Consider the following 43,440-nt stretch of genomic DNA (forward strand, 5'->3'; position numbering starts at 1 on the left):
GCGCGGTGGTGAGCGCGCCCGCGCCGAGCACCTGCACCACGCCCTTGGGGTCGTAGGCCGCGCCGCTGCGCTCGCGGCCGGCACCGGCGCCGCCGCTCTCGCCGCCCGCGGGTTCGTTGCCGAAGCCGAGCACGCGCACGGTGAACACCGAGGGCAGTGCCTGGCGCTGCGCCGCGCGGTCGCGCTGCACGGCGTCCTGCGCCGCGGTGGCGGCCTGCGAGGCGGCGGCGCTGGCGTTGGTGAGCGCGCCCACGTTCACCGCCGCCACCACCGGGACGCCGGTGGACTTGCCCTGCACCTGGATGTTCTCGGCGTTGGCCACGCGCAGCGCCGCCAGGTTCACGTTGCCCGACACGCGGATGCCCGCCTCGCCGGCGTCGATGGTGCCCAGCGGCGCGATCAGGTCGATGTCGCCCGGCGGCACCTCGGGGATCGGGTTCAGCGTGGCGATGCCGGCGCCGGTGTTGGGCGTGGTCGGCGACAGGCTGACGTTGCCGGCGTCGTCGTACAGGCGCCGCTGCGGCGTGTAGACCACGGTCGACTTCGAGCCGCGCCCGGCGTTGATGTCGCCCTGCGCCGACCAGGCCAGGATGCCGCCGCCGAAGGTGGTGAAGATGCGGCTCTGGCCCAGCAGGATGCTGTCCAGCGAATAGATCTGCACCTCGCCCGCGCCCTGCGTCAGCACGCCCGAGCCCTCGCCCGGCACGAAGCCGCCGTCCACCCCCACCAGCGTGCGCCCGCCCGGCACGAGGATGTTCACGTTGCCGCCAAAGTTGGTGTGGATGCCGGCGTCGAGCGCGTCGTACACGCCGATGTCGCTGGGCCGGCCGGCGGCCGTCCAGGCGTCGCGCCGCAGGTAGCTCTTGCCGGCCTGCGGGCGCTTGGTGAACGGGTCCGAGCTGCTCGCGTAGTAGTTGGCGCTGCTGAACATGGTCAGGTCGCCCTGGTAGCGGCGCGCGCCGCCGTCGGCGCCCTGCGCCGGGAACAGCGTGGCGATGGCCTCGCGCCCGCGCAGGTAGCTGCCCCGGCGCGGGCCGCCCTCCTCGTTGTATTCGCGCCCGCCGGCGCGCAGCTCGGCGAAGTACACGTTGCGCAGGTACACCTGCTGCTGCTCGGGCGGCAGCGCGGCGAAGAAGGCCTGCGCGTCCATGCTGGCAGCGTCGAAGTGGCGGCCCTGGCTGTTGCGCCCGCCGAAGCGATCGCGCAGCCAGTTCACCAGGTGCAGGCCTTCGGCCAGGCCGAACTCGCGCACCAGGTCGCGGCGCGTGCTGCCGCCGCCTTCGCTGCGCTGGCCGTCGATCTCGGCCTGCTTGCGCTTCAGGTAGGCGTCGGCGCCGGCCTCGTCGCCGCCGTAGCCGAACTGCTGCGACAGCCAGCCGGCCAGCGTGAGCTCGCCGCCGTAGCTGTACAGCGCGGTGCCGGGCTGGTCGGCGAAGGGCTGGCCGCTCGCGGCGCGGCGCCTGGGGTCGAGGTAGCGCGCGGCGAAGCCGGCCCAGTCCGGCCCGTCGCGGCCCACGCCCACCGCCACCGAGATGCCGGCACCGCTGCTGCGGTCGCCCGGCTTCACGTTGACGATGGCGCCCAGGCTCTTGAGCTCGCCCTTGTCGGCCATGTACAGCTCGCGGCCGGCGCTCAGTACCAGCTCGCCGGGGCCGGCGATGTGGAAGCTGCTGTTGCGGATGTCGCGCCCGGCCTCCACCACCGACACGTCGTCGGCGTGGCGGTGCACGATCAGGTTGCCGCGCGCCGAGGCGGCGTTCAGCGTCTGCGGCTGCGGCGGCAGCTCCGGCCGGCCGGGGAAGTCGCGCCCGCGCCAGCCCGCGCCCTCCGACGGCACGAGATCGACCTCGCCCAGCGCGGTGCCGGCACCGACGATGTCGCGCCCGGCGCGGATCGCCACCGGGCCCGCCCCTTCGTACCAGAGCCCGTTCGGCGTCGCCACGCCGGTGTTGGAGCCGCGGTAGACGATCGAGCCGGTGCGCAGGCCCACGATGTCGCCCTCCAGCGCATAGAAGCGCGACGGCGGCTGGCCCGCCGGCGCCACGTCGGCCACGCTGGGCGAGGTGAGCGTGAACAGCGGAAAGCGCAGCCACGAATTCTGGCCGTCCAGTGCAATGGAGGGCAGCAGCGCGTCGGCGGCCGTGTTGTGGATCAGCTCGCGGCCGTACCAGAGTTCGCCGCCCAGCGCGGCGAAGCCCGGCTGGAACGGGTCCACCAGCCGCGACGGATCGGCGCCCGAGGGCGTGATGGTGTAGCCCGCCGCATGAATGGAGTCGCGCGCCAGCAGCTCCAGCTGCGCGGTGCGCTTCACCGCGTACTGCGGGCCGACCGGCGACGGCGCCAGCGTGAGGCTCCAGGGCGACAGCACCGGCCCGTTGCTCGACTCGTCGCGCACGCCCGAGCTCGCGCTGCCGTAGTACAGGCTGCCGCTGGCCGCCAGCGCGCGCAGCACGGCCGGGTAGACGAAGCGGCCGTCGGTCGCCTGGTGGTTGGTGCGATCGCCCAGGTCGGTCCAGCCCAGCGTCGGCGTGAGGTTGCCGCCGGCGCTGAACAGGTCGATCGCGGTCGACGGCGTCCACAGCGAGAACCAGGTCCAGCCTTCGCCCGGGTGCTGCGTGCCGTTGGCGCTGAAGGGCGTGCCGTGCGTGAGCGTGGGCACGCGCCCCGGATCGGCCACGCCGCCCAGCACCAGGTCGCCGCGCGCATCGAGCCGCACGCCGGCGTCGCCGGGAATCAGCACCGGGCCGCCCGAGGCGATCGACGAGCCGGCGACGTAAGGGCTGAGCGCGCGCGAGTCCTTCGGGCCGGGCGTGCCGAAGTCCAGCTCGATGCCGCCCACCGCGCCGCTTTCCAGCCGCAGCGCGCCGCGCAGGTTGGCGAAGACCCCGTTCAGGTCCAGCCGCATGCGGTCGTAGCGCTGGAGGCTGCCGGCCTGCCAGGTGGTGCTGGCGGGCACTGCGCGCACCTCGGGCGCCGGGTTCAGCGTGCCGCCGATGCGCACGTCCAGGTCGCCGCCGCCGGTCAGCAGCAGCTCGCCCGCGCGCGTCACGCGGCCGGTGCTGCCCACGGCGAGATGCAGGCCCTGGCTGCGCGCCACGTAGGTGGCGCTGTGGTCGCCCATCTGCTCCATCATCCCGGCGTTGCCGCCGGTCTCGAACACCAGGTTGCCGCCGCCCAGCGTGCCGATGCCGGTGAAGCCGATCAGGTAGGGCCAGAGGCCGCCGAGGTCGTAGGTCGTGCCTTCGTGGCCCGCGACGTAGCTGCCGAAGTTGATCCACCACGCGGTGGGCACGCCCTCGGCGCCCGGCACCACGCTGCCGGTGCCCTGGCGCCACAGCCAGTTGCCGAGCATGGCGCTGGGCATCTGCTTGCGGAAGATGCCCAGTTCGTCGGTGGTGCGGCGCATGTTGCCGCGCACGCCGATGGTGTCGCCGCGCGCATCGCCCTGCACGCGCATGCGCAGGTTGCCGCCGTGGTCGGGGTACCAGGCGCGGTACAGGCTCTGGCTGTCGACGAACTGCTCGAAGATGTCGTAGCCGCCGTTGAGCACCGTGCCTTGCGGACCCTTGGCGCGCGGCAGGTGAAAGTCGGCGTCGTCGGCGCGCGCCGCGGCGCGGGTGCCGGCGGTGTAGATGCCGTAGGGCGAGCGCTGCGTGAAGTCGTTGCCGGCCAGCAGGTCCAGGTCGCCGGTGCCGGTGCGCACCACGCTGAACAGCGGCTGGCGCACGGGGTAGGACTTGAAGTCCCAGACCTCGGGGGTCTCGGAGACCAGGTCGCAATAGCCGATGTCGCACATGCCCCAGGACACCTCCTCCGGCGTGACGATGCTGCCCAAGCTGCCCCAGCCTTCGTCGGCCGCCTTCTGGTTCCAGGCCCACACCTTGCCGCCGGAGACCAGCTCCTTCGTGAAGGCGTTGCCGTAGTGCGTGTCGGCCAGCAGCAGGTCGCGCTGCGGCCCGCGCGGCTGCAGCGCGCGGCTGTCGGCGGCCTGCGTGTCGGCGCCGGCCACCAGGCGCATCGACCACGACTGCGAGCCCTCGGCCAGCATCGGCGCGATGGCGAAGTTGCGGCCCTGGTTGCCGTCGCCGTCGGCCAGGCGCAGCCGGACCGACGCCGCGCCGCCGGGCAGCACGACCACCGTCTCGGCCGGGATGACGGCGCCGCGCTGCAGCGGCACCTCGCGCGCCAGCACCGGTCCGTTGTAGCGGTAGAACGGCGGCTGGTTGACGTCCAGCACGGCGCCGTCGGGGAACGGCAGCGGCACGCCGACCGGCCACAGCATCGGCCCGACCTTGGCCGCGCCCGCCAGCCGCACGCCGGGGTCCAGCTGCATGTTCGCGCCCAGCACGAGCGGCTGCGCCAGCACGGTGCCGGCCGCATGAAGGACCTGGCCGGACGCATCGCGCACCGCGCCGCCGAGCACGGTGCCCGCGGGCAGCGTGTAGCCCTCAGTGAGCACCGCGCGCACCGGCAGCACGGTGCCGGCGGCCAGGCTCATGGCCTTGAGCGGCGCCTGGAAGTTGAGCGCGCGCCCGGGCTGCAGGAAGGTGTTCTCGGCCAGCGTGACCACGCCGCCGCGCGGCACCACCACGTCGCCGCCGAAAGGCACGCGCCCTTTCAGCAGCACCCAGCCGTCGTCGTCGCGCGTGGCCGGCAGCGCCGAGGTGTCGAAGCCGTCGTTGATGCTGCCGTGGATCTTCAGGTTGCCGCCCGCGCGCATCACCAGCGCGCCGGCCTCGCCCGAGCCGTAGACGCCGGTGCGCTGCGTGCGCGCGTTGAGGCTGTCGTAGCGGAAGGCCGAGAGGTCGAGGTCGCCGTCGATCTGCAGGTCGCCATCGGGCGTCCGGCTCACGATCTGCACGCCGGGGCGCAGGTGGAAGGCATCGCCGTAGGCGCGCAGGCCGGCCAGCCGGCCGTCGACCAGCGCACCGTTGGCCAGCACGTTGCGCATGAAGGCCGTGCTGTCCTCGTGCTTGGCCTGCAGGTAGGCCTGGTCGATGCGCTGGTAGGGCCGCCCGCTGATGTCCGGGTCGGTGCCCGTGGGCGCGTCGTCGTAGCGGAAGAAGCCGTTGACGGTGATCGTGCGCGCGCCCTCGATGCGCTGCGTGCCGCCGGCGTCGATGTCGATGTCGTTGCCGCGCGCGCCGCCCAGGCGCGGTGCGTTGAGCTCCACCGTGCCGAAGGCGCGCGGCGTGCCGTCGGTGCCGGCGCGCAGGTCCATGCGCGCGCCGCTCTCCAGCACGAGGCGCCCCTGGCCGCTGTCGATCTCGATGGTGGCGCGGTTGGGCGCCTCGATGGCCTGGCCGTAGCTGTCCACGCGCAGCCGCGTGCCGTGCGCGTCGAGCAGCGCGTTGCCGGCAAGGGTGACGCCGTCGCGCGCCGCCAGCCGGATGCTGCCGACCTGCACGCCGCCGGCGTCCACGGTGCCGGCCACGGTCAGGTGGCCGCCGTCGACCGAGAGGTTGATCTCGCGCGCCTTCAGCTCGTCGCCCACCACCAGGTCGCCCTGCTTGAGCTGGAAGCTGCGCTCGCCGACCACGCCGCCGTCGGTCAGGCGGCGGTTCAGGCCGGCAAAGTCGGCCAGGCGCTGCGCGCGCACGTCGATGCGCCCCGCCGCGTAAGGCACCGCCGTGCCGCCCGCGTCGTACTCGCCGCTGCTGCCGCCGGCGATGCGGCCCAGCAGTTCGACCTGGCCGGCACCCGCGCCGAGCGCGGTGACGGCCAGCCGGCCGGCGCGGTTGTTCTGCGCCGACAGGTCGATCTGCGCGCCCGACGCCTGGCGCACGTTGCCCGTGCGGCTTTCGATCTCCACGTCGCCGCCCCAGCTGTACTTGTCGACGTCGAAGAAGCGCAGGCGCCGGCCGGCCAGGTCCAGCCGCGCGCCGTCGTGCAGCCGCACGTCGCCGTCGGCGCGCAGCACCAGCTTGCCGCTGGGCAGCACCACCGCGGTGTCGAGCGTCACGCTGCGCCCGTCGATGGCGATCTCGGCGCCCAGCGCGCGCGACGCGTCGGCGTCGTTCATCGCGCCCGGCTGCATGCCTTGCGGCGCGGCCACGCGCACATCACCGCCGGCGGTGTAGCGCATCACCGAGCCAGCCTCGCCGGTCAGGAGCGGCGTGTCGATGCGCAGCGCGCCGCCCGTGCGCACATGGCCCTTGGCGGCCTCGTCCCACGCGCCCTGCGACTGGTAGACCGAGAGCGAGCCCTTCTGGCGCGCCGTGACCTGCTCGCTGGCGTTGAGTTGCACCTCGCCGAAGCCCAGCACCAGCCGGTCCATGTCGTGCACGGTGTCCACGCGCATGTCGCGCGCGGCGCCCAGTTCGATGCGCCGGGCGTCGATCTGCAGCCGGCCGCTGCCGGTGCCTGCGCCGCCGGTGGCCACCAGGCCGGGCGGCGTGCGCGTGCCGTTCCACACCAGCACGTCGGTGTGGATGCGCGCCACGCTGTCGGCGTCGCCCCAGCCGTAGATCGCGGGCGTGGTCAGCATCAGGCGCGAGATCGTCGACTGGCCGGTGGCGGGGTCGATGGTCGACAGCTGCGTGGAGCCGAAGAAGTTGACCGCGTCGCGCACGGTGAACACCAGGTTCTCCAGCGCGGGTGCGCCGGTGCTGGTGTCGCCGCGCAGCAGGCGGTCGAGCACGGACTGGTTCAGCGTCAGGCCCGGCGGCAGCGCGCCGCGCGCGGCGGCGTCGCCCAGCGCGCGTTCGCCGCCCACGTTGATGCCGCCCAGCGCCAGCACCAGGTTGCGCGTGCCGTAGCGCGTGCTTTCGCCCAGCGTGAAGGCCTGGTCGGTGGCGGCGGTGATGGTGCCTTCGGAATACAGCCGCGCGCCGGCGCTGCAGCTGCCGCTGGGGGCGCACACGCCGATGTCGATGCGGCCGGGGCCCGTTTGGCCGCCGCTCGATGCAGACGGCGGCTGGATGTCGATCCAGCCGTTGGACACCGCCAGCACGCTGCGCAAGCCCGGCTCGTAGATGTAGCCGCGGCGCGAGTCCCAGGCCGCCGGCCCGCGACCCAGCGTGTCGATGCCGGCACCGGACTCGACGGTGATGCCCGAGTCGCGGCGGTCGGTGACCAGGAACACCTCGCCCGCGCGCAGCACCGCGCCCTCGCGCAGCACGATGCCCTCGGCGGCGCCGCTGAAGCCCAGGCGGTTGGCGTCCCTCAGCCGATCGGCCGCGGTGGCGTCCTGCACGAAGGTGCCCGCCGGCGCGCCGCCGATGGCCAGCTGCGCGGCGCCGATGGCGTTGAGGTCGCGCGCATGCAGCGAGGTGCCCTTGAAGTCCGGCGTGGGCGCGGCGCCGTCGCCCAGCACCTCGAAGGAGCGCGCCGTTCCGCCGAGCACCAGCGCCGTGCCGCCCATGCCGTCGCCCACCGTGGCGTAGCGCGCGGTGCCGGCGAAGCGCAGCGCGGGTTCGCCGGGCATCTCGCCCGCCGAGCCCTTCAGGCCGAACTGGAAGCGCAGCGCCTTGGCGTCGCGCTCCAGCAGCGGGCGCGGCACGCCGTCGCGCAGCGCCTGCGCCACGGCGAAGTCGGCATAGCCGGTCTCGTTGTACTGCGCGTAGGTGCGCAGCACGTCGCCCGGCGTGAACACCGCCTGCAGCGGCAGCGCGTCATGGATGCCGGTGCCGGCCACGCCCAATTGCGCGGGCGCGGTGTAGGAGCCGTTGCGCATCGCCGTCGCGCTGCCCGGGGCGCCGACCTGCGCGGCCAGCCCGTTGAGCTCGACGCGGAAGGCGCCGGGCAGCAGCGCGTAGGCAGAGGGCATCAGCGTGTAGCGGCCCGGCGGCAGGCCGGGCACGCCAGCACCGACGGTGATCTGCCGGCCTACTGCCGGATCGCTCGCGCCCTTCTCGGCGCCGAGCGGCGCCTGCAGCGGCTGCACGCCCGGCACGATGGCATAGACCGGGTTGGTGGCCAGGCCGGGCAGCACGAAGCCCTTGCGCTGCGCGCCCACCTGCGCCAGCGGGTGCATGCGCGCGTCGGTGGAGCCGCCGCGCCCGGCCAGGAAGGCGGTGCCGGTGAGCGTGCCGCCGCCCGACATGTCGAGCACCGCGCCCTCGCGCACGTCCACCGCGTGGCCGGACAGCGTGATGGCCGGGCCGACGCCGGGCACGCGGTAGGCCACGTCCTTGCCGTTGAAGAGATAGGTCAGTCCGTCCTGCGTGCCGCCGTAGGGCATCAGCAGCCCGTCGGCGCTGACCGAGGTCAGGCTGCCCGCATGCAGCTGCACGGTGCTGGTGGAGGTGTCGCCGAAGACGCTGCCCAGCGCGATGCCGCCCAGCGGCGCGCGCAGCACGCCGCGCTGCTCGATGTGGGCGGCGTGGAAGGTGAGCGAACCGAAGGCCGACTGCGGCATGGCCGGCGTGTCGCCCACGCGCTCGATCACCAGCCGACGGTTCATGTCCATCTCGGCCTGGCGAGTGCCCCACTTGTCGATGACGTTGCGCTGGCCGACCTGCACCAGCCCGCTGTCGCCGGTGGCCGGGTAGATCTGCGCCGCCGCCAGCGTGAGGTCGCCCGGCACGTAGAACCTGGCGTTGTTCGACAGGCGCAGGTCGCCGCTGCTGCGCAGCAACGTGTGGTCGAAGGCGTTGCGCTCAACGACCAGGTCCTCGGGCACGTTGCGCACGATGGTGCCGCGCACGCCCTGCTGCACCATGCCCGCCAGGTCGATGAGCTGCGCGTCCAGCCGCAGCGAACTGCCGGCCGACACCAGCGGCACGCCCAGCGTGCCGGCCCCTCCGCCGGCGTTGCGCGAGCCGAGCACCGGGTTGGGCAGGATGTAGTCGTCGATCTGGGTGCGCCCGCTGGCGGCCAGGCGGATGTAAGGCGCCGCCAGGGCCACACGCGCATCGGGCGCGGACGCATCCGCCAGGGCCAGCGCGGTGGTGGTCAGGCGCAGGCTCTGGCCGAGCGAGAGATCGACGCTGCCGTCGAAGGACAGCATGCCGTGGCTGAGCAGCGACAGGTTGTCGAAGCCGCCGTCGTGGATGCGGTCGACGCCGATGCGCGCCGTGCCGTAGGCCAGCGCGCCATGCGCCTGGCCCGGGCGCAGGCCGGCGGCGTCGGCCACCGCGCTGCGGCCCTGCACCTGCGCCAGCAGCATCTCGCGCGGCACGCGCACCGCGTCGTCGACGTTCTCGCCCTTCAGGTTGTAGCGCGCCACCGTGCCGTAGATGGGCGTGTCCAGGTTCAGCGCCAGCATGCCACCGGCCGCGCCCGCGCCGCCCGCGGCGGCGCGCATGTCCCCGTCCAGGAACAGGCCGCGGAAAGAACTGAGCGCGATGGTGCCGCCGTGGCTGGCGACCTCGGTCGCGCCACGGCCCGGCAGGTCGAGCGTTGCCGACGTGCCCGAGGCCTCCAGCCGCGCGCCGGGGCGCAGCACCACGAAGGCATCGGCCGCGTCCACTTGCGTGGCATCGAGCACGTGGCGCGCGCCGATCTCGATGGTGCCGCCGCTGGCCACCTGGCCGTAGCGGTGGCCGCGCGCGTCGGTGGCCACCACCGGGCGCGCGGCGACGTCGATCAGCGCGTGCTCGCCGATCCAGTACGAGCGTGCGTTGGGCATGCCGTCGGCCAGATTGCGTGCGTTGCCCATGCCGTGCTCGCCCGGCAGCAGCGCGACGCGCCCGCCCCAGGCCGAGAGCGTGCCATCGACCGTGATCTGGTCGTTGCCGCGCAGCGTGAGCGTGCGGCCGGGGTCGAGCGCGATGTGGGCGCCCTCGCCCACCACCAGCGGCGCGCGCTGGTAGAGCGTGCCGGCCTCCAGCGCCAGGTCGGCGCCGGCGCGCTGGGTGAGCTTCTGCTTCACCGGATCGTCCTGGTACACCGGCGGCATCCACAGCGGCAGCGCGACGGACGGGTCGGCGCCGGTGGGCGCGAGCGCGCCGGCGACCGGGTCGAAGCGCTGCACCGGCATGCGCACGTCCACGCGCGCGCCGTCGGCCACGGCCACGCCGTCCTGGCCGCGCACCGTGTACTGCGCGAAGCCGCTCTCGAACAGGTCGGTGTCCAGGCGCAGCAGCGGCTGCACCGCGACCGCGCGCGGCAGCACGGTGCCGGCGACGATCGCCGTGCCCGCGGGCATCACGGTGTCGGCGGCGGCCACCGTGCCGGCCTTGTACGACGTGGTCTTGGGCGGGATCGGCAGGCCCGAGGGGAACACGTCCTTGGGCAGCACGTAGCCCTGGGCCAGCAGGGTGATGGCCGCCAGCACGCTGCCGGCCGGCACCGTCTGGCCCGGCTCGTAGCCCTTGCCGTCGAGCAGGAACGCCTGCGTGCCCGGCGGCACCACCCAGTCGGCGCCGGTGACGACGGTGCGCGCGTTGCTGAGGCCGGGTTGCACGCTCTCCTTGAGCGCCTCGCCCGGCAGCGCACGCGACACCGTGACGGCGAAGTCCATCGGGATCTCGCTGCCGGCCGCGATCACGTAGTCGCCGGCCAGCCGCAGGTGCACGGTGCTGCTGCGCCCGGCCGCGAGCTGCCCGTCGCCGCCGGCGGACAGTTCGCCGATGCCGATGGCCGCGCCGTTGGCCAGCGTCAGCTTGCCGCCGCCCTTCACGCCGTGGCCGCGCACCTCGCCGTCCATGCGCAGCGTGCCCGGGCCCGCGCCATCGTTGCCGGGCTGGGCCGCCATCAGCGTCACGTCGCCGCCACGGCCGCCGCGCAGTTCGTTGCCGGCCAGCAGGGCCGCGCCGCCCGACACGTCGACCAGGCTGCGCGCGCCGAGCACCACATCGCCGGTGCTGCGCAGCGTGACCTGCCCGCCATCCACGTAAGGCAGGCCTTCGATGCGATCGGGCGATTGCGCGATGTGGCTCCAGAGGCCGCGCGCATCCAGCCGCACGCCCTCGCCCACCGCCACGCGCGGCGCGTAGCCGACCGGCAGCACGTCGGCAATGGAGATGTCGACCCAGCTGCCGCCGTTGGCGCTGGCGAAGCGACTGACCAGGTCGCCCAGCGCGATGCTGCCGCCGCGCGCGACCAGGTCGGCCTCCACCGCCACCGTGGGCGCGTGCAGCGCGATGCTGCCGCCGGGCGCGACGGCGAGCGCGGACGTCACGGCCACCGTGTCGTTCGCATAGGCGACGACGCCGCCCAGACGCTGGCGCTGCAGCCACTGGCTGTCGATGCGCACATGGCCCGCGAGGTCCTTCGGCAGTGCCTCGCCGGCGACCAGTGCATCGGCCAGCGCGGCGGGCGAGATCGGCGCCTCGGCGAAGGTGACGCGGTCGACCCGCGCGGAAGGGTTGTCGCGCAGCAGGCCGGTGGCGGCGTCGTAGACCGGCGCCACGCCGCCGATGACCAGGCGCCCGGCCAGCGGCGCCGCGGTCTGCAGCTGGCGGTAGCTGTCCAGGCCGGCATCGCGCTTGCGCTGCTGGCGCTCGCCCTGGAACACGGTGGCGTCGATGTCGCCTTCGAGCACCGCGGCGCGCGTGCCGACCTGCACCTGGCCGGCATCGCGGCCCACGGTGTAGCCGTTTTCCAGCCGTTCGCGCGGCGCGATCAGCGGGTTGTAGAAGTAGCCGGTGGTGGTCTTGCCCCAGCGCGCATGTTCGTCCTCGAAGCCGCGATAGAGGCCGGTGTAGACGATGTCGGCCGGCGCGGTCGACAGGTTGTACAGGCGCCCGTCGGGGCCCTTGAGCCAGCTCTGCTGCAGCCGGCCGGTCTGCACGTCGAGCGTGCCGCCGGCCACGTTGATGCGCGAGCCGCGCTGCGTGACCAGCTCGCCGCCGGCGAAGGCCACCGTGCCGCCCGACGCGGCCCATTCGCCGACCGTGTGGCCGTCGGTGTTGAGGTAGCCGCCGACCTCCAGCAGGCCGCCGCCGGTGTACCAGCGCTCGCCGGCGTAGCCGTTGACGCCGGCCGCCACGCGCACGAGGTCGCGGCGGTCGATCCACATGTCCAGGTTGTTCAGGCGCTTGCCGTCGCGGTTGAGCGGCGCGTCGCGCTGCTCGTTGCCCTGCACGTTGATCTTCACGTTGTTCGACGCCATGGCCACGCCGACGCCGACCGCGCCGGCCACGTCGATGGCGGCGCCGCTGGCCACGCGCGTGCGGCGCTCGGCGCGCGCCTGCACCTGGCCGCCGGTGGCCAGGGTGAGCGAGCCGCCGTCGAAGTCGATGTCGCCGGCCGAGTCGATCTTCACCAGCGACTGGTCGCGGCGGTTGTAGCCGCCGTCGCTCAGGCGCATCGAGTCCTTCAGCAGGGTGTCGCGCTGCACGTCGAGCGCGGTGGCGCCGTCGTTCTCCAGCACGATCGCGCTGGTGCTCTGCGGCGCCAGCGTGACGCGCGCCTCGCCGGCTTCGCCCACCGCCCGCAGGTGCAGCGTGCCGCGCGTGTTGACCGAGCTGCTGGACAGCAGCACGCCCTGCTGCTCCACCGTCTTGCCGACCAGGGTCACGTCGCCGGTCGGCGCGGCGATCAGGCCGGTGTTGCGCACGCGGCCGGCGGCGCTGCCGGCCAGGCGCAGCGGATCGACCTCGTTGCCGCGCGTGCTCGAGTCGCTGTTGCCGTCGGTGCCCATGCCCTTGCGGATCACGAAGGCGTCGCCGGCGGCCAGCACGGTCTGGCCATTGGCGGTCGCGATGCTGCCGTGGTTGTGCGCCTCGCGCCCGGCCAGCAGCACGTAGCCGCCGCCCTCGGTCACGCTGGTGGGCCGGCGCGTGGCGATGCGCGCGCCGGGCTCCACCACCACGTCGGCGGTGGCCGCGCCGTGCGTGGCGCCGGTGGCGTGGAGCACCAGGTCGTTGGCCAGCACCGGCACCTGGGTGCTGCCGCGCGTATCGCTGTACAGGCCGCGCCTGAACTGCGCGTCGCTCATGCCCACGGCCGCGGCCACGAGGTTGCGCGTGTCGACCTGGCTGCTGCCGCTGAACACGATGCCGTTGCGGTTCACGACCATCACCGTGCCGTCGGCCTGGATCTGCCCCTGGATCTGCGAGGGTCGCGCCTTCGGATCGTTCACGCGGTTGAGCACCGACCAGCTGGCCTGCTGGTCGAACTTCACCGTGGTGTTGCGCCCGACATTGAAGGTCTCCCAGTTGAGGATCGCCTTGTCGGCCGTCTGCTCGACCGTGACCACGGTGCGGCCCGCGGCCTGGCGCTGCGAATCGGGCGTGAGCGGACGCGCGTTGTGCCAGCCGGCGGTGAGCGCGTTCGTGTCGACCTTCAGGCCGCCTTCGGCCAGGCCGTCGGGCACCGAGGGGTCGTGCTGCGCGGCGGCGCGCGCCGCGGCCTGCGCCGACTGCTGCGCCGCGATGGCGCGCGCCGCCAGGTTCAGGTTGCCGAGGGACTGCTGCAGCTGTTCGTTCGCACGCTGCTGCTGCGCCTGCGGCCCCGCGAGCATCGCGGCGGGCAGGCCGTTGGGCAGGCGGCCGGTGGCCAGCGCGGTGCTCTGCGCCATGTTCTTCTGCGCCATCCACGCGCCGCTGAACGCCTGCTGCGCCTGCGCGCCGTCGAACGCGGCGCCGCCGGCCAGCAGCAGCGCGATGGCGCGCACCAGCGGCGTGAGCCGGACCTGCGCGAATGCGGCGGACGAATAAGAAGAAGAGGACGCGTTCGGCGGGTTGCGCCGGGACACCGTGCGGCGGCTGCTGCGTTGCATGCGGACTTCCATGGGTTCGTGTTTCGTTGCTCGATCGGGGCCACGAAGCGCAAGGGCCCGTGGACTACCGAGCTATGACAGCGAAGGTCCGGCGCGACTGCACCATGTCACGAAATCTTCACGAACACGCGGATCGGCACGCTGCGACGCACTTCAGGCGCTGGCGGCGCCCAGCAGCACGATGCCACCGGGCAGCTGCGTGAGTTCGGCGCCGTACACGTCGCGCACGAGGAAGGCCACGTCGTCCAGCCGGTCGATGGAGAAGCTGGCCTGCACGCGGCTGCGGCCCAGCGCCTCGTTCGTGAGGATGAGCCGGCCGTGGCGGTAGCGGTTGACCTCGGCCACCACCTGCGACAGCGGCACCTGGTCGAACACCAGCTGGCGGCGGCGCCAGGCGACGACGGGGCCGGTGTCCACGCCCGTGACGACGCCGAGCTCCGCGGGGCCGTAGCGCAGCTGCCGGCCTGCGTCGAGCCGCGCCTGCTGCGTGCCTTGCGCCACGTCGACCTGGCCCGCCAGGCAGGTCACGCAGACCTCGCCGTCGAGGTGGCGGATGTTGAAGCGCGCGCGCGTCGCCGACACCGTGCCGCCGCCCGCCGCGACCGTGACGCGCGCCGAGGCCGGGCCGCCGGCGAGCACCTCGGCCTCGCCGGACACCAGTTCGATGGCTTCGCTCGCGCTCTCCGTCGCGCCGCGGCGCAGGTTGATGCGCGTCTGCGTGTTCATCTGCAGCACCACGCCGTCGCCCATGGCGACCTCGCGCTGCTCGCCGGTGGCGGTGCGGTAGTCATCGCTCCATTCGGCGACCGAAGGCCACAACGCCAGCGGCGGCGACACCGCGAGGTAGGCGACCGACGCCGCGACCGCACCGCCCAGGAAGGCACGGCGTCCGGGCACCGGCAGGCGGCGGTGGGCCGCCTCGCGCGCTTCCTGCTGGCGCACGCGCTGCGCGGCCGGCGCCATGGCCTGCCACACCTGGCGCGCCTGCACGAAGGCCTGCGCGTGCTCGCGGCTGCGCGCGCACCAGCGCCGGAAGGCCTGGGCGTCGTCTTCGGTGGCCTGTTGCGAGCCGAGCCGCACCACCCAGGCTTGCGCTTCGCGTTGCAGGGTCTGCTTCATGGCCTCGGTCGCCTGGGATTCTTCAGCGGTCATCATGGGGAGACTGTTTTCCGGCGCCAGGACCGAAGCGCTGGATGAAATCCCGCCCGAGCCGCTCGCAGCAATGTTCCAGGCCGGCGCGCAGTTCCTTCTCGACGGTGCGCGCCGACACGCCGTAGCGCGCCGCGATGTCCTTGTGCGGCATCTCGTCGACACGCGCGGCCAGCACGATGGCGCGGCGGCGGCGCGGCAGCTCGGCCAGCGCGCGCTCGAGTGCCTCGATTTCGTTGCGCGCCTCGGCGCCGCGCGCGGGGTCGGCGGCCTCGTCGGCCATGTCGTACAGCGCCTCGACCTCGCCCACGCTCAGCAGCCGCGCGTTGCTCTTGCGCTGGTCTTCCGCCACGTTGAGCGCGATGCGGAACAGGTAGGCCGAGGGGTAGCGCACGACGCTGCGCACGGTCGAGTTCTCCACGCGCAGGTAGGCCTCCTGCAGCGCGTCGTTGGCGAGGTCTTCCGAACCGAGGCGGTGGTGCAGGTGCTTGCGGAACTGCGCATAGCGCGCGAGGAACAGCGCGCGCAGCGAGGCCTTGATCGATTCGGACATGCGACTCAGCCTGCGCGCGCGCGCAGGTACGGCCGGCAGTCGCGCGCCGGGTCGGGGCGCGGGGTCAGCAGCAGCGTGACGGGCTGCGGCAGCGCGGCCGGCGGCGGCGTGTCCAGGCCGAGCGCGCGCAGGCTGGCGAGCACGGCGGCGTCGCGCGCCGGCACGCCGCTGCCCTCGAGCAGGCGGGCCTCGGTGACGGCGCCCGCCGGATCGATCCACAACTGGACCGCGAGCCGGTAGCGGCCGAAGGCGTCGGGCTGCGCGATGCACAGCACGCGCGTGACCGCCCCCTGCAGCACGGCCGCGTAGGCCTGCAAGGCAGGGACATTGCCGGCCGTGGGGGCGCCCACCGGCACGCGTTCGTCGGGGACGGCGGTTGTCGCCGGTGCCGGCACGAGCGTGAACGCGCTGGCGCCGGTGTAGCGCGCCACCAGCCCGGTGCCCACGAGCATCCGCTGCAGCGCGTCGCGCGGCGCGAAGTCGCCCTGCACCGGCGACGCCTCGCGGCCGTCGGTGAGGCGGCTGGTGACGAGCACCGAATGCCCGGTGAGGTGGCCGAAGACGGCGAGGGAGCGCGCCAGCGGCTGCGCCGGCAGGTCGAAATGCAGCGCCGGCGCGTCGCTCGCCATGTCGTCGGCTGCCGCGGCGTGGGCGGCGCACATCACCAGCGCCATGACGAGGCACCAGGACAGTGTCAGGCCACCGCCCGATGCGGAAGTACGTGTCATGTGACGGAGGATCAACAGCAGCAACGAAGGGTCTGGAAAGCGGCCGTCCGCCGTGCGGCCCGGGTGAGCGTGCGGGCGAGACTAGCGACCGTGCATGACCGACATGTGACGTTTCGTTCACACTTCCGACCTCGCGAGATTCCGTCTTCTTCCTGACTTGCGCGCGGTCCAGACTGCCCGGTTGGCCGTGATCGCGGCACGGCGTTTCTTCTTCTTTTTTCCTGGGGTGCAACGATGCGCGTCGGTGTGTGGCTGTTCGGCGTGATGCTCTCGGTGATCGGCACTGGCGCGGCGGCGCAGACACCGCCTTCCGGTGGCGGCGAGGCCGACGGCAGCTGCGTCGAGGTGGTGGTGAACGGCGAGCGCACGCCCGCCTACGACTGCCTGACCCGCAAGCTCGCGCCCACGATGCCGGCCCGCGGGCCGGACGACGCCGCGCCCGGGCTGGCGTCGGAAGCGATCACGCAGCGGCCGGGCAATCAGCTGGGCTTGTTCAACCGCGCAGCGACCGGGCATCGCATGGGCAACACCTTCGGCACCTCGGTGTATCCGCAGCGTCCGCCGCCGGCGGTGTACACCTCGCCGCTGCTGCCGCCCCGGCCCTGAGCGAGGCCATGCGGGAAAAGAGGCCGGGCGTTCAGAGTTGCTGGGTCACCAGCACCACGAACCCGGCCAGCGAAATGGCGGCGCCCATGGCTTTCCTGAAGGTCTTCAACATGTCGTGTGCTCCATCGGTGAGATCCGTGAGCCTCGATGGTGCGCCGCTTGCGGGTGCAGCGGGTTTGGCAATCCCGATGGCCGGGATAGAAAAACTTCAAGCGCGAGTGCGGCGGGTGCGGATGAACCCGGTCAGCTCGCCCGTGCGCCGGTCCGGGCTTCGGCGAGCGACAGGCGCTCGCGGGCGAACTGGCTGGCCCGCAGTCGCACGCGCGCGACCGCGGCATCCAGCGAGGGCTGCTGCATGAAGACGAGCACGCCGCGCTTGAGCCCGCGCAGGCGGAGTTCGGCCACGCCGGCATAGCGGCCGCCGGTGGTCTGGCGGATGTCGATCTCGCTGGACCAACCGTCGGAAAGTTCGACGAAAAGATGTTGCTGTGTGGCGCTCATGTCAGTGAGGAGCTTAGGGCTACTGCCGGCGCCGCCCTAGGACATAGTTCCTAGGTATTAGCATTTAATTTCGTTTAATAACAATTTCACGCGCTTCGCGCAAAGGGACACCATGTGTGAACATCCGCATGACTTTCGGCACTCGCGCCGAAACAGCGTGCCATCTAGGATGGAGCGGCCGTGATCCGTCTCCCTCTTTCTGCGCATCCTCCCGACCGGCCTGCCCCGCAGGTCGACACCGTCCGCCCCGATTTCCGCGCCGCCGCATGAAGGACGAGATCCACTCCGCCGAGCACCTCTACACCATCGAAGTCGAGGGCCGCAACGTCACGGTGCGCGACGTGATGGTGGCGGCATTCACCTACCGCATCAAACTCGAGGAACTGCTCGGCTCGCCCCGGCAGGTCGCGCACTGCTACCGACTCTGGCGCCGGCTCGAGCGGCTCGACGAGCCCCCCATGACCCGCCTGGACATCAAGTACGCCACCGCCTGGCGCGACGCGCATGCGCAGGCCTGGCAGGTGGCGCAGGTGTTTCTCACCGACCCACACACCAAGACCTTCGTGCTGCGGCTCGCCGCGCCCTAGCGCGCGTCAGCGCATGTGCGCCATGTCCCGGATGTCAGAGCGCAGCGCGCTGCGGTCGGCGCCCACGAGCGGCAGGTTGACCAGCAACTCGAGCCGGCGGCGCAGCGAGTACAGCACCTGGAGCGCGCCATGCGCCGCGTCGTCGGGGCCGGTGTTGGCGCCGGCCACGTCGGGGTAAGGCCACAGCGCCGCATCGGGCTGGCCGGGCCAGCGCGGCTGCAGCGGTTCGAGCGCGGGGTCGAGCGTGATGACGACATCGGCGTTGTGCGATCCCGCGCGCGCCAGCAGGTCCCAGCTGCGCGGCGGCGAGGTCGGCAAGGCCATGCCGGCGCTGCCCAGTGCCTCGACGGCCGCGGGATGCACGTCCGCCGCCAGCCGCCCCGGCTGCCCGCACGAGCGCACCGAAAAGCGCTTCGCATCGAGGTGGGAAAGACAGGCCTCGGCCAGCACGCTGCGCAGCGAATTGCGCCGCGAGACAAAGACAACCTCGATCCGTTTCTGCATGGTCGAACGACTATAGCCACGCCGTGTGGCAGGTGGGTGCCGAAGCACAGGGACCCTTTTGCGGACGCCTGTTTACCCCGGACCTGCAGACATGACAAATAAGTGTAAACACTCGTAAACCTTGCGGGATAGGTCGGCGTTAGAACCGCATGACAACCGACCCCTCCCTCGTTGTGCTTGCTTTCCTGGTCGGTCTTGCCGCGGGCGTGACGCTCATGAGCATGCTGGCGGTCCTGCGTTCCGACCAGGACCGCCTGCCGCGCTCCGAGCACACCCGGCTGTAAGGCAGACCGCGGGCATCGCCTGCCGGCACATGGCCGGCCGGCGCAAGCGGGCGCGCTTGTTCAGAACCCCGACTGCTCGATCAGCACCGAGGTCGCCGCATGGATCCAGCGGCGGGCCAGGCTCTCGCGGGTGCCTTCGAAATGCGCGCGCACCTCGCGCACGCCGTCGACCGGTGCGCCGTCCTCTCCCTCCACCGTCACGCGGAACCAGGCTTCGGCCGGGCGCAGGTCTTTCTTCTGCGCGGTCGGGTTGAGCGCGATGGGGCCGCCGTGGTCCTGCGCCAGCAGCAGGTGCGGCAGCCGGCGCACCGGGCTGTTGTCGATGGCGCGCAGCGACTGCCCCGCCGCCACGGCCGTACCCTCGTTCGTTTCCATCGCCGCCAGCCGGGCCACATATTCGACCACCCGGGAACCGGGCCACATCCGGCCATGTTCTGCCGGCTAACGCGCACCGCGACAAGCGGGTCTGCGGCACGGGGCTGTAACCATGTGCGTGACCGCCGAAGAGGCACGACAGGCCGCTCCGCCGACTCCGGAAATGGACCGCAGCGCGCCTTCGGGAAACTTCGCGCGGCCTCGTCGCTTCGATGTAATTCGAAAGAATCAACAACATCCGCTTGCAGATGCGAGACCGGTCGAGCACCCGGTTCGACGGGCCATCACGCCCCCTGTGTACGCCCGCGCAGCTTCGACTGCTTAACCCGGCAATATTTAACGATTCAAGATAATTGTTACGTTTTTGGAGCATCTGCAGCCCCCCGATTCCTGCCTTCGCGGGGGTCTGTTGCACAGGGCGCGGTGATACTGTTCCGGCCCCGAATCTTGCGTTCCTGGTGTGCGCACTGCGCGCCGGAGGACACGAGGCGTGGCACATCATCCAACTCGCTCATGTAAGAAAAAATGAACAAACTGCTCGCACTCATCTTCGTGGCTGCCGCCATCACCGCTTGCTCGAAGCAAGAGTCCACGCCCGCAGCGCCGGCCGCTCCCGCAGCACCTGCTGCCACCGCACCGGCCACGCCGGCACCCGCACCGGCCGCCAGCGCACCGGCTGCTGCAGCGCCTGCAGCCACCACGACGGCATCGGCCGACGTGCCCAAGGAATGCCAGGAATACCTGGACAAGGTGAGCGCCTGCGTGGGCAAGCAAAGCGGCGCCGCCGCCGACGCCCTGAAGTCCAGCCTCGAGCAGACCAAGGCCACCTGGGCCAGCTACGGCGCCAACGCCGCCCAACTCGGCGCTGCCTGCAAGGCCGCTTCCGACGCCTTCGCCGCACAAGCCACGGCCATGAAGTGCTGATGCACTGAGTCGCTGATACCGGCGAGGTTGCCCTCGCCGCGTGACGCGACACACCTCCTCGTCACCGACGAGGAGGCGCCGCCCCCCCACATCAACGGTCGGCGCAAAACGGTCCCTGTCAGGCCGAAAGAATCCAGTCCCATGACAGACCTCCTCACCAACCTCACCTGGCACGCCCTCTCGGGCCCGCATGCGTCTTTTGCCGCCGGCACATCGACCGCACGCCGCTACGCCACAGGCTTCTCCCCCATCGTCGGTTTTGCCGACGCACTGCACCCCGACCTCGACGCGCTGCTGCCCTACTGCACGCCGGACGAGCACTTCTATGCCATCGGCTGGTCGGGCCCCGCGCCGTCCACCTGGCAGGTCGACATGGAATCGGTCATCGTGAAGATGATCTGGGACGCACCTGCGCCCGTGGCCGACACGCTTCCTGATGTGGTCCGACTGGGCGCTGCCGATGTCGAACAGGTGCTCGCTCTGGCCGCCCTCACCCGCCCCGGCCCCTTCTCCACGCGCACCATCGAACTCGGTGAGTACGTCGGCTGCTTCGACGCCGACGGCCGCCTCGTGGCGATGGCCGGTGAGCGCATGGCCGCCGGCACGCTGCGCGAGATCAGCGGTGTCTGCACGCACCCTGATGCGCAAGGCAAGGGCTACGCGAAGCGGCTGGTCACGCGCTTGGTGGCGCAGCAGATGCAGCGCGGCGAAGTACCGGTGCTGCATGTGATGCAGGGCAACGCGGGCGCGCGGCGCATCTATGAGCGCATGGGTTTTCGCGTGCACAGCGAACCGGTGGTTCGCGTGATCTCTCGGCGCTGAGCGGCGCCGCTACCGCTTCAGGAATTCGCGCAACGCATCGAGGGCGCGCAACACGCCGGCTTCGTCCACGTCCCGGTGCGTGACCAGGCGCAGCCGGCCGTACAGCATCGAGACGCGGATGCCTTTCTCTTGCAGGTGCTTTTGAAGTGCGTGTGCCGTGTCCTGCCCGCGATCGGCCAGATCGAGGAACACGATGTTGGTCTGCGGCGCTTGTGCCCGCACGCCGGGGCGGTCGCAAATGCCTTCGTACAGCAGCCTCGCCAGCCGATGGTCTTCAGCGAGCCGCTCGACATGGTGGTCCAGCGCATGCAGCGCCGCAGCGGCCAACACACCCGCCTGGCGCATCGCGCCGCCCGCCGCCTTTCTCACGCGCCGCGCCCGCGCAATGAAGGCCGCGCTGCCACACAGCGCACTGCCGACCGGTGCACCCAACCCCTTGCTGAAGCACACCGACACGGAATCGAAGTGCCCCGCGATGCGCCGCGCGCCGGCCTCGGGCGACGTCGCATCGCAAGCCGTGGCCGCGTTGAACAAGCGCGCGCCATCCAGGTGCGTCGACAGGCCGTGCTGCCTCGCCAGATCGGTCGCCGCACTCAGGTACGCATAGGGCAGGCAGCGCCCGCCCAGCGTGTTCTCGAGCGCGAGGAGTCGGGTGACGGCGAAGTGCTCGTTGTCCGGCTTGATCGCCTCGGCGATCGCCGCCAACGGCAGAGTGCCGTCGTCCGCGTGGTCCAGCGGCTGCGGCTGCACGCCGCCGAACATCGCCGCGCCGCCGGCCTCCCAGTGGTAGCAGTGCGCCATCTGGCCGACGATGTATTCGTCGCCGCGCCCGCAATGCGCCAGCACCGCGCACAGGTTGGCCTGCGTGCCAGACGACACGAACATCGCCGCCTCGAAGCCCAGCATGCCGGCGATGCGCGCCTGCAGTGCGTTGACGGTCGGGTCTTCGCCGTAGGTGTCGTCGCCCACGGGCGCGCGCTGCATCGCCTCGTACATGGCGGACGTGGGCTGCGTGACCGTGTCGCTGCGCAGATCGACGCACGCGCTCATGCCGCGCCCAGCGTGCCGCCGAGTTCCTTGTTGACGACCGAGAGCCAGTAGGCGATGCCCAGCGGCAAGGCCTTGTCGTTGAAGTCGTAGTACGGCGTGTGCACGTCGCCCTGGCCGTCGCCCTTGCCCAGGCCGTTGCCGATCAGCATGTAGGCGCCGGGCCGCTTGCGCGCAAAGAACGCGAAATCGTCACCGCCTGTCAGCGGCGCCTGCTCGGAGTTCACAGCCTGCAGGCCCACCACGTCGTGTGCGGCGCGGATCGCGTTGCGCGTCGCGTCGGGGTCGTTCACGAGCGGCACGGAGTTCCACCAGCACTTCACATGCACCGACGCTCCCTCGGTGGCGGCCGCGTGCTCCGCATGCTCGCGCAGGCGCTTTTCGAGCAGCGCCTGCACCTCGTCCGAGAACGCGCGCATGGTGCCGGAGATGCGCAACTCCGCCGGAATCACGTTCATGGCCTCCGGGTCGCCCGCGCCGATGTGGCCCACGCTGATGGTGGCCGGATCGGCTGGCGCCACGTTGCGGCTGACGGTCGACTGCAGGCCGAGGATGAAGTGCGCCAGCACCACGCTCAGGTCGGTCGACAGGTGCGGGTAGGCGCCACCATGGCCGCCGGTGCCGTTGAACCGCACCTGCCATCGCCCCGACGCCGCCATCATCGCCTGGCTGCGAATGCCGAACTGGCCCAGCGGCAACGCGGGCATGGTGTGCATGCCGAAGATGCGGTCGCAGGGAAAGCGCTCGAACAGCTGCGCCTCGAGCATCGCCAGCGCGCCGCCGCGCCCTTCTTCCGCGGGCTGGAAGATCAGGTGCACGGTGCCCTCGAAGTCGGGGTTCTCGGCCAGGGCCTGGGCCGCGCCGAGCAGCATCGCCGTGTGGCCGTCGTGGCCGCAGGCGTGCATGCGGCCACGGACCGTCGAGGCATGGCCCAGCGTGTTCTGCTCGCACAGGGCCAGGGCGTCCATGTCGGCGCGCAAGCCGATGGCGCCCGCCCCCGCGCGCCGGCCGCGCACGACACCGACCACGCCGGTGTTGCCGACCTTCTCGTGGGTCTCGATGCCCCAGTCGCGCAGCTTGCCGGCGATCAGTGCGGAGGTGCGAACCTCTTCGAACCCCAGCTCGGGGTTGGCGTGGATGTCGCGGCGGATGGCCGCGATCTCGTCGATGTGCCGGTTGGCGAGGTCGAGGAGGCTCATCGCGCCACCTCGCTCTTCTCGGGCGGCATGCGCGAGACGATGCCCTGCATCTTGCCCTGCGTCTCGGCCACGACCTCGGCGAAGCCGGGGCGCGCGCCCGCGGCGGCCGGCATGAAGCCGATGCGACGCAGGTTCGCCGCCACCTTGTCGTCGGCCAGCACAGCATCGACGGCGGCCGACAAGCGCTGCGTGACGTCCGGCGGCGTGTGGCGCGGCACGAAGAAACCCAGCCAGGTGTTCAGGTCGATGCCCTTGAGGTACTTGCTCTCGTTGAGCGTGGGCACGTGCTTGAGCAGCTCATCGCGCTGCAGGCCGGTGGTGCCGAAGCCGCGCACACGACCGCTCTCGATGGCTTCGGGAAAGGTGGCTGGCGCCACCAGCGTCAGGTCGACCTGGCCGCCCAGCAGGTCGGTCACCTGCGTGGAGCCGCCCTTGTACGGCACGTGCAGCATCGAGGTGCCGCTGCGCTCCTGGATGTCACGCATGACCACGTGCTGCAAGGTGCCGATGCCCGAGGTCGCGTAGCTCAATGCGCCGGGGTTCTTGCGCGCGAACTCGATCAGCTCGTCGGTGGTGCGCGCGGCAATGCCGGGGCGCCCCACCAGCACAAACGCGGAGTCGCCGACGCGCGCCACCGGCACCAGGTCGTCGGTCTTGTAGCTGACGGCGCGATTGACCAGCGGTGCCAGCACCACTTCATTCACCGAACCGAGCAGCAGCGTGTAGCCGTCGGCGCGGGCACGCACCACCTTGGCGGCACCGATGGTGCCGGCACCGCCGCCGAGGTTTTCGATCAGCACCGGCTGGCCCAGCTGCTTGCCGAGCGCCACATGCAGCGCCCGCGCCATGGCATCGACGGAGCCGCCCGCCGGGTACGCCACCACGACCGTCACCGGCTTGTTCGGATAGGCCTCGGGCGGTGCCGCATGGCCGTGAAAGGCCGCGGCGCACAGCAGCGCGGCAGCGAGGAGTCGGGTTCTTCTTGGCATGGTCGGATGGATGTCGCTGGAATGAACTGGAAAGGCCATTCTTCAATGACTGCCCCACGGGGAACCAATGCCTTGTGGCCCCCAGCCATGCATCCTGCTTATAGCTTCAGGGGTGCTTCCTCGCGTAGCGGAACAGGTGCTCCTTCAGCGTGTTCGCCGCCTCGCCGCGCTCGTCGCGCACGCTCAGGATGCCCAGCGGCGGCAACGCGGGCAGGTCGGTCACGTCGATCAGTGCGATCTGCCCCATGTCGATGAACTGGCGCATCGCGCTGTAGGGCGTGAAGCTGAGCAGCGTCTCGCTCTGCAACTGGGCCAGCACCATCGCGCTGGAGCGGACCTCGAGCTTGCGGTAGCGCGCCGCCGTGCCGTGCGCGGCCATGAGGGCGTCGAAGGTCTTTCGCGCATGGGTCGCGGGGTGCAGCATGAGCCACATCTCGTCCAGCAGGTCCGACAGGCGCAGCCCGCGCTTGCGCACCAGCGGATGGTTCGGGCCGGCAACGACCACGAGCCGGTCGGGCAGAAGGTCGGCAAACTCCCAGCCCTCGGGCCACACGGGCGGTTCGCGGCACAGCATGAGATCGACCTCACGGTTCGAGATCAACGCGCTCGACTCCGCAGCATTGGCCTCCTGCAGCTGCACGAGGATGTCGGGCTTCGATTGTCCGAAAGCCGGCAGCGCCCGCACCAGCAGGCCGTTGATGGCGCCATGGATCGCGCCCACGCGCACGATGCTGTGCCCACTCGATTGACGAAAGGCCACGAACTGCGTGCCCGCCTCGAGCGCGGCCAGCGAGCGCTGCACGAACGGCAGCAGCTCGCGCGCCATGTCCGTCATGCGCATGCCGCGCGCATGGCGATGGAACAGCGGGCACTGAAGAAACTCCTCCAGGTCGGCCACCAGGTGCGTCACCGCGGGCTGCGTGAGGCCGATCGCGTCGGCCGCGCGCTGCGCGCTGCCGAACTCGGCGATGGCGGCAAACGCCTGCAGATGGCGAAAGCGCGCCCCCGTCATGAGACGCGCATAAAGAACAGCAGACGACGGAGTCATGGCACGGGAGCAGGCCGCAACGGCCTCGGCGGGAAAGCCCGGATGCTAAGCGCCCCTTGCACGCGCGGCCATGGGTTGTGTCCCTGAGGCCGGGGCACCCAGCCATAAGCAAAGCAGACCTCTCGGTCTCAATTTTCATTTGTTGTGTCCCCGCCCCAAAAGAAGAATCGCGGCCGGCAACGCAGCCCTCAGCACAACAACGGAGACAGAACGCATGAAGAAGAGATCGATCGCCCAGGCCGCCCTGGTCCTGGCCCTTGCCGCATCGGATGCAGTGCACGCCCAGTCCACCCTCACGATCTTCGGCGTGCTCGATGCCTCGATCACCTCGACCACCAACCGGGCGCAGAACCTGTCGCCGCTCGGCGGCAGCGTCTCGCTTTCGCGCACCGAGCTGGCCAACAGCCGCAGCGCCAGCAGCCGGCTGGGCTTCATGGGCCAGGAAGACCTGGGCGGCGGCATGGCGGCGGCGTTCTGGCTCGAAGCCCCCGTGACCAACGACGACGGCGCCACCGGCATCGCCACCTTCTCGCGCCGCTCGACCTTGAGCCTGGTGGGCACCTTCGGCGAACTGCGGCTGGGCCGCGACTACATGCCGGTGTTCGTCAACGACGTGCTGGTCGACCCCTTCAGCTTCAACGGCGCCGGAGCCGCCCTCACCTTCATCGCCAACACCGGTTCGCGGCTCGACCGTGTCTCGCGCGCGAACAACTCGATCGCCTACTTCCTGCCACCGAACCTGGGTGGCTTCTACGGCCAGGCGATGTATGCGCTGCACGAAGGCACCAAGCAGACGCTGTGGACCACGCCGCCACCGCCCAACAGCACGCGCACCGGCCGCCACATCGGCGCGCGCTTCGGCTACGCCAAGGGACCGCTGGACATCGGCGTTGCCTTCGGACGCAGCACGACCGGCGACGACTACAACGCAGGCACCACCGACGAAGTGCAACTCGCAAGCCTGGGGCTCACCTACGACTTCAACTTCGCCAAGTTCCATGCCGGCGTCAACCGCAGCAAGGCCGGCCGCGACTACGCGAGGCCGCCTGTCTCGCCGCTGCCCGACGCCACGCTGAACAGCGCCCTGATCGGCGTCACCGTGCCGGTGGGTGTGGGCGTGATCCGCGCGACCTATTCACGGGCCGTCTACGACGAGCACCTGAACGACAACCGCCCCGACCCGCAGGCCAGCAAGATCGCGCTGGGCTACCTGCACAACCTGTCCAAGCGCACCGCGCTGTACGCCACCGTGGCCCGGCTGCGCAACAAGAATGGCGCGGCGATCACCATCGGCGGCCCGGCCTACCTGCGCAGCGCGTCGCTCGTGCCGACGACGTCGACGGGCTACGACGTCGGCATCCGGCATGCGTTCTGATCCAGCGGTCAGGCCGCCGCCACCCCACGCTCGCTCGTGATCTCGGCGCCTTCGCGCATCGTCTTCGTGACGGGCGTGTTGGCCACCACCTCGAGCAGCCGGCTCCACTGCGCATCGGTCAGCGGAGCGCTGGCGTGCAGCACGCGGTGGATGTGCGCCTTGCCGTCGGCGTCTTTCGTGAAGCTCAGCTCGGCCTTGAACTCGCCCAGCTCCCAGCCCTTGCGCTGGGCGTACATCCGCAGCGTGATCGCGGTGCAGGCGGACAGCGCGGCCAGGTAGTAGTCGTAGGGCGCCGGCCCCGCGCCCTGCCCGCCCAGCGATGCCGGCTCGTCCGCCACGAGCTGGAACTTGCCGACCTGGATGCGGTGGTTGAAATTGACGTCGGTGGAGACGATCGTTGCGGTGTGGCCCATGGGAGTGCTCCTGTTGACAAGCAAGCATTCTGGCGCGGCCGAACGCCCGAAAACATCAGCGCCAACGGGGTTGATCCAGACGCTCATAATGCTCGCCGGGCGGCCATGCCAGGGGTCGCCAGCCACCCGGCACAAGCGGGTGCGCCGCCTTCCTGCCTGGCATCGACGGAACGACACCATGAGCGCTTTGCACATGTTTCTACCGGTCTCCGAGCCCGCGCGCAGCGAGGCGCTGGCACTTTTCATCAAGACACACCACGTGCCCCGCCACCTCGTGAGAGGCACCTCGCGCAAGATGCCGGACGACTGCGGTCCCCCCGCGCCGGTTCGCACCTCGCAGGAACAACCACAGGCCGCACCCGCCCAGCCATCGGCCGCATCGGCCTAGGGCGGACAGACCGCAAGGAAGACAGCCCCCACCGCGCCGGCCGCGCGCGGCGCGTGGTCGTGCGCCCTTCTTGGCTCGCCTCCGGTGACGCTGGGCATCGCGTGCCACATCGTCGCGAGGCAGCCCATCTTTCCATTCGCCTACACCGAAAGCACGGGATAAAACCCACCTTCATCGGTCACACTGGCGACATCGACAAAAGAATGCGCGAGTTGTCGCGACATACTGCACGAATGCAAAAAAATCACATGGAAACGAGCCGCCCCACGCTGCGCTCGTTCCGCAGCCAGCCATGACGGAGTTGAGGGTCAGCTGGGAGCACACGTTCCCCGACGACGGGACGAAGCTGGTCATCCATTCGAACTGGGTTTCCAACACCCCCGCCACGCAGGCCTACCTCGAGGCGCTGATCGCGCGGGTCGGGCAGATGGACCCGGCGCCTCACTGCGTTTTCGAGAAACGCCAGGCCATCCCTTCGCGCTCGTTGCCGCCGGACCTCGGCACCTTCACCTCGGCCGAGTTCTGGCAAGTGGCCGAGCTGCTGCACCTGCAGGCCACCCCGTCCCTCGCCGCCGCGCGGCTGGTGCTGGTCGAAGGCATGCGTCCGGCCAAAGCGGCAAGGCAGCTCAACACGAGCCCGCAGGCGTTGACGAACACGTTGCGCAAGATCCGCACGGAGCGCGCGACCTCGTCGCGGCTGGGCAGGTTGCCCGCCGACCGGCCGCCATCCGAAGGCACCGCGCCGCAGGAGCCCTGAGCGGCCGACCGGCGCGCCCTCCCCGGCTTGCATCGGCACGGTCAATCCCGTACGCTGGCCCGGCGTCGATGCGCAGCACCCGAGCCCTTGCGGGCCGCCGGGCCGGCCTTGCGGACGCGCAAAGGAGTCCCGCCATGCCAAGCCGATCGAACGGCCTCGCGGCCGAAATGGAAGCAGTGCGAACGCTGGCGCTGGTGGGCGCGGCGGCCGCTGGCAAGACCTCCCTGGCCGAGGCCCTGTTGTTCAAGGCGGGCGCCGTCGGCGCGTGCGGCAGCGTCGAGCGCGGCAGCACCGTCAGCGACCACGACCCGCTCGAGCGCCGCATGCTGCATTCGCTCAACGCCTCGGTGATGCACCTCACGCACGCCGCCACGCGCATCCACCTCATCGACACGCCCGGCGGTCCCGACTTTCTCGGCCAGAGCCTGCCGGCGCTGGAGGCGGTCGAAACAGTGGCGGTGGTCATCAATGCCGCCACCGGCATCGAGCCAATGGCTGTGCGCATGATGGACTACGCGGCCTCGCGCCACCTGGCCCGCGTGATCGTCGTCAACAAGATCGACTCGCAGGGCGTCTCGCTGTCGGGCCTGCTGGCCGACATCCAGGCCACCTTCGGCCGCGAATGCCTGCCGCTGAACGTGCCCGACGGGGTCAACCGGCAGGTGATCGACTGCTTCTTCAACCGCTTCGGGCGCTCCGACTTCGGCCCCGTCGAGGCGGCGCACCGCGCGCTGGTGGAACAGGTGGTCGAGGTCGACGCGGCCTTCGTCGACCGCTACCTCGAGGAAGGCGACGTGGACCCCTCGGAGCTGCACGCGCCGCTCGAGCAGGCGCTGCGCGAAGGCCACCTGATCCCGGTGTGCTTCACCTCATCGCGCAGCGGCGCCGGCGTGGCCGAGCTGCTGGACGTGATCGTCAAGCTCCTGCCCGACCCGACCGAGGCCAACCCGCCGGAGTTCCTCGTCGGCGAAGGCGCGCAGGTCGAGCCCATGCAGGCCCGGCCTGACCCGTCGCTGCACGTGCTGGCGCATGTGTTCAAGGTCACGATCGACCCCTACGTCGGCAAGATGGGCATCTTTCGCGTGCACCAGGGCACGGTCACGCGCGACAGCCTTCTCTACATCGGCGACGGCCGCAAGCCGTTCAAGGTGGGGCACCTGTTCATGCTCCAGGGCAAGGACCACGTCGAGGTGTCGCACGCGGTGCCCGGCGACATCGTGGCGGTGGCCAAGGTCGACGAGATCCATTTCGATGCCGTGCTGCACGATGCGGCCGAAGACAGCCACGTGCACCTCGCGCCGCTGCCGTTCCCGGTGCCGGTCTACGGCCTGGCCGTGGAGCCCAAGCGCCATGGCGACGAGCAGCGCGCCTGGGAAATCCTCGGCAAGCTCGCGGCCGAAGACCCGTGCCTGCGCATCGAGCATGTGGCCGCGACCAACGAGACGGTGCTCTACGGCCTCGGCGAGCTGCACCTGCGCCTCGTGCTCGAACGCCTGCGCGAGGTGTACCGCTTCGAAGTCCAGACGCGGCCGCCGCGCATCGCCTACCGCGAGACCGTGACCGCGCCGGCCGAGGGCCACCACCGCCACAAGAAGCAGACCGGCGGCGCCGGCCAGTTCGCCGAAGTCTTCCTGCGCATCGAGCCGCTGGCGCGCGGCGCGGGCTTCGAGTTCGCCGACGAAGTCCGGGGCGGCGCCATTCCGAACCAGTTCATCCCCGCGGTCGAGAAGGGCGTGCGCGAGGTGCTGGCCTACGGCGCGATCGCCGGCTACCCCGTGGTCGACGTGCGCGTGGTGGTCTACGACGGCAAGCACCACAGCGTGGACAGCAAGGACATCGCCTTCGCGACCGCCGGCCGCAAGGCCTTCATGGCGGCGATCCGCGAGGCGCAACCGGCCGTGCTCGAGCCGATCGTGCAAATCGAGATCGCCGTGCCCGAGCATGCCGTGGGCGACGTCACGAGCGACCTGTCGTCACGGCGTGGCCTGGTCACCGGCACGTCGGGCCTGGGGGCCGGCACGGTGGCCATCGGCGGACAGGTGCCCGAGGTCGAGCTGGCCAACTACCAGTCGCGCCTCAATGCGATGACCAGCGGCCAGGGGCGCTACACCATCGCGCTGTCGCACTACGAGGCCGTGCCGCCGACCGTGCAACGCACGCTGATGGGGCAGTATCGGGTGCGCGACGACGACTAGGCGCCCACCGGGAGCATGACGCTGCCATGGCCTAATGGCCCGCATCCGCCATTCATCCCGCACGGGCTCCCCGATGAAGAAACTGCTGCCGCTGGTCCTGTCCACCCTGTTCGCCCTGCCCGCCTCCCAGGCCCACGCCGCACCGCGCCAGCCGTACACCGCCGACCAGGCGCGGGCGCTGCTCGCGCAGCTCGGTGCCCACGTGATGGTCATCAATTCCGACCAGACGCTGATCAAGAAGAAGCCGGCGAGCACGTTCGACGTGCTGACCTACTACCCGCTGCCCAAGGCCAAGGTCGACGAATACAAGCGCAACGGCCACATCGTCAACACGAACGACGACATCGCCGACGCTGCCACCTACCGGATCAAGGACTACGCGCTGACCAACGAGAAGAACGAAAAGCTGCGCCTGAAGGACGACGGCGGTGCGCCGTCGCTGCAGGACTTTTCGCTCTGGACCTACGACAACGCCCTGAGCAGCCAGCGGGGCTTCTACGTGAAGCTGGACAAGCCCTTCGAGCGCGTCAAGGGACACCTCACGGTGGTGTTCGAGATGCCCGGGAACATCCGGCACGAGACGCGGGTGCCGGTCGACCTGTCCATCACGGACAAGGACCCGCGGCCCGGCACCTGATCCTGCGGTCGCTTCACGGCGATCCTGGCTCGAAGAGCTCGCGCTGCGACGTCGTCAAGGCCGCGAAGCTGTCCCCCATGGGCTGAAGAATGGCATCGGCGATCGGCTGCAATTGCCGGGTGAGGTAGTGCTCGTAGTCGATGCGCGAATGGCGGGTTTCCAGCGGCTCCGGCCCGTTGCGGGTCATGACGTACTGGATCCAGCCGCCCTTCTGGTACTGCTGGGTCCGGCCGACCCGGGCGTTGTGCTCGTCGGCGATGCGCGCGGCCCGCACCTGCGGCGGCACGTTGACCAGGTAGTCGTCGAGCCGATGGCGCAGGCGCTTGCGGTAGATGAGCAGGTCGTCCTTGGCGCCCGCCAGCGTCGCCTTCGCATAGTCGGTCACGAAGGCCTTGTAGGGCTCGCCCTGGAAGATGCGTGACAGCAGGCCCTCCTGGAACTGGCGCGCCAGCGGGGTCCAGTCGCTGCGCGCCATCTCCAGGCCGCGGTACACCATCTCCTCCTTGCCCGCGGCATCTACGCTGAGACCGGCATAGCGCTTCTTGCTGCCGACCTCCGAGCCGCGAATGGTGGGCATGAAGAACTTCTTGTAGTGCGTGTCGACCTCGATCTCGAGAAAGCTCTGCAGGCCCTGCTCCTCGCGCAGCGTGCGCGCCCACCATTCGTTGATGTCGGCCGCCAGGCGCGCCGCGACGGCGTGCGCCTCCTCGTTGGTATGGATGCGCCGGAGCCAGATGAAGATCGAGTCGGTGTCGCCATAGATCGCCTCGTAGCCCCGCTGCTCCACGAACTCGCGCGTGAGCTTCATCATCTCGTGCCCGCGCAGGGTCACGGCGGACACCAGCTTCGGGTTGAAGAACCGGCACTCGGACGCGCCCAGCACACCGGCGAAGGAGTTCATGAGCAGCTTCAGCGCCTGCGACAGCGGCTCGTTCTTCGCCCGCTTGGCCTCGTCCCGCGCGTGCCAGAGCGTGGTCACGATCTGCGGCAGGCAGTGCCTGTCGCGCGAGAAGACGGTCTCCTGCGGTCCGTGGATGAGCCCGGTCGGATCGGCGGCGTTCGAGCCCTCGACGAGGCCCACCGGATCGACCAGGAAGGTGCGGATGATCGAGGGATAGAGGCTCTTGTAGTCCAGCACCACGACGGAGTCGTAGAAGCCCGGCTTCGAGTCCATCACGTAGCCGCCCGGATAGGCCTTGCTCGCGATCTCGCCCACGTTCGGCGCCACGTAGCCCAGGCGGTGCATCCGCGGCAGGTAGTGGTGGCTGAACGCGGCAATGGAGCCGCCGAAGTGGTCGGCCTGCAGACCGGTGACCTGGGCGCGCTCCATCATGAACTGCAGCAGCTTCGCCTTGTCGAAGATGCGCAGGACCAGCTCGCAGTCGCGGATGTTGTACAGCGCGAGCGCGGGCTTGTCGTGCTGGTAGCGCCGCTCGATTTCGGCCATCTTGTCGTACTCGTCGCCGATGGCCTTGCCTTCGCCCAGCAGCGTCTGCGAGACGTTCTCGAGGCTGAAGGACGGAAAGCTCCACACCGCGGCCCGGAGCGCCTCGATGCCATCGAGGACGATCCGGCCCGGCGTGGGCGCGAACAGGTAGCCCTGCTTGCCCGGATGCGTGCGCCACTCGATGGGCCGGCGCTCCCGCCCCAGCAGCAGCGGCACGCCGCAGTCGTTGGCGGTTTTCTGCAGCACGCGCAGGTCGAACTGGACCACGTTCCAGCCGATGAGGACGTCGGGGTCGTTGCGCTCGAACCAGTCGTTGAGCTGCTCGATCATCGCCTTGCGGGTCGGGCAGTAGACGAGCGAGAAGCCCATGGGCTCGCCCGGCTCGGGCGGCGGCTCGCCGAGCATGAAGACGACGCGCTCCGGCGTGCCGTCCAGCGCAATGGAGTAGAGCCCTTCATGCTGGCTCGTCTCGATGTCCAGCGACACGACCTTGAGTACCGGCCGGAATTCAGGCGCGGGGCTGAGCTTGCAGTCGACGAGCGTGCTGTGCTCCGCCTGCCCGCCTTCCACCCGCACGCCAGCGGTGATGAAGCGCTCCATCAGGTAGCGGTCGTGCGGGCGCACATCGGCTTCGAGCAAGGGAACGCCCTGCGCCTGCAGGGCGCGCGCCAACCGGCCGATCTGGCGAAAGTGCGTCGCATAGACGCCGAGCACGGCTTCCTGCTGGAAATTCTGGAGTTCCAGCTCACGCAGCTGCACGCCCGACATGGCCGCGAGGTGAGCCTCCACCGCCGCCCTGTGCCGGGCGGCGACGAACGCGACGCTGCTGCGGGAGGTCAGCACCACTTTCCTCGGCCCTGCCTCGGTGGCCAGCCAGTACTCGATCTCGGTGCCGGTCGGTGCATCACGCCAGTGGCGCGTGAGGATGAAGCCCTGGAGGTCGGTGGAGGTCACGGGCGTTCGAAGATCGGGTCGAGGGAGAAGGCGGACTTGGGATCAGGAGATTCTCGCCCGGCCGCGTGCGAGCTGCAGCCGGCGTGGTGGCTTGCCATCCGCAAGGGGGCGCATCCGCCCCGCCCCCTCAAAGCACCGCAGCCTCATCCCCCCTGCGCACCGTCGTCCAGCACCGGCACCTCGCTGGCCACCAGCGGTTGGCCGATGGGCGCGCCGGCCTTCCCCACCTGGACCGCCGCCATGTCGGCGTCGTTGGGGTACTGCCCCGCAATCCAGTAGTCGAACACGCGCCGCACGATCGGCGCCGCGTGCGCCGCGCCGAAGCCCGCGTTCTCGACGATCGCGGCCACCGCGATGGTCGGGTCTTCGGCCGGGGCGAACGCCATGTACAACGCGTGGTCGCGCTGACGCGCCTCCAGTGCCTTGCCGCTCGCGCGCGCTTTCGCGCTCAGGCCCACGGCCTGCGAGGTGCCGGTCTTGCCGGCCGAGGTGTACGCGGCGCCCGCGAACACGCGCGTGCCAGTGCCGCCCTTGGTGACCGCCACCATCGCGTCGCGCACCACCTCGACGTGCTTGCGCGCATAGCCCAGGTCCTGGGCCGGCGGCTGGACCTGCCGCACCACCTCGCCGGTCGACGTGTCGCGGATGGCCCGCACCAGGTGCGGCTGGTAGCGCACGCCGCCGTTGGCCAGCGTGGCATTGGCCGAGGCCAGCTGCAGCATCGTGAAGCTGTTGTAGCCCTGCCCGATGCCCAGTGAAATCGTCTCGCCCGGGTGCCAGGTCTTCATGTCGGCGCGCCGGTAGGCGGCGCGCTTCCACGCCCTGCTGGGCAGCACGCCGCGCGACTCGCCCTGCAGGTCGATGCCGGTGAGCTGCCCGAAGCCCAGGGGCGCCATGAAGTCGTGGATCAGGTCCACGCCCATCTCGGCGGCCAGCGAATAGAAGTACGTGTTGCTTGAAAACTGGATGGCGCGGTGCATGTCGACGCCGCCCAGCCCGCCCCGGTGGCTGCGGAAGGTGCGCCCGCCGAAGTTGTAAAAGCCCGGGTCGTTCTCCACCTTGTCGGCGCTGCGCTTGCCGGTCTGCAGCGCCGCCATCGCCATGAAGGGCTTGTAGGTGGAACCCGGCGGGTAGGTGCCGCGCAGCGCGCGGTTCAGCAGCGGGTTGTCGGGCGACTCGGTCAGCGCCTTCCAGTTCTCGGTGTCGATGCCCTCGACGAACAGGTTGGGATCGAACGTGGGCTTGCTCACGAAGGCCAGCACCTCGCCGGTCTTCGGGTCGATGGCCACGAGCGCGCCGCGGCGCTCGCCGAACATGTCTTCCACGAGCTTTTGCAGCTTGATGTCGAGCGACAGCATCACCGTCTGCCCCGGCCTGGCGGGGAGGCGCGACAGGCGGCGCACCGCGTGCCCGCCGGCCGAGGTTTCCATCTGCTCCACGCCGGTCTGGCCGTGCAGCGCCTTTTCGTAGCTCTGCTCGATGCCGACCTTGCCGATGTAGTCGGTGCCCCGGTAGTTGGCGCGCTCGTCTTCCTCCCAGTCGTCCATCGCGGTCTTCTCGCGCTGGTTGATGCGCCCGATGTAGCCGATCACGTGCGCGCCCACCTCGCCGTGCGGGTAGGTGCGAAACAGCCGCGCCCTGATTTCCACGCCGGGAAAACGGTAGCGCTGCGCCGCGAAGCGCGCCACTTCTTCGTCGCTCAGGCGGGTGCGGATGGGCAGGGAGTCGAAGCTGCGCGAATCCTCGCGCAGGCGCTGGAAGCGGCGGCGGTCCCTGGGCGTCACTTCGAGCAGCTCGCCCAGCTCGTCGATGACGGTGGCGATGTCGCCCACCTTCGACGGCGTGATCTCCAGCGTGTAGGCCGCGTAGTTGGACGCCAGCACCACGCCGTTGCGGTCCAGGATCTGCCCGCGGTTGGGAACCACGGGGACGATCGCGGTGCGGTTGCTTTCGGCCCGGTCCGCCAGCGTTTCATGGCGCACCACCTGCAGGTAAACCAGCCGCGCGCCGATCAGTCCAAATCCGAACAGCACCGCACAACCGACCACCACCACACGGCGGCGAAAAAGAGCGAGCTCGGCGGCGGCATTGCGGATTTCATTCATCGGGCGAAACGGGGTGGGGAAAGAAGCGGAGAAGCCAGATAGGAGGCCCTGCTCGCCCGAAGGTTCCGCGTCGGCGGTCGACGAGACGCGATCGTCCGCTCAGGCCCACGCCTCTTCGGCACCGATGCGAACCTGGCGGGTCGGCACCACCTGCTTGAGGCCGTACCCCGTGCGGTCGTCCCCTTCGGAGATCAGCCGCATCATGGCCTCGCGCAGCGCGGGGCACACGCATCTGCCTGCGTGCAGGTCACGAAAGAAGCGCATCGTGGCCCCCGCCACCACCTCGGCCATCTGCACGCCGGCCGCTTCGTGCGACTGCCTGAAATCGAGCGCGGCCACTTCTTCGAAGCGGTGGTCAGACGGGGGCGTGCACAGCAGTTCCATCGCACGGTCCGGCCCCTCGGCCGCGGCCGCCCCCTGACCCAGGATGCGCTGCACCTCGAAATTCTGGTCGTGCACCAGCCGGACATCGGCCAGGCAGTGCCGGTAGTAGAGATGGATCCGGGCGTAGATGCGCATGAACGACGTCAGGTTCGGCAGCGTCCAGGCCTGCGTCGACGACGTGTTGAGCTCGGAAGGCGGAAGAAACTCCAGCCAGGGCTGATGCTGGACCCCACTCAGCGCGTGGTACTCGGTGTTCGCCGCTTCGACGATGCGGCCGAACCCTTTGGCGACCTGCGCCGCGGCCTCTTCTTCCTCGGCGGCTTGCACGGCCAGCTCGCGCAGGCTGGCAAACGATGCGTGAAGTGTTCCGGCCTCGGGCGTCAGGCAGGACGCGACGAAGCTGTCCAGCACATGCGCATCGGCATGGACGTGCAGGAAATCCGCGACGGCATTCCTGAGGAAGTCGAGCCGCATCGACTCGGGGTAGCCCAGGCAGGACGGCAGCAACTGGAACGATGTGATGCAGCTGCAGATGAAGTAACGCTTGTCGACCAGCTCGACAAAAAGCGGGGCCCGCCGGTCGAGCAAGGCGTGGATCACGGCAGCGGAGAACTCCGGCCTGGATGCCAGCGATCGGGCACCGGGTTCGCCCGAGGGAATGCGATGGCGATCGCGCAACGCCTGGAGGTGCGCATCCCACTCCTCTTCGTCCTGCAGCCCGACGCCCGCCAATGCAAAGTAGGGTTGCCGCTTGAAGTCGTAGCTCGCGCCGCTGTCGACCATGTCGCCGCTGTGGCCGCTTTCGTCGATGTAGATGGTGGTCATGGTGCGGGGCGAACGCCTCGCGTCGGGTCCCCCTTCGGCCTTGCGAGGCGGTGCGGGACGGCGGCGGGGCGAAGCACCTCCAGTTCTTCATCGACGCCGAGCAGATCGTTCAGGACGAAGCGCAGTTCGCGCAAGGGAGCTTTGTAGGACGCAGGAGGTGACATGCAAGAATGACGAGTGCGCGCGTTGGCCTTGGGTTGAAGTGAGGTTCGGGGCTCGCGGCCACCGACTGCCTTGGGTTGGAAGAAGTCTAGGAAATCGACCGGGCAGGCATGTTCAGTTTTCGGGACGCACCCCGAGGCGTTGATTTCCCTCTGCAACGAGGCCCTCCTCCTGGCGTGCGCCGTCCCGGTGTTCGCTTTTCAGCCATGACGACCGCCCTGAAACCCCGACGCAAGCCCTCCCAGTCACGCGCCTGGATGACCTCCATCGCCATCCAGGACGCCTTCGTGCTCCTGCTGCTGGAAAAGGGTTATGAGAAGACGTCGATGCGCGACATCGCCAACGTGGCCGGCGTCAGCGTCGGCAGCGTCTACCAGTACTTCCCCGGCAAGGAAGCGGTCGCGGCCATGACCGTGCGCACCTGGGTGCGCAAGCTCTCGACCGCGCTGTCCAGCGCGGTGGACGACGTCGTCCAGGCAGAAGGCCAACGCACGCTGCGCGAGATCACGCGTCTGCCGGCGCAGACCCAGGTGCACACGATGCTGGAGGGCGGCGGGCGTTGGCGGGTGCTGAGCTCCATCGAGCGCCGCGTCTCGCCGCAGCTCGTCTACAACCGCCTGTACCAGCACAACGTCAACCTCTTCGGCAAGGCACTGACGTGCGCGGTGGACTGGCCCGAAGGGCTGCACGATGCCCGCGTGGCCTTCGGCGCCTACACCGTCGTCGATGCGCTGGTGAAGCAGACGCTGCTGGTGAGTGCCGTGTTGCCGAGCGCGGACGTCATGGTTCAGGAGGTCCTGCTGGCATTGGACGGGTATCTGCAAGCCGTGCGCCAAAGCCACGCGCGCCAGGAATGAGCGCTGGCCCGAATATGCGAGTGGGGGTGCCCAAGCCGGTCAGTGCGGCCATGCTCATGCAGGCCGTCTCCGAATTGATGAGTACAGGCGTCACCTCGCAGTTCAATGCGACGACCACGCCAAGGGTCGTGATGTCACCGCCACCATCCGCCATCGTCCCACAGGCCTGATTCCTCGATCGCCTGTCGCGCGAGCTTGTGCTCGCGGGCGCTTTTCAACCCCACCATCAGGCGCTTCAGGGGGCCGGGCTGACGCAGGAGACTCTGGATGTCACCGTGCACCAGCGTTGGCATCTGAAACATGGCCAGGCCTTCGAGCGCCGGTGCAGAGGCCACCCACCTCAGGTCCTTCAGCCCCACGTTGTTGAGGACGATCAGCGCCAGATCCTCGAGCGCAGCCAACGAGGGCAAGCTGGCAAGGTGTGGCTGATCTTGCGCGGTCAACCTTTGCAGCGTCTCCAGTTGGCTGACGACGGACAGGTCCGACAAATCCTTGATCCGCAGCAGTGCCAGGTGTCTCAGGGCGTCCAGGCCCGCAAGCGTGTCCAGGTTCTGCGCGCTTCCGAATCCCAGTTGAAGCATATGCAGGTGGGGCAGATGCCCTAGAAAGGCCAGGTTCGACAGAGGCATCCCCATGAGGGACACCTCATTCAAGGTCGACAGCTTTCCAATCACCTCGAGGCCTCGCGTGTGGCCGGCAACAACGAGCTGTCTCAGATGGGAAAAGCGCTCCAGCCCGAAAAGATCGGTCTTCTTCGTTTTCGTCTTGCCGATTCTGAGTCTTTGCAGGTCTGTGGGCACCGCGTTCAACACATCCAGTGAATCTGCTTCGTACACATCGAAGACGAACTCCTTCAACCTCGGCAAGGCCTCTACGGCATGCGTGTTGCTGACCCGGGTGAGGCAGTCGAGGCTCAACCTCTCGACATGGGACATGAGCCTCAGACAAGAAAGATCGCACACACGCGCGTAGCTTCCATACATCCGCCATGTGATGTCCGGCCGATGCCTGAAGAGATCTTCGTTCAGGATTTCCAGCAGCGAAGGCGGCACCTCCTGTGCGGCGGCAAATTGCAGGATGGACACCTCGCCGTTTGCGGCCAGTTGCCGGACCTGTTTTCTTGTCCAATCAAGCTTCAGTTCGATTCGTTCCGACATGGGGTTGACGTTTTCAATGGATCAAAAGCCGGCGAATGACCGGCATGCTGCTGACGACGATTCAGCGCCGCACTGACCGCCCGCGCCCGATGCCGTAGTACGCGATGCCGGCGGCTTCGACTTCGGCGGCGTCGTAGAGGTTGCGGCCGTCGAAGATCGCGGGCGCCTTCAATGTGCTGGCGATGCGCGCCAGATCGGGGCGGCGGAACACGGGCCATTCGGTCACGAGCGCCAGCACGTCGGCACCCTGCAATGCGTCTTCGGGCGTGTCGCACCAGCGGACGTCGGCGCGCTCGCCGACGATGGCGCGTGCGTTCGGCATCGCCGCCGGGTCGTGCACCTGCACCTGCGCGCCCGCCGCCCACAAGCGCTCCAGCAGCACGAGGCTCGGCGCATCGCGCATGTCGTCGGTGTCGGGCTTGAAGGCCAGGCCCCAGAGCGCGATGGTCTTGTTCGCGATGCGGCCTTCGAAGTGATGCGTCATCAGGTCGAAGAGGCGCCCCTTCTGCTCGTGGTTCGCGGTCTCGACGGCCGCGAGGATGCGCAGCGGCTGCCCCTCGCGATCGGCGGCATGCCGCAGCGCTCGCACGTCCTTCGCCAGGCACGAGCCACCATAGCCTGCACCCGCTTGCAGGAAGTCGGGGCCGATGCGCCGGTCCGAGCCGATGCCGCGGCGCACCATCTCGATGTCGGCGCCCGCATGCTCGGCCACGCGCGCCATCTCGTTCATGAAGCTGATGCGGGTCGCGAGCATCGCGTTGGCGGCGTACTTGGTGAGCTCGGCGGAGCGCCGGTCCATCACCAGCAGCTGCTTCGCCGGGTCGCGCACGAAGGGTTCGTAGAGCCGTGTCAGCAGGTCGATGGCCGCGGGGTCGGTCGCACCGATCACCACGCGGTCAGGCTGGCGGCAATCGCGCACGGCCGAGCCCTCGCGCAGGAACTCGGGGTTCACGGCCACCGTGATCCGATGGGCCGCACCGCGCTGCGAAAGCGCTGCGCGCAGCACGGCCTCGACCTGCTCCGCGGTACCGACCGGCGCGGTGGACTTGCAGACGACCACGGCATCGCGGTCCCGGTGCTGCCCGATGCTGCGGGCCACGGCCATCACATGCCGCAAGTCGACATCGCCTTGCGCATCGGCCGGCGTGTTGACCACGATGAAGAGCGTGTCGCCATGCAGGCTCGCCGCGCGCTCGTCGGCCGTGAAGCGCAGCTTCCCCGTCGAGAGGCCTGCGGACACCAGCGCCTCCAGCCCCGGCTCGTGCAGCGGCATCCGGCCCTGCTGCAGCCCTTCGATGCGGCCGGCATCGGCATCCGCGCACAGCACCTCGTGCCCCGCTTCGGCCATGCAGGCGGCGAAGCTGAGGCCCACATAACCGGCGCCGAAGATGGCGAGCCTCATGCCCAGCGCCCTCCCCCAAGGCACTGGCAGCCGCGGCGGTTGTGAGATAAAAGCAGGATGCAAGCCTTCAAAACAATGTCCCGACAGGAAAATTCGATGATGCCCGATCACGTTGCCGCGCGTTGCGCGCTGGTCCTGGAGACCAACAACCTGCGCGGCGGAGCGGATGCCGAAGCCGCCGCGAGCACCAGCCTGCAGCGCCTGATCGCCCTGTTGGCGAAGCAGCAGTTGCCGCTCACGACCCTGGCCCAGGTGGTCATCACGCACGACGGGCTGAGCGCCGCATCGTGCGAGGCCGTCACGGCGCTGGCGGGCCGCCCCGTCGATTTCGTGCGTATCGACGCCGCCACCGGTTACTACGACGCCAAGAACGTCGGCTTCGCGGCCACCGATGCGGCGCGCTGCGACCACGTGGTGTTCGCCGATGCCGATTGCCTGCCCGACGACGACTGGCTGCTGCAGATGCTCATGCCCTTCACGCGCGGCGCCGATGCGCCCGCGGTGGTGGCCGGCCGCACGAGCTACGCGGCCAACATCGTGGGCACCGCGCTCACGACCATCGACTTCATGTACTTCCCCAACGCCGACCATGCGGGCGCGACGAGCAACTTCTACGCGAACAACGTGGCCTTTCGCCGCGACGTGTTCGAGCAGCACAGCTACCAGGCGCTCGACGGCGTGTACCGCGCGCACTGCCAGGTGCTGGGCATGCGGCTGAAGGCGGCCAACGTTCCCATCCACTACGCCGCCGCGGCCCACACCGAGCACCGCCTGCCCGACACGCGCGCCGAAGCGCTCAAGCTGCGCTGGATGCGCGGGCAGGACACGTACTCGCTCACGCCGCACCTCTTGCGCAGCTATGTGTCGGCGCGCTGGCAGTGGCTCGCAAAGAGCGGGCCGATCGGGCCGCTGTGCGTGCTGTTCACGCGGCTGGGCTTCAGCGTGCGCGCGCTCAACCACCAGGACCTGCCTCCCCTGCGCGGCCTGCGCTGGCTCGCGGGCGTGGCGTTGATCGTGGGCTTCTCGGCCATCGACATGCTCGGCGCCTTCGCGCGCGGCATCGGCCTGCACACGACGGGCCGCACGAACGCGGATGCGCAGGCGCTTTCGTACCATCGCCCGACATGAACAGGAAAAACATCCTCGGTCTTCTCGTGCTGGCCGGTGCATGCGCCGCGGCGGGCGCCGCCGACTTCACCGGGCGCGGCGTCTTCAACTTCAAGTCCGACAGCGGCTGCCCCTTCTCCGCGCTCGCGGGCCCCGCCAACGAGTGCAACCGCCTCGCCCTCGACGATGCCGACACGCGCGTCACACTCGACAGCGCAGCGCACACTCTGCGCTTTGCGAACCCACGCACCTACGGCCAGAAGACCGTCGTGGGCGATGTACTGCTGCAAGGCTCCGGCCAGTCGCGCCACAGTGGCCAGCGCGTGCCGTTGACCTTCCATGCGCTGCTGAGCCGCTCGGGCAACGACTGGTCGGTGAGCAGCCATGCGCACTCGCCCGTCGGCGGCGAGTTCAGCGACATCCGCATCGACCCGTACCAGGTCGTGGTGATCGAGGGCGGTGCCGAGCGCGTGGTGCTCACGCCGGCGCAGATCGCCGAGACGCTCTCCAGGCCTTCGATCGCCGCGCGGCTCGCCAACGAATTCGTGCAGGTGCGGGACAACCGCAAAGGCGGCGCCACCGATGCGGACATCACCGTCGGCCTGGGGTTGAGCCGCGCCTCCAAGTCGGTGGCGCGCGCGCATTTCCACGCGCCGGGGGCCAAGGGCAGCGAGCTGTCCGAAGCGATTCGTCAGGGCGACTGGTCGCTCGAGCTGCAGGCGCTGAGCGGACAGATTCCGCGCCAAGTGGTGCAGCGCGACCTGTTCCTCTATGGCCTCGAGTCGCAGTCGCTGCTGCTGCCGCTGATGCAGCGCGGCTTCCACAAGAACGAGAAGCTGGTGCTCGGCGCCGCGGGCGGCAAGGGCTACGTGCGCTACGATGGCCAGCAGCGCGAGTTCGCCGGTGCCGATGCATCGGCGCGCGCCTTCCTTCAAGGCAGCTTCATCGGCCTCGTGCTCGGTTGGCAGCAACTGCAGCCGCAGACCCCGGTGGCCAAAAAAGCCGATGGACGCTGACACCGCCCCGGCGAACGCGGCATTCGACTGCCTCGCACCGCCGCAACTGCGTGGCTGGCCCGCGCTGCAGGCCCGGCTGGTGCACCACATCAAACGCGCCGCATTGCGCCAGATGCATGCGAGCCGCGCCGGCGAAGTGATGTTGTTGCGCCTGTATCTGGTCGGCGAGGAATCGTCCGAGCAGGCGCTGCAGCGCGAGCTGCGCACCAGCGCGCCCGAGTGGCTCACACGCCAGCTCGACCAGCACCTGGCCGACGAGCAACTGCATGCGCGGCTTTTTGCCGACGCCATCGTCGCGCGCGGCGGCACGGCGCAGGCGGCTGCATCGCCGGAAGCAGCGCCGAAGCCCGACTGGCTGAGCCAGCGCAAGCTTGCGCGCTGGCAGCGCCTCATCCAGCGCCATGCGCCGCACTTCGCGCACGGCGGCCTCGTGCCGGCGTATGCGATCGGCCTCGCCGCCGAGCAGATGGCCTCGCGCATCCTGCAGCGCCACTGCGCGCTGATCGGCCCGCGGCATGCGCTGCACCCGTTGCTCACGCGCGTGCTGGCCGACGAAGACCGCCACATCCGCCTGTGCAGCCACACGCTGCAGCGCTGCGTGGCGCCGCATGAGGAAGCACGGCTCGCGCAGCTGATGCGCGAGGTGCGCGACACCGAGCGCGGCTTCGGCATCACCGGCGCGCTGGGCATGTACCTCGCGGGCGTGGCCTTGCGCCTGCGCCCCGGCCGTGCGCGGCCGGTGGCGGCCTGAGTCCGTCGATGCCGCCGCGCATCGTCTACCTCGCGACTGCGGACGCGCGCGGCCACCTGATGCGCGCGCAGCTGCTCACGCATTCGCTGCGCGCCGCGGGCGCCAGCGTGCAGGTGCTCACCACCTCCGATGAAGGCGCGCGCTTTCTTGCCGGCTTCGGCATCGAGGCGCCGGTGCTCTCGCGCCACTACGCGGTGCAGTTCGACCGCGAGCAGAACATGCTGCGCCGCGAAACCGACCGCAACGTGGCGCACTACGTGTTCCGCCCGGAGCGCATGCTGCGCGACATCCTTCGGCTGCGCGCGTGGTTCCGCGATGCGGACCTGGTGGTGAACGACTCCTTCCACCCTGCGCTGCTGTTCATGGGCTGGATGCCGGTCTGGCGGCGCAAGGTGGTGCATGTGTACGGCGCGAGCCTGCGGCATGCGCTGCAGACCAACTTCAGCGGGCGCATGCCGGCGTGGATGGCGAACATCTTCGGCCGCATCGTCGCGTGGCAGATCGACCGCAGCCGCGCGCGCATCGCGCACGATTTCGCCTACGGCGAGCCGCAGGCCGACGGACGCGGCGGCCCCCCGCTCGC

The 43,440-nt window shown here is 70.3% G+C and carries 31 protein-coding genes (1 of these 31 only partly in view); 14 read left to right on the forward strand and 17 right to left on the reverse strand.

The features are described from left to right. From AC07Y4_RS08875 to AC07Y4_RS08890, 4 genes are all read right to left on the reverse strand, one after another. A protein-coding gene (locus AC07Y4_RS08875) for a filamentous hemagglutinin family protein (protein ID WP_495274420.1) crosses the window boundary here: on the reverse strand, positions 1-13,609 show its 5' portion. Its footprint begins 47 nt before the window's first position; 13,609 of the gene's 13,656 nt are visible here — the first part of the coding sequence; its start codon is at positions 13,607-13,609; the stop codon falls past the left edge of the window. A 153-nt stretch (positions 13,610-13,762) separates the two neighbouring features. Then, positions 13,763-14,761: a FecR family protein gene (locus AC07Y4_RS08880; protein WP_487848518.1), complete on the reverse strand. Its 999-nt coding sequence runs from the start codon at positions 14,759-14,761 to the stop codon at positions 13,763-13,765. Continuing rightward, entirely contained in the window at positions 14,751-15,311 is a 561-nt protein-coding gene (locus AC07Y4_RS08885) for an RNA polymerase sigma factor (RefSeq protein ID WP_487848517.1), read from the reverse strand. Before AC07Y4_RS08885 ends, AC07Y4_RS08880 begins: the two co-directional genes overlap by 11 nt. 5 nt (positions 15,312-15,316) lie before the next feature. Continuing rightward, positions 15,317-16,039, reverse strand: coding sequence for a secretin and TonB N-terminal domain-containing protein (locus AC07Y4_RS08890; protein WP_487848516.1), 723 nt, complete (start codon positions 16,037-16,039; stop codon positions 15,317-15,319). A gap of 234 nt (positions 16,040-16,273) precedes the next feature. On the opposite strand from AC07Y4_RS08890, the gene AC07Y4_RS08895 reads away from it, so the two are divergent. Beyond that, positions 16,274-16,645, forward strand: coding sequence for a hypothetical protein (locus AC07Y4_RS08895; RefSeq protein WP_095745878.1), 372 nt, complete (start codon positions 16,274-16,276; stop codon positions 16,643-16,645). A 243-nt stretch (positions 16,646-16,888) separates the two neighbouring features. Here the strand turns inward: AC07Y4_RS08895 and AC07Y4_RS08900 are convergent, their stop codons facing one another. Next, positions 16,889-17,146, reverse strand: a complete 258-nt coding sequence (locus AC07Y4_RS08900) for a hypothetical protein (protein ID WP_062482654.1) — start codon at positions 17,144-17,146, stop codon at positions 16,889-16,891. 266 nt (positions 17,147-17,412) lie between these two features. Between AC07Y4_RS08900 and AC07Y4_RS08905 the strand changes: the two genes are divergently transcribed. Then, entirely contained in the window at positions 17,413-17,733 is a 321-nt protein-coding gene (locus AC07Y4_RS08905; RefSeq protein WP_062482657.1) for a hypothetical protein, read from the forward strand. 6 nt (positions 17,734-17,739) lie between these two features. Here the strand turns inward: AC07Y4_RS08905 and AC07Y4_RS08910 are convergent, their stop codons facing one another. Further along, on the reverse strand, positions 17,740-18,237 hold the full coding sequence (locus tag AC07Y4_RS08910) for an arsenate-mycothiol transferase ArsC (protein WP_487848515.1): 498 nt from the start codon (positions 18,235-18,237) through the stop codon (positions 17,740-17,742). Between the two features lie 149 nt (positions 18,238-18,386). Here AC07Y4_RS08910 and AC07Y4_RS08915 point away from each other — a divergent pair, with 149 nt between their 5' ends. After that, positions 18,387-18,521 carry a hypothetical protein gene (locus tag AC07Y4_RS08915; RefSeq protein WP_260684871.1) on the forward strand — a complete coding sequence of 45 codons (135 nt, stop codon included), beginning with the start codon at positions 18,387-18,389 and terminating at the stop codon, positions 18,519-18,521. Between the two features lie 60 nt (positions 18,522-18,581). On the opposite strand, the gene AC07Y4_RS08920 is transcribed toward AC07Y4_RS08915, so the two are convergent. Then, a complete protein-coding gene (locus tag AC07Y4_RS08920) occupies positions 18,582-18,944 on the reverse strand; it encodes a hypothetical protein (protein WP_487848514.1) in 363 nt (120 codons plus the stop codon). 477 nt (positions 18,945-19,421) lie between these two features. Here AC07Y4_RS08920 and AC07Y4_RS08925 point away from each other — a divergent pair, with 477 nt between their 5' ends. Further along, a complete protein-coding gene (locus AC07Y4_RS08925; protein WP_095745880.1) occupies positions 19,422-19,820 on the forward strand; it encodes a hypothetical protein in 399 nt (132 codons plus the stop codon). Positions 19,821-19,961: 141 nt separating this feature from the next. Further along, on the forward strand, positions 19,962-20,642 hold the full coding sequence (locus AC07Y4_RS08930) for a GNAT family N-acetyltransferase (RefSeq protein ID WP_095745881.1): 681 nt from the start codon (positions 19,962-19,964) through the stop codon (positions 20,640-20,642). Positions 20,643-20,651: 9 nt separating this feature from the next. Here AC07Y4_RS08930 and ltaE read toward each other — a convergent pair whose 3' ends face one another. From ltaE to AC07Y4_RS08950, 4 genes are all read right to left on the reverse strand, one after another. Then, complete coding sequence (ltaE, locus tag AC07Y4_RS08935; protein WP_487848513.1) at positions 20,652-21,692, reverse strand: low-specificity L-threonine aldolase; 1,041 nt, start codon at positions 21,690-21,692, stop codon at positions 20,652-20,654. Then, positions 21,689-22,888: an amidohydrolase gene (locus tag AC07Y4_RS08940; RefSeq protein ID WP_487848512.1), complete on the reverse strand. Its 1,200-nt coding sequence runs from the start codon at positions 22,886-22,888 to the stop codon at positions 21,689-21,691. The genes ltaE and AC07Y4_RS08940 overlap by 4 nt, the downstream gene beginning before the upstream one ends. Continuing rightward, entirely contained in the window at positions 22,885-23,877 is a 993-nt protein-coding gene (locus tag AC07Y4_RS08945; protein ID WP_495274421.1) for a tripartite tricarboxylate transporter substrate binding protein, read from the reverse strand. The genes AC07Y4_RS08940 and AC07Y4_RS08945 overlap by 4 nt, the downstream gene beginning before the upstream one ends. Before the next feature lie 106 nt (positions 23,878-23,983). Continuing rightward, positions 23,984-24,925, reverse strand: a complete 942-nt coding sequence (locus AC07Y4_RS08950; protein WP_487848511.1) for a LysR family transcriptional regulator — start codon at positions 24,923-24,925, stop codon at positions 23,984-23,986. A 214-nt stretch (positions 24,926-25,139) separates the two neighbouring features. Between AC07Y4_RS08950 and AC07Y4_RS08955 the strand changes: the two genes are divergently transcribed. Beyond that, positions 25,140-26,300 (forward strand): porin, encoded by a 1,161-nt coding sequence (locus tag AC07Y4_RS08955; protein WP_487848510.1) that lies wholly within the window; start codon positions 25,140-25,142, stop codon positions 26,298-26,300. An 8-nt stretch (positions 26,301-26,308) separates the two neighbouring features. On the opposite strand, the gene AC07Y4_RS08960 is transcribed toward AC07Y4_RS08955, so the two are convergent. Beyond that, a complete protein-coding gene (locus AC07Y4_RS08960) occupies positions 26,309-26,713 on the reverse strand; it encodes an OsmC family protein (protein ID WP_307693297.1) in 405 nt (134 codons plus the stop codon). A 178-nt stretch (positions 26,714-26,891) separates the two neighbouring features. Between AC07Y4_RS08960 and AC07Y4_RS08965 the strand changes: the two genes are divergently transcribed. The 4 genes from AC07Y4_RS08965 to AC07Y4_RS08980 all read left to right on the forward strand — a co-directional run bounded on the left by AC07Y4_RS08965 (position 26,892) and on the right by AC07Y4_RS08980 (position 30,690). Continuing rightward, positions 26,892-27,101 (forward strand): hypothetical protein, encoded by a 210-nt coding sequence (locus AC07Y4_RS08965; RefSeq protein WP_487848509.1) that lies wholly within the window; start codon positions 26,892-26,894, stop codon positions 27,099-27,101. A gap of 292 nt (positions 27,102-27,393) precedes the next feature. Beyond that, positions 27,394-27,858, forward strand: a complete 465-nt coding sequence (locus AC07Y4_RS08970) for a hypothetical protein (protein WP_487848508.1) — start codon at positions 27,394-27,396, stop codon at positions 27,856-27,858. A gap of 134 nt (positions 27,859-27,992) precedes the next feature. Then, positions 27,993-30,053, forward strand: a complete 2,061-nt coding sequence (gene fusA / locus AC07Y4_RS08975; protein ID WP_487848507.1) for an elongation factor G — start codon at positions 27,993-27,995, stop codon at positions 30,051-30,053. Between the two features lie 73 nt (positions 30,054-30,126). Beyond that, positions 30,127-30,690, forward strand: coding sequence for a hypothetical protein (locus AC07Y4_RS08980; RefSeq protein WP_487848506.1), 564 nt, complete (start codon positions 30,127-30,129; stop codon positions 30,688-30,690). Between the two features lie 13 nt (positions 30,691-30,703). Here AC07Y4_RS08980 and AC07Y4_RS08985 read toward each other — a convergent pair whose 3' ends face one another. From AC07Y4_RS08985 to AC07Y4_RS08995, 3 genes are all read right to left on the reverse strand, one after another. Next, on the reverse strand, positions 30,704-33,091 hold the full coding sequence (locus AC07Y4_RS08985; protein ID WP_487848505.1) for a DNA polymerase II: 2,388 nt from the start codon (positions 33,089-33,091) through the stop codon (positions 30,704-30,706). A gap of 143 nt (positions 33,092-33,234) precedes the next feature. Beyond that, the gene (mrdA, locus tag AC07Y4_RS08990; RefSeq protein WP_487848504.1) at positions 33,235-35,196 is read right to left on the reverse strand and encodes a penicillin-binding protein 2; all 1,962 of its coding nucleotides are present in this window, start codon (positions 35,194-35,196) and stop codon (positions 33,235-33,237) included. Between the two features lie 99 nt (positions 35,197-35,295). Further along, complete coding sequence (locus tag AC07Y4_RS08995; protein ID WP_487848503.1) at positions 35,296-36,405, reverse strand: DUF3800 domain-containing protein; 1,110 nt, start codon at positions 36,403-36,405, stop codon at positions 35,296-35,298. Positions 36,406-36,773: 368 nt separating this feature from the next. On the opposite strand from AC07Y4_RS08995, the gene AC07Y4_RS09000 reads away from it, so the two are divergent. Next, positions 36,774-37,424 (forward strand): TetR family transcriptional regulator, encoded by a 651-nt coding sequence (locus AC07Y4_RS09000; RefSeq protein WP_495274422.1) that lies wholly within the window; start codon positions 36,774-36,776, stop codon positions 37,422-37,424. 134 nt (positions 37,425-37,558) lie between these two features. Here AC07Y4_RS09000 and AC07Y4_RS09005 read toward each other — a convergent pair whose 3' ends face one another. After that, complete coding sequence (locus tag AC07Y4_RS09005; RefSeq protein ID WP_487848501.1) at positions 37,559-38,581, reverse strand: leucine-rich repeat domain-containing protein; 1,023 nt, start codon at positions 38,579-38,581, stop codon at positions 37,559-37,561. Between the two features lie 61 nt (positions 38,582-38,642). Beyond that, complete coding sequence (locus AC07Y4_RS09010) at positions 38,643-39,983, reverse strand: UDP-glucose dehydrogenase family protein (protein WP_487848500.1); 1,341 nt, start codon at positions 39,981-39,983, stop codon at positions 38,643-38,645. Between the two features lie 96 nt (positions 39,984-40,079). On the opposite strand from AC07Y4_RS09010, the gene AC07Y4_RS09015 reads away from it, so the two are divergent. Genes AC07Y4_RS09015 through AC07Y4_RS09025 form a run of 3 tightly spaced genes read left to right on the forward strand, consistent with a single transcriptional unit; the run spans position 40,080 to position 42,857 of the window. After that, complete coding sequence (locus AC07Y4_RS09015) at positions 40,080-41,111, forward strand: glycosyltransferase family 2 protein (protein WP_487848499.1); 1,032 nt, start codon at positions 40,080-40,082, stop codon at positions 41,109-41,111. Beyond that, positions 41,108-42,106: a hypothetical protein gene (locus AC07Y4_RS09020; protein WP_495274423.1), complete on the forward strand. Its 999-nt coding sequence runs from the start codon at positions 41,108-41,110 to the stop codon at positions 42,104-42,106. The genes AC07Y4_RS09015 and AC07Y4_RS09020 overlap by 4 nt, the downstream gene beginning before the upstream one ends. Continuing rightward, positions 42,096-42,857 (forward strand): hypothetical protein, encoded by a 762-nt coding sequence (locus tag AC07Y4_RS09025; RefSeq protein WP_487848497.1) that lies wholly within the window; start codon positions 42,096-42,098, stop codon positions 42,855-42,857. Before AC07Y4_RS09020 ends, AC07Y4_RS09025 begins: the two co-directional genes overlap by 11 nt. Positions 42,858-43,440 lie beyond the last annotated feature (583 nt).

The sequence above is a fragment of the Variovorax sp. GW460-12-1-14-LB1 genome (assembly GCF_059423605.1).

Bases quoted from the DNA above. Each gene is read 5' to 3' on its own strand.
- AC07Y4_RS08950 (WP_487848511.1), bottom strand. From the start codon at position 24,925: ATGACTCCGTCGTCTGCTGTTCTTTATGCGCGTCTCATGACGGGGGCG.
- AC07Y4_RS08930 (WP_095745881.1), top strand. From the start codon at position 19,962: ATGACAGACCTCCTCACCAACCTCACCTGGCACGCCCTCTCGGGCCCG.
- AC07Y4_RS08955 (WP_487848510.1), top strand. From the start codon at position 25,140: ATGAAGAAGAGATCGATCGCCCAGGCCGCCCTGGTCCTGGCCCTTGCC.
- fusA (WP_487848507.1), top strand. From the start codon at position 27,993: ATGCCAAGCCGATCGAACGGCCTCGCGGCCGAAATGGAAGCAGTGCGA.
- AC07Y4_RS08910 (WP_487848515.1), bottom strand. From the start codon at position 18,237: ATGCAGAAACGGATCGAGGTTGTCTTTGTCTCGCGGCGCAATTCGCTG.
- AC07Y4_RS08970 (WP_487848508.1), top strand. From the start codon at position 27,394: ATGACGGAGTTGAGGGTCAGCTGGGAGCACACGTTCCCCGACGACGGG.
- AC07Y4_RS09010 (WP_487848500.1), bottom strand. From the start codon at position 39,983: ATGAGGCTCGCCATCTTCGGCGCCGGTTATGTGGGCCTCAGCTTCGCC.
- AC07Y4_RS09025 (WP_487848497.1), top strand. From the start codon at position 42,096: ATGGACGCTGACACCGCCCCGGCGAACGCGGCATTCGACTGCCTCGCA.
- AC07Y4_RS08940 (WP_487848512.1), bottom strand. From the start codon at position 22,888: ATGAGCCTCCTCGACCTCGCCAACCGGCACATCGACGAGATCGCGGCC.
- mrdA (WP_487848504.1), bottom strand. From the start codon at position 35,196: ATGAATGAAATCCGCAATGCCGCCGCCGAGCTCGCTCTTTTTCGCCGC.
- AC07Y4_RS08880 (WP_487848518.1), bottom strand. From the start codon at position 14,761: ATGACCGCTGAAGAATCCCAGGCGACCGAGGCCATGAAGCAGACCCTG.
- AC07Y4_RS08925 (WP_095745880.1), top strand. From the start codon at position 19,422: ATGAACAAACTGCTCGCACTCATCTTCGTGGCTGCCGCCATCACCGCT.
- AC07Y4_RS08960 (WP_307693297.1), bottom strand. From the start codon at position 26,713: ATGGGCCACACCGCAACGATCGTCTCCACCGACGTCAATTTCAACCAC.
- AC07Y4_RS08965 (WP_487848509.1), top strand. From the start codon at position 26,892: ATGAGCGCTTTGCACATGTTTCTACCGGTCTCCGAGCCCGCGCGCAGC.
- AC07Y4_RS08900 (WP_062482654.1), bottom strand. From the start codon at position 17,146: ATGAGCGCCACACAGCAACATCTTTTCGTCGAACTTTCCGACGGTTGG.
- AC07Y4_RS08980 (WP_487848506.1), top strand. From the start codon at position 30,127: ATGAAGAAACTGCTGCCGCTGGTCCTGTCCACCCTGTTCGCCCTGCCC.
- ltaE (WP_487848513.1), bottom strand. From the start codon at position 21,692: ATGAGCGCGTGCGTCGATCTGCGCAGCGACACGGTCACGCAGCCCACG.
- AC07Y4_RS09005 (WP_487848501.1), bottom strand. From the start codon at position 38,581: ATGTCGGAACGAATCGAACTGAAGCTTGATTGGACAAGAAAACAGGTC.
- AC07Y4_RS08920 (WP_487848514.1), bottom strand. From the start codon at position 18,944: ATGTGGCCCGGTTCCCGGGTGGTCGAATATGTGGCCCGGCTGGCGGCG.
- AC07Y4_RS09020 (WP_495274423.1), top strand. From the start codon at position 41,108: ATGAACAGGAAAAACATCCTCGGTCTTCTCGTGCTGGCCGGTGCATGC.
- AC07Y4_RS08885 (WP_487848517.1), bottom strand. From the start codon at position 15,311: ATGTCCGAATCGATCAAGGCCTCGCTGCGCGCGCTGTTCCTCGCGCGC.
- AC07Y4_RS08915 (WP_260684871.1), top strand. From the start codon at position 18,387: ATGACAACCGACCCCTCCCTCGTTGTGCTTGCTTTCCTGGTCGGTCTT.
- AC07Y4_RS09015 (WP_487848499.1), top strand. From the start codon at position 40,080: ATGATGCCCGATCACGTTGCCGCGCGTTGCGCGCTGGTCCTGGAGACC.
- AC07Y4_RS08890 (WP_487848516.1), bottom strand. From the start codon at position 16,039: ATGACACGTACTTCCGCATCGGGCGGTGGCCTGACACTGTCCTGGTGC.
- AC07Y4_RS08905 (WP_062482657.1), top strand. From the start codon at position 17,413: ATGAAGGACGAGATCCACTCCGCCGAGCACCTCTACACCATCGAAGTC.
- AC07Y4_RS08995 (WP_487848503.1), bottom strand. From the start codon at position 36,405: ATGACCACCATCTACATCGACGAAAGCGGCCACAGCGGCGACATGGTC.
- AC07Y4_RS09000 (WP_495274422.1), top strand. From the start codon at position 36,774: ATGACGACCGCCCTGAAACCCCGACGCAAGCCCTCCCAGTCACGCGCC.
- AC07Y4_RS08895 (WP_095745878.1), top strand. From the start codon at position 16,274: ATGCGCGTCGGTGTGTGGCTGTTCGGCGTGATGCTCTCGGTGATCGGC.
- AC07Y4_RS08945 (WP_495274421.1), bottom strand. From the start codon at position 23,877: ATGCCAAGAAGAACCCGACTCCTCGCTGCCGCGCTGCTGTGCGCCGCG.